The 48535-nt window shown below is 62.5% G+C and carries 53 protein-coding genes and 1 pseudogene (1 of these 54 cut by a window edge); 38 read left to right on the forward strand and 16 right to left on the reverse strand.

Features of this window, described 5'->3' with window-relative positions; genetic code table 11:
- The 4 genes from NKI17_RS19255 to NKI17_RS19270 all read left to right on the forward strand — a co-directional run.
- Positions 1–85 carry the end of a hypothetical protein gene (locus tag NKI17_RS19255; RefSeq protein ID WP_352637217.1) on the forward strand. It extends 92 nt beyond the left edge of the window, so only the last 85 of its 177 coding nucleotides appear in the window; the start codon falls outside the window, past its left edge; its stop codon occupies positions 83–85.
- A 4-nt stretch (positions 86–89) separates the two neighbouring features.
- The gene (locus NKI17_RS19260; protein ID WP_352906566.1) at positions 90–692 is read left to right on the forward strand and encodes an SMI1/KNR4 family protein; all 603 of its coding nucleotides are present in this window, start codon (positions 90–92) and stop codon (positions 690–692) included.
- 142 nt (positions 693–834) lie between these two features.
- The gene (locus NKI17_RS19265) at positions 835–2451 is read left to right on the forward strand and encodes a GMC family oxidoreductase (protein ID WP_352645040.1); all 1617 of its coding nucleotides are present in this window, start codon (positions 835–837) and stop codon (positions 2449–2451) included.
- Positions 2448–3659: a mandelate racemase/muconate lactonizing enzyme family protein gene (locus tag NKI17_RS19270; RefSeq protein ID WP_352623108.1), complete on the forward strand. Its 1212-nt coding sequence runs from the start codon at positions 2448–2450 to the stop codon at positions 3657–3659. The genes NKI17_RS19265 and NKI17_RS19270 overlap by 4 nt, the downstream gene beginning before the upstream one ends.
- A 105-nt stretch (positions 3660–3764) precedes the next feature.
- Here the strand turns inward: NKI17_RS19270 and NKI17_RS19275 are convergent, their stop codons facing one another.
- The gene (locus NKI17_RS19275; RefSeq protein WP_352906569.1) at positions 3765–4703 is read right to left on the reverse strand and encodes a diacylglycerol/lipid kinase family protein; all 939 of its coding nucleotides are present in this window, start codon (positions 4701–4703) and stop codon (positions 3765–3767) included.
- 736 nt (positions 4704–5439) lie between these two features.
- Between NKI17_RS19275 and NKI17_RS19280 the strand changes: the two genes are divergently transcribed.
- The 3 genes from NKI17_RS19280 to NKI17_RS19290 all read left to right on the forward strand — a co-directional run bounded on the left by NKI17_RS19280 (position 5440) and on the right by NKI17_RS19290 (position 7687).
- Complete coding sequence (locus NKI17_RS19280; protein ID WP_023719157.1) at positions 5440–5874, forward strand: DUF4383 domain-containing protein; 435 nt, start codon at positions 5440–5442, stop codon at positions 5872–5874.
- A gap of 6 nt (positions 5875–5880) precedes the next feature.
- Positions 5881–7011, forward strand: a complete 1131-nt coding sequence (locus NKI17_RS19285) for a hypothetical protein (RefSeq protein WP_352906571.1) — start codon at positions 5881–5883, stop codon at positions 7009–7011.
- Between the two features lie 160 nt (positions 7012–7171).
- Positions 7172–7687, forward strand: a complete 516-nt coding sequence (locus NKI17_RS19290) for a hypothetical protein (protein WP_352906573.1) — start codon at positions 7172–7174, stop codon at positions 7685–7687.
- 8 nt (positions 7688–7695) lie between these two features.
- Here NKI17_RS19290 and NKI17_RS19295 read toward each other — a convergent pair whose 3' ends face one another.
- Positions 7696–9375 (reverse strand): FAD-binding oxidoreductase, encoded by a 1680-nt coding sequence (locus NKI17_RS19295; RefSeq protein WP_352906575.1) that lies wholly within the window; start codon positions 9373–9375, stop codon positions 7696–7698.
- Between the two features lie 61 nt (positions 9376–9436).
- Between NKI17_RS19295 and NKI17_RS19300 the strand changes: the two genes are divergently transcribed.
- Complete coding sequence (locus tag NKI17_RS19300) at positions 9437–9922, forward strand: YegJ family protein (protein WP_352697578.1); 486 nt, start codon at positions 9437–9439, stop codon at positions 9920–9922.
- 26 nt (positions 9923–9948) lie between these two features.
- Here the strand turns inward: NKI17_RS19300 and NKI17_RS19305 are convergent, their stop codons facing one another.
- A complete protein-coding gene (locus NKI17_RS19305; RefSeq protein ID WP_352697576.1) occupies positions 9949–10920 on the reverse strand; it encodes a hypothetical protein in 972 nt (323 codons plus the stop codon).
- Between the two features lie 61 nt (positions 10921–10981).
- Complete coding sequence (locus NKI17_RS19310; RefSeq protein ID WP_352697574.1) at positions 10982–12022, reverse strand: CapA family protein; 1041 nt, start codon at positions 12020–12022, stop codon at positions 10982–10984.
- 143 nt (positions 12023–12165) lie between these two features.
- Between NKI17_RS19310 and NKI17_RS19315 the strand changes: the two genes are divergently transcribed.
- The 6 genes from NKI17_RS19315 (at position 12166) to NKI17_RS19340 (ending at position 19939) form a co-directional block, all read left to right on the forward strand.
- A complete protein-coding gene (locus NKI17_RS19315) occupies positions 12166–13419 on the forward strand; it encodes a hypothetical protein (protein WP_352906577.1) in 1254 nt (417 codons plus the stop codon).
- A gap of 113 nt (positions 13420–13532) precedes the next feature.
- Positions 13533–16862: an excinuclease ABC subunit UvrB gene (gene uvrB, locus NKI17_RS19320; protein ID WP_502894549.1), complete on the forward strand. Its 3330-nt coding sequence runs from the start codon at positions 13533–13535 to the stop codon at positions 16860–16862.
- A 281-nt stretch (positions 16863–17143) separates the two neighbouring features.
- The gene (locus tag NKI17_RS19325) at positions 17144–18673 is read left to right on the forward strand and encodes an ABC-F family ATP-binding cassette domain-containing protein (RefSeq protein ID WP_352906579.1); all 1530 of its coding nucleotides are present in this window, start codon (positions 17144–17146) and stop codon (positions 18671–18673) included.
- 104 nt (positions 18674–18777) lie between these two features.
- Positions 18778–18951 (forward strand): hypothetical protein, encoded by a 174-nt coding sequence (locus NKI17_RS19330; protein WP_023719167.1) that lies wholly within the window; start codon positions 18778–18780, stop codon positions 18949–18951.
- A gap of 128 nt (positions 18952–19079) precedes the next feature.
- Positions 19080–19508, forward strand: a complete 429-nt coding sequence (locus NKI17_RS19335; protein ID WP_352615584.1) for a VOC family protein — start codon at positions 19080–19082, stop codon at positions 19506–19508.
- A gap of 77 nt (positions 19509–19585) precedes the next feature.
- A complete protein-coding gene (locus tag NKI17_RS19340; RefSeq protein WP_352906581.1) occupies positions 19586–19939 on the forward strand; it encodes a DUF1428 domain-containing protein in 354 nt (117 codons plus the stop codon).
- Here the strand turns inward: NKI17_RS19340 and NKI17_RS19345 are convergent.
- The 3 genes from NKI17_RS19345 to NKI17_RS19355 form a co-directional block, all read right to left on the reverse strand.
- The gene (locus NKI17_RS19345) at positions 19926–21581 is read right to left on the reverse strand and encodes a tetratricopeptide repeat-containing sulfotransferase family protein (protein WP_352906583.1); all 1656 of its coding nucleotides are present in this window, start codon (positions 21579–21581) and stop codon (positions 19926–19928) included. The two genes, NKI17_RS19340 and NKI17_RS19345, sit on opposite strands and share 14 nt — an antisense overlap.
- Positions 21582–21765: 184 nt before the next feature.
- On the reverse strand, positions 21766–22032 hold the full coding sequence (locus NKI17_RS19350) for a DUF1488 family protein (protein ID WP_352567998.1): 267 nt from the start codon (positions 22030–22032) through the stop codon (positions 21766–21768).
- A 10-nt stretch (positions 22033–22042) separates the two neighbouring features.
- Positions 22043–22225 (reverse strand): hypothetical protein, encoded by a 183-nt coding sequence (locus NKI17_RS19355; RefSeq protein WP_023678406.1) that lies wholly within the window; start codon positions 22223–22225, stop codon positions 22043–22045.
- Positions 22226–22592: 367 nt separating this feature from the next.
- Here NKI17_RS19355 and NKI17_RS19360 point away from each other — a divergent pair, with 367 nt between their 5' ends.
- Positions 22593–22859 carry a hypothetical protein gene (locus NKI17_RS19360; protein ID WP_023678407.1) on the forward strand — a complete coding sequence of 89 codons (267 nt, stop codon included), beginning with the start codon at positions 22593–22595 and terminating at the stop codon, positions 22857–22859.
- Complete coding sequence (locus NKI17_RS19365) at positions 22856–23101, forward strand: hypothetical protein (protein ID WP_023678408.1); 246 nt, start codon at positions 22856–22858, stop codon at positions 23099–23101. Before NKI17_RS19360 ends, NKI17_RS19365 begins: the two co-directional genes overlap by 4 nt.
- 138 nt (positions 23102–23239) lie before the next feature.
- Here the strand turns inward: NKI17_RS19365 and NKI17_RS19370 are convergent, their stop codons facing one another.
- Positions 23240–23641, reverse strand: coding sequence for a Kazal-type serine protease inhibitor family protein (locus tag NKI17_RS19370; RefSeq protein WP_352637242.1), 402 nt, complete (start codon positions 23639–23641; stop codon positions 23240–23242).
- Positions 23642–24130: 489 nt separating this feature from the next.
- Between NKI17_RS19370 and NKI17_RS19375 the strand changes: the two genes are divergently transcribed.
- The 3 genes from NKI17_RS19375 to NKI17_RS19385 all read left to right on the forward strand — a co-directional run bounded on the left by NKI17_RS19375 (position 24131) and on the right by NKI17_RS19385 (position 25386).
- Positions 24131–24343 carry a cold-shock protein gene (locus tag NKI17_RS19375; RefSeq protein ID WP_006202520.1) on the forward strand — a complete coding sequence of 71 codons (213 nt, stop codon included), beginning with the start codon at positions 24131–24133 and terminating at the stop codon, positions 24341–24343.
- 227 nt (positions 24344–24570) lie between these two features.
- A complete protein-coding gene (locus tag NKI17_RS19380) occupies positions 24571–24783 on the forward strand; it encodes a cold-shock protein (protein ID WP_006202521.1) in 213 nt (70 codons plus the stop codon).
- A gap of 192 nt (positions 24784–24975) precedes the next feature.
- Positions 24976–25386, forward strand: a complete 411-nt coding sequence (locus tag NKI17_RS19385) for a BA14K family protein (protein ID WP_352567999.1) — start codon at positions 24976–24978, stop codon at positions 25384–25386.
- Positions 25387–25454: 68 nt separating this feature from the next.
- Here the strand turns inward: NKI17_RS19385 and NKI17_RS19390 are convergent, their stop codons facing one another.
- From NKI17_RS19390 to NKI17_RS19400, 3 genes are all read right to left on the reverse strand, one after another.
- A complete protein-coding gene (locus tag NKI17_RS19390) occupies positions 25455–26096 on the reverse strand; it encodes an MBL fold metallo-hydrolase (RefSeq protein ID WP_352568000.1) in 642 nt (213 codons plus the stop codon).
- A gap of 176 nt (positions 26097–26272) precedes the next feature.
- On the reverse strand, positions 26273–26584 hold the full coding sequence (locus NKI17_RS19395) for a hypothetical protein (RefSeq protein ID WP_023678412.1): 312 nt from the start codon (positions 26582–26584) through the stop codon (positions 26273–26275).
- Positions 26585–26729: 145 nt separating this feature from the next.
- Positions 26730–27623, reverse strand: coding sequence for a branched-chain amino acid aminotransferase (locus tag NKI17_RS19400; RefSeq protein WP_352568001.1), 894 nt, complete (start codon positions 27621–27623; stop codon positions 26730–26732).
- A gap of 249 nt (positions 27624–27872) precedes the next feature.
- Here NKI17_RS19400 and NKI17_RS19405 point away from each other — a divergent pair, with 249 nt between their 5' ends.
- From NKI17_RS19405 to NKI17_RS19420, 4 genes are all read left to right on the forward strand, one after another.
- On the forward strand, positions 27873–28400 hold the full coding sequence (locus NKI17_RS19405) for a MarR family winged helix-turn-helix transcriptional regulator (protein ID WP_023678414.1): 528 nt from the start codon (positions 27873–27875) through the stop codon (positions 28398–28400).
- Positions 28387–29106 (forward strand): response regulator, encoded by a 720-nt coding sequence (locus tag NKI17_RS19410; RefSeq protein WP_023678415.1) that lies wholly within the window; start codon positions 28387–28389, stop codon positions 29104–29106. Before NKI17_RS19405 ends, NKI17_RS19410 begins: the two co-directional genes overlap by 14 nt.
- Positions 29107–29157: 51 nt before the next feature.
- Positions 29158–30573 carry an ATP-binding protein gene (locus NKI17_RS19415; protein ID WP_023678416.1) on the forward strand — a complete coding sequence of 472 codons (1416 nt, stop codon included), beginning with the start codon at positions 29158–29160 and terminating at the stop codon, positions 30571–30573.
- 205 nt (positions 30574–30778) lie between these two features.
- Positions 30779–31801, forward strand: coding sequence for a glycosyltransferase family 4 protein (locus tag NKI17_RS19420; protein WP_352450495.1), 1023 nt, complete (start codon positions 30779–30781; stop codon positions 31799–31801).
- A 12-nt stretch (positions 31802–31813) separates the two neighbouring features.
- On the opposite strand, the gene NKI17_RS19425 is transcribed toward NKI17_RS19420, so the two are convergent.
- From NKI17_RS19425 to NKI17_RS19435, 3 genes are all read right to left on the reverse strand, one after another.
- A complete protein-coding gene (locus NKI17_RS19425; protein ID WP_352906586.1) occupies positions 31814–32173 on the reverse strand; it encodes a tRNA-binding protein in 360 nt (119 codons plus the stop codon).
- 6 nt (positions 32174–32179) lie between these two features.
- Positions 32180–32680 carry a type III secretion system chaperone family protein gene (locus tag NKI17_RS19430; RefSeq protein WP_023678420.1) on the reverse strand — a complete coding sequence of 167 codons (501 nt, stop codon included), beginning with the start codon at positions 32678–32680 and terminating at the stop codon, positions 32180–32182.
- A gap of 331 nt (positions 32681–33011) precedes the next feature.
- Entirely contained in the window at positions 33012–33314 is a 303-nt protein-coding gene (locus NKI17_RS19435; RefSeq protein WP_352706241.1) for an accessory factor UbiK family protein, read from the reverse strand.
- Between the two features lie 131 nt (positions 33315–33445).
- Between NKI17_RS19435 and lgt the strand changes: the two genes are divergently transcribed.
- From lgt to NKI17_RS19465, 6 genes are all read left to right on the forward strand, one after another.
- The gene (gene lgt, locus NKI17_RS19440) at positions 33446–34297 is read left to right on the forward strand and encodes a prolipoprotein diacylglyceryl transferase (protein WP_352450498.1); all 852 of its coding nucleotides are present in this window, start codon (positions 33446–33448) and stop codon (positions 34295–34297) included.
- On the forward strand, positions 34294–35382 hold the full coding sequence (locus tag NKI17_RS19445; RefSeq protein WP_352906588.1) for a class I SAM-dependent methyltransferase: 1089 nt from the start codon (positions 34294–34296) through the stop codon (positions 35380–35382). The genes lgt and NKI17_RS19445 overlap by 4 nt, the downstream gene beginning before the upstream one ends.
- Positions 35383–35521: 139 nt before the next feature.
- Entirely contained in the window at positions 35522–36310 is a 789-nt protein-coding gene (gene pgeF, locus NKI17_RS19450; RefSeq protein WP_023678424.1) for a peptidoglycan editing factor PgeF, read from the forward strand.
- On the forward strand, positions 36310–37461 hold the full coding sequence (locus NKI17_RS19455) for a M24 family metallopeptidase (protein ID WP_023678425.1): 1152 nt from the start codon (positions 36310–36312) through the stop codon (positions 37459–37461). The genes pgeF and NKI17_RS19455 overlap by 1 nt, the downstream gene beginning before the upstream one ends.
- Before the next feature lie 54 nt (positions 37462–37515).
- Positions 37516–38136, forward strand: coding sequence for a hypothetical protein (locus NKI17_RS19460; RefSeq protein ID WP_023678426.1), 621 nt, complete (start codon positions 37516–37518; stop codon positions 38134–38136).
- A gap of 253 nt (positions 38137–38389) precedes the next feature.
- Entirely contained in the window at positions 38390–39325 is a 936-nt protein-coding gene (locus NKI17_RS19465) for a ribose-phosphate pyrophosphokinase (RefSeq protein ID WP_023678427.1), read from the forward strand.
- A 97-nt stretch (positions 39326–39422) separates the two neighbouring features.
- Here the strand turns inward: NKI17_RS19465 and NKI17_RS19470 are convergent, their stop codons facing one another.
- Positions 39423–40304 (reverse strand): AraC family transcriptional regulator, encoded by an 882-nt coding sequence (locus NKI17_RS19470; RefSeq protein WP_023678428.1) that lies wholly within the window; start codon positions 40302–40304, stop codon positions 39423–39425.
- Between the two features lie 128 nt (positions 40305–40432).
- Here NKI17_RS19470 and NKI17_RS19475 point away from each other — a divergent pair, with 128 nt between their 5' ends.
- The gene (locus tag NKI17_RS19475) at positions 40433–41677 is read left to right on the forward strand and encodes an MFS transporter (protein ID WP_352906590.1); all 1245 of its coding nucleotides are present in this window, start codon (positions 40433–40435) and stop codon (positions 41675–41677) included.
- Positions 41678–41880: 203 nt separating this feature from the next.
- Entirely contained in the window at positions 41881–42630 is a 750-nt protein-coding gene (locus NKI17_RS19480) for an SDR family oxidoreductase (RefSeq protein ID WP_352906592.1), read from the forward strand.
- Positions 42631–42694: 64 nt separating this feature from the next.
- Here NKI17_RS19480 and NKI17_RS19485 read toward each other — a convergent pair.
- Positions 42695–42790 (reverse strand): annotated as a pseudogene (locus tag NKI17_RS19485) (alpha/beta fold hydrolase); the annotation flags it as partial.
- Between the two features lie 221 nt (positions 42791–43011).
- On the opposite strand from NKI17_RS19485, the gene NKI17_RS19490 reads away from it, so the two are divergent.
- From NKI17_RS19490 to NKI17_RS19520, 7 genes are all read left to right on the forward strand, one after another.
- Positions 43012–43656, forward strand: coding sequence for a 50S ribosomal protein L25/general stress protein Ctc (locus NKI17_RS19490; protein ID WP_352575776.1), 645 nt, complete (start codon positions 43012–43014; stop codon positions 43654–43656).
- Between the two features lie 23 nt (positions 43657–43679).
- Positions 43680–44405 (forward strand): aminoacyl-tRNA hydrolase, encoded by a 726-nt coding sequence (gene pth, locus NKI17_RS19495; RefSeq protein WP_352906594.1) that lies wholly within the window; start codon positions 43680–43682, stop codon positions 44403–44405.
- A gap of 3 nt (positions 44406–44408) precedes the next feature.
- Positions 44409–44972, forward strand: a complete 564-nt coding sequence (locus tag NKI17_RS19500; protein WP_352645069.1) for a hypothetical protein — start codon at positions 44409–44411, stop codon at positions 44970–44972.
- A gap of 77 nt (positions 44973–45049) precedes the next feature.
- Positions 45050–46153, forward strand: a complete 1104-nt coding sequence (gene ychF, locus NKI17_RS19505; RefSeq protein WP_352906596.1) for a redox-regulated ATPase YchF — start codon at positions 45050–45052, stop codon at positions 46151–46153.
- 217 nt (positions 46154–46370) lie between these two features.
- A complete protein-coding gene (gene corA, locus NKI17_RS19510; protein ID WP_352906598.1) occupies positions 46371–47345 on the forward strand; it encodes a magnesium/cobalt transporter CorA in 975 nt (324 codons plus the stop codon).
- A gap of 134 nt (positions 47346–47479) precedes the next feature.
- Complete coding sequence (locus NKI17_RS19515; protein WP_352782464.1) at positions 47480–47941, forward strand: MaoC family dehydratase; 462 nt, start codon at positions 47480–47482, stop codon at positions 47939–47941.
- Positions 47938–48408, forward strand: coding sequence for a MaoC family dehydratase (locus NKI17_RS19520; protein WP_023678444.1), 471 nt, complete (start codon positions 47938–47940; stop codon positions 48406–48408). The genes NKI17_RS19515 and NKI17_RS19520 overlap by 4 nt, the downstream gene beginning before the upstream one ends.
- Positions 48409–48535: the final 127 nt, after the last annotated feature.

Raw genomic sequence — 48535 nt, forward strand, 5'->3', positions numbered from 1 at the left:
ACTAGGTAAAGTTTTCGATGCGATGGATGCGTTCGACAGGTTAGACCTTACGAACCCGTCGAACTGGGTAAATGGAGCCTATTAAGGAAATGCCTGGGCAGGAAGAATGGTCGAACGAAGAAGACGCTCGTGCATACAGAGAAATCCGAGCATCGGTCGATAAATGGAAAAGTCTCGGTTATAAGACATATCCGGATGGAACAGAGTGGATCGGCCATACGCCGCATCGAGCGCCTGAAGCGTATTTGCATCAGCTGTATGCTCCGCTTGGCGCCGTCGGAGTTGGGCAGATGGAGTCTGAAATTTCGTGCCGACTTCCAGATAATTTCCGTTGCTTTCTCATGCTCCACAACGGGATAGGTCTGTTTGCGAATTATATAAACGTCTATGGGCTGCGACGCAGCTGGTCACGCACAAATTTAGTGGAGGCGGGTCAACAACCCTTCTCCATACTGGAACCGAATGTACAGAGACGGCCAAGCAATGCACCAGACGATGTTCTCTTTATTGGTTCACTCGGGGATAATAGGAATTTAATTGGCATGAATCCGGACGGGAGGGTCTTTCGCTGGGAGAGTGATGATCCTCTGTCCGGTTCGATCAAGTCCTACACGAGCGTGTTCACCTTCCTGCTGGAAGAAGCCAATGAGGTGGCGGCCCTGTTCGACCCGGATGGGCGCGAACACGACTGAACTCGGGCAGCAGGCAACAAGCGGCCATTCAAACCGAATATCACCAGTCGCTTTTTTCACATCGGATGCCGGAAGACCCGGCGACGCCGCGTCGCGCCCAAGCCTAGGTTAGAGCCGAATTCCGGAGCCAGCCGCAGCCACCATGCAGACCTATGATTTCATCATCGTTGGCTCCGGTTCGGCCGGCTCGGTCCTGGCCGAAAGATTGTCGGCTTCCGGCCGCTTCTCGGTGCTGGTGCTCGAGGCCGGCGGCAGCGACCGTCGCTTCTACGTGCAGATGCCGCTCGGCTACGGCAAGACCTTCTTCGACCCGGCGGTCAACTGGAACTACAAGGCCGAGCCGGATCCCGGCCTGGCCGGCAATGCCGACCACTGGCCGCGCGGCAAGCTGCTCGGCGGCTCGAGCTCGATCAACGCCATGGTCTGGATCAGGGGCGCGCGCGAGGATTTCGACGCTTGGGCAGCGGCCGGCAATCCCGGCTGGGGCTTCGATGACCTGCTGCCCGCCTTCAAGGCGCTGGAGGATAACCAGGCCGGCGCCGACCAATGGCGCGGCGTCGGCGGGCCGCTGCATGTCACCGACTGCTCGACCTCCGTCCATCCGCTCACCAAGCGCTATCTCGCCGCCGCCAACCAAGCCGGCCTGCCGCTCAACCCGGATTTCAACGGCGCCTCGCAGGAAGGCGCCGGCGTCTACCAGATCACCACCAGGAACGGCCGCCGCATGTCGGCGGCGCGCGCCTTCCTGCGCCCGGCGATGAAGCGCAAAAACGTCCGCGTCGAGATCAACGCCCTGGCGACAAAAATCCTGTTCGAGGGCAAACGCGCCGTCGGCATCGAATATCTCCAGAATGGCGCGACGAAAACCGCCCGCGCCGGCCGCGAGATCATCCTGTCGGGCGGCTCGGTCAATTCGCCCCAATTGCTACAGCTTTCCGGTGTCGGCCCGTCGGCGCTTCTTGGCGCGCTCGGCATTCCCGTCGTTCACGCCAACGAGAATGTCGGGGCAAACCTGCAGGACCATGTCGGCATCAACTACACGTTCAAGGGCAGGCTGCCGACGCTCAACCAGATCCTGCGCCCGTGGTGGGGCAAGCTGCTGGTCGGCATGCAGTACGTGTTTTTGCGCTCAGGCCCGCTGTCGCTGTCGATGAACAATGCCGGCGGCTTCTTCCGCACCGATCCGGCCACGGCACGGCCCAACATGCAGCTCTATTTCCAGGCGTTTTCGACGGTCATTCCGAAGAGCGGCGAACGGCCGATCCTGACGCCCGATCCATGGCCGGGCTTTTCCATCGGTCTCTCCAATTGCCGTCCGTCGAGCCGCGGCGAAATCATGATCCGTTCCGCCAATCCGCGCGATTATCCCAAAATCGTCGCCAATGCCTTTTCGACCGAGGCGGATGTCGTTGAAATGCTGGCGGCGGTGAAATTCGTCCGGAAGATCGCCTCGATGCCGGCGATGGCCGAGATCATAGAGGAAGAGGTTTTGCCCGGCCCCTCGATCACCTCCGATGCGGATCTCATTCAGGATTTCAGGAAGCGCTCGGGCACCGTCTACCACCCGGTCTCGACCTGCCGCATGGGGCCGGACGCGGCGCACGCCGTCGTCGATCCGCGCCTCAAGGTGCACGGCATCCAGGCCTTGCGCGTCATCGACGCCTCGATCTTTCCCGACAACATAACCGGCAACACCAACGCCGCCGCGATGATGACCGGATGGAAGGGCGCCGAACTGGTTCTGGAGGATCAGAAATGAAAATCACCGACGTCAAGACCTGGGTGGTCGGCAATCCGCCGCCCGGCATCGGCGGCAAGTATTTCATCTTCGTCAAGCTCACCACCGATGGCGGCGTCGTCGGCTATGGCGAGGCCTACAACGCCACCTTCTCGGCACATGTCACGGCGAAAATGGTTGAGGACATGGCCGAACGCTATCTGATCGGCCGCGATCCGCACGACGTCGAGACCTTCTTCCGCCGCGCCTATTCGTCCGGCTTCACCCAGCGCCCCGACGTCTCCAGCATGGGCTGTTTCTCGGCGCTCGAAATCGCCTGCTGGGACATTATCGGCAAAGAGGCCGGCAAGCCGGTCTACAAGCTGCTTGGCGGCCAGGTGCACGAAACGCTGCGTTCCTATACCTACCTCTACCCGCACAGCGGCAGCGTCCACTCCGAGGACGCGCGCGGCAAGAACGTCTACAACGATCCCGACCTGGCCGCTGCCTGCGCGCTGGAATATATCGAGCAGGGTTTTAACGCGGTCAAGCTCGACCCGGCCGGCCCCTACACCGCCTTCGATGGCCACCAGCCGCGCCTCGTCGACATCGATCTCTCCGCCCGCATGGTCAAGGCGATCCGCGAGGCGATCGGCACAAGAGCCGACATCCTGTTCGGCACGCACGGCCAGTTCACCGCATCGGGCGCGCTGCGCCTGGCTCGCGCCATCGAGCCCTATGATCCGCTGTGGTTCGAGGAGCCGGTGCCGCCCGACATGCCCGAGGTGATGGCGCAGGTCGCCCGCGCGACCCCGATCCCGATTGCCACCGGCGAGCGGCTGACGACCAAGTTCGAATTCGCCCGCGTCATCGAGAACCGTGCGGCGACCATTCTTCAGCCGGACCTTGGCCGCTCCGGCGGCATTCTCGAAACCAAGAAGATCGCGGCCATGGCCGAGGCCTATCACATCCAGATCGCACCGCACTGCTATTGCGGGCCGATCGTCGGCGCCGCCAACATCCAGCTCGCGGTGACGCTGCCCAATTTCCTCATTCTGGAATCGCTGAAACAGTGGGACGGTTTTCACGCGAAGCTGCTCAAGAAGAAGATCGAATGGCAGGACGGCAACGTCATCCCGTCGAAGGAGCCAGGCCTCGGTGTCGAACTCGACGAAGCCGTCTGCGAGGCGCATCCCTGGACCGGCAAGGATCTGCATTTGCAGATGATGCAGACGCCGCTGATGCCGTGACCTGTCGAGCGGGATCGACAGACAATATCACGCGATTTCAACGTGTTGGACGCAGGATCGGAATCACCGCCGAAAGGATTTGAATCAATCCCTCAACGGCTTGATTCAATATCTCAGCGTCAAGGCACCGGGCAGGATCTCGAAAGTCGCTGGTATGCGACCCGGCGATTCGCCGTCTATGTCGATCAGCGCGGCGTTCTTTTGCACATCGCCGAGCGGCTCGACAACCACTTTCTTGCCGCGCAGGATGGTGATCGCCGGATGGTTGCGGTGCCGCCCGCCATAGAGCAGGCGGATGTCCCAGATCAGCTTCAGCTTGCTGGCGGCGCGCAGGATGACGATGTCGAACTCGCCGTCGTTAAGCTCGGCGTCGGGCGCGATCATCATGCCGCCGCCGAAGAATTTGCCGTTGGCCACCGCCACCAATGCCATGCGCGCCTCGACCGGGGCACCGTCGTCAATGGTGATCGCAACGTCCTGGAAGCGGTAACGGAGGAATTCCCAGACCGTGCGCCAATAGAACAGCGCCTTGGCCGAAACCTTGCCCTTGCGCCTGTCGGCGTTGACCGCGCGGTCGGTAGCGCCGGAAAGCCCGAGGCTGGCGATGTTGATGAAATGGCGGCTGGCCAGCGCGCCATGGTCGTCGACATAGCTGATGCAGCCGGCATCGACCTTGCGCGGCTTGGCCTCGGCAATCCGCTTCAGCGTCAGATCGACATTGTTCGACAGGCCGAGCCCGCGGGCGAAGTCGATGCCGGTGCCGCACGGCAGCAGCCCGAGTTCGGCCGTCCGGCCGCTTTCCCGGAAAGCCTTCAGCAGCCCGTCGGCGACTTCGCTGGCGGTGCCGTCGCCGCCGGCCGCGATCACCAGCTCGAAGCCGATGGCGGCAAGGTCGAGCGCCAGCCGTTCGGCATCCCCCTCGGCCTGCGTTTCACGCAGCTCGAAATCGCCGAAATGTCTTTTCAGCGAAGCCGCAACCTCGGGCCAATGCCGCTTGAGCCTGCCGCCGCCGGCGATCGGATTGAGAACCACCGCGACCTTCAAGCCTGCCTCCCCAAGGCCATCGAACACGCCTTCCAATCATTTGCCGGCATTGAAGCCCGCGCCGGGCCGCGGGGCAAGGGTCGATTACCCGACAATGCGGCTTCGGCATCGAGGCGGCAAATCCCGACCGGCGGCGGCAGAGATCGGAAAGTCGCTATTTTGGCAGGGTCAGTCCCCGATAATCCCGCTATCCACAGGCTCGCGGCAGTTTCGCCAAACGCTTATCCGACGTACCTTAAAACCCATCTCAGGCGGCTACCGATCGCCACGCCGAAAGGCAAAGCGGAACGGCGGATTTCCTGAGGCCCGTACGGCCCTGAACGAGAACAGGCTTGCTTGTTGGAGGGATGGACGCCGAGACCTACGGGGCCGCGGAAAGCGTGCGAACGCCGACGGCGGACCGATGCTGCCATGAAGGACGGCAAAAACCTTCGATGGCGCGCTGGGCAAAGCTCGCAAGAGCGGAGACCGGCGTGGTCCGGAACGGACGCTGCCCTAGGGTGGCGACTGGCAGGACCGTCAAAATCAAGGCCGGCATGGCGCGACATCTTTCGGGAGTTGCTGCCGCGACCGTGTCCTGATCTGACAGGGAGGCGCTGGGAGAAATCCCGGCGCCGACTGTCTTTGTGGCCCCGCCTGACGATTTTGCCGGCGACGCTTCACGCTGCGCCAAAATCAGCTACTATCCATTGCCGTCGGGGGCCGTTTAAAAGGGCTGACGGCAGGGGGACATTTCATGACGCTCATCCAAAAGCTTGCCGTTGCCTATGCTTTCCTGTTCTTCGGTGTCGTTGCCATCGGCTATGTGCCGGCTTTCAACGATGCCGGCGGCAATCTGTTCGGCCTGTTTTCGCTGCAATGGTATGATGATTTGCTGCACGCCTTCTCCGGCGTCTGGGCGCTGGCCGCCGCCTTCATCTCGCACCGCCAGGCGGTGTTCTATTTCAAGCTGTTCGGCTCGGTCTATCTGTTCGACGGCGTGCTCGGCCTGGTCACCGGTTCCGGCTGCCTCGATGGCGGCATCTTCATCAACGGCTTCCGCTCCCTGAACGACATCGAATTCCCGGCCCGCTTCTTCGCCAACCTGCCGCACATCGTCATCGGCGGCTTCGCCGTCTATGTCGGGTTCTGGTTGTCGAAACGTGTGTACGACCATTTCGCCACGGCCTGACCGGCCATGTTCCTGTTCCGCTGGCTGAAGCGCATCATCAAGGCGATCCTCTGGCTCGTCGTCATTGTCGTGTTGATCCCGATCGCCGGGCTGGCCTACGGCTTTCTCACCACGCCGTCGCTGGACACAACACCATTGCCGGGCATCGCCGAGGGTGCTCCGCCAAAGGCGCTGGCCGACAAGGTCCGTGCCGAGATCCCCGGCTACCAACGGCCGGAGGAATCGACCTTTCTCACCTATCCGGAATGGGCCATCGTCTACGCCGCCCGCGAATATGCCGGCTTTGTCGACAAGAACCAGCCGAGCGGCTTCCCTTATCTCTCCTATATCGGCCGCTTCTGGCAGGATTACGCGATGGTCACCCGCGCCAGCTCCGCCTACAAATTCAACCTCGACAATCACCAGATGCTGGTGGTCATCGGCACCAGCCACACGATCGAGCACGCCATCCAGTGGGCCTATGAAAATACGATCGGCCGCGTCACCGAAGCGACAGCCGGCAAGCGCACCGCCGTCGACATCTACCAGGCCAAGGTGGCGGCCGATTATGCCGGTTTTCTCGACCAGGTGCCGTGGTACCAGTTTCCCTATGCCGAAAAGCGTGCCGGCCTGTTAGCCGTCCAGCCGGCGCCGGACGACAGCGCCTTCCGTACCGGCGAACGCAAGCTCGCCTTCGGCCTCGCCGACACGATCAAGCAGGGCTATGCCGATCTGATCAAGTCGGCGCTCGCCGCCACCACCGATCCCGCCTTGCTCGACATTCATGTCTGGGCCAAGGGTCCGGTCGGGGAAGTGACGCGCAACGAACCCGACACCTTGCTGGAGCGCGATCTCGGCGCCGACGGCACGGTCTTCGTCACCAGGCGCTATCAGGTGTTCACCGACATGATCCCGCGCTTGATCGACAAGGGCGTCTCCTTCGTCGAGATCGGCGGCAATGACGAGATCATGGTCACCCTGCTTTCCAATGACGAGATCAATGTTCCCGAAGGTGCACGCACCTTGTTCAGCTACCCGCTTCCGGCGGAACCCTCCACGCGCCGCACTGCCCTGACCGTCGCCGTGCGCAAGCTGCACATCGTGCTGCCGGCGCTGATGACGGCAGGCGCCAGGCTCGAGCATGTCTATGATTACTGAGGCCTTTCGGTCACAGCCGGCCTCGGCAAGACGTTGCGTGATGCTCCGCCACGCTCATTCCACAATCGGGGCCAAATCCCGCCTTGTTCCGCAACGATTGATGATGCCGTAGACACGTTGTCTTGCGCACATGTGCCAGGCAACTCGGAGGGACAAGACCGTGATCAAGACCGCCCTTGTCGCCATGACCATCGTCGGCTGCGACTGCGACGCCAGGCTTTGCGAATATATCGGCGAGACGCCCGCCAAATGGTCGACCATCGCCGAATGCGAAGCGGCGATGAAAAGCCAGATGCTGCACGAGCGCAATTTCGACTATCCGCTGGTCTCCGGCATCTGCCGGACACAGAACTCGTCTTCGTCATCGCAGCTCGCTGCGACCGCTTCCGAGCCTGAATTGACGACGGCCAGCACCGCAGCGACAGACCCGCTGCCACCGGAACTGAGCCATCAGCCCAGTGCTGCGGTCGGAACGCAGGCCACGGCGACGGAAACGGAAGCCGTCCGGCCGGTCGCCTATGAAGCGGCGGTCGATGGCGGCAGCGCCCTGCTCTACCGCACGAAGGCCGGCTACGCCGTGGTCAAGACCGATCTCGGCCGCGCCGCATCGGCAACGATCGGCATCGCCAGGCGTTCGGCGAACTGGCTGGCGGCGAAGCTGCCTGACGGTCTGTAGCCGCCGCTTCAGGCCGTGCCGATCAGTGCCTTGACGGCGCGATAAAAAATCGACGAAAACAGCTCGCCCGGATCGTATTGCAGCTTCTTCGCCAGGAAGGACGGCAGTTCCGGATAGGAGGCAAGCAGTTCCTTGCCTGTGTAGTGGAGCTGGTAGGGCAGGAAAAAACGCCCGCCATGCTTGATCGTCACGTCGATCAGCGCCCTTGTCAGCGCCCGCATCCTGGCATTGCCGTCGGCGTCTGTCGGCTGATTGATGTAGAGCACCAGCGAATAGGCCGGCTCCGGCGCATAATTCAGCGCCACATCCTCCTTGTGGACGATGCGTACCGACGCGTTGAGCACCGGCAGGGTCTGGTTGCGCAGGATCTCGCGCGCTTCCGCGATGAACGGGTTATAGGCCGCCCGCGGGATGAAATACTCGTGCAGGATGTCGGTCTCATCGAGCAGATCGTTGAACAGATAGGGCACTGAATCGTGCATCGGATTGTTGCGCGTGACGAGGCAGGCCTCGCCCTCGGCCATTGCCGTCGTCCGCGCCACCGTGCAGTTCTCGAATTGCGGCTCCAGCGTCTTTTCGGTGAACCATTTCAGCTCCTGGAACAGGCTGCCCCATTTCGCCAGGTTGATGATCACCCGCTTGAGCCCGACCGAACCCGGTTCACCGATTGCCGGCTGGTCGGCCGGCGGCTGGTCGGCCACCTTGTCATAGCGGTAGACGATCATATCCTCGAGGAAATTGCCCGGCGCAGTCGACAGATGCCCATAAAACAGACCGATCGCCCTGTTTGGCTCCAGAACCTCGGCGAAGAACGTCGGGAAATCGTCCGATTTGATGATCTCGCGCGAGGTCCGGTAGACGGCGTTGTCGACGATGTCGAGTGTCGCCTCCAGCACCACGCCGAACAGGCCGTAGCCGCCGACGACGTGGCGGAACAGCTCGGTATTTTCGGCCGGTGAGCAGGTCGTCACCGAACCGTCCGCCAGCATCACCCGCATCGATCGGATCGAGCCGGCGACCGAGCCGGCCTGGTGGTCCATGCCATGCGCGTTGACCGACAGCGAGCCGCCGACCGAAAAGATGTCGGTCGACTGCATCGCCTTCACCGCAAAGCGCGGGTGCAAAAGGTTCTGGATGTCGTGCCAGCGCGCGCCCGGCTGCAAGGTGATCGTCTTCGCCGTCGGGTCGACACTGACCTTGTTGAATTTGCGCATGTCGAGGACCAGCGCGTTGTCGTCGAAGGCGTGGCCGCCCATCGAATGGCGCACCGCCGCGACCGAGACCTTCAGGCTATTGGCGCGGGCAAGGGCCAGCGCGCTCGCGATGTGGTCTTCCTCGCTGACTTCGATAACGCCGTAGACCGGTGTCATCGACAGGCCGCTGGCATCGTTGATGTTGCCGCCCTTGGTCAGCCATGGCAGCGCCGGATCGTAGGCTGGCGGGCCCTCCAGCGGCTTCTGCGCCAGGTCGATCCCGTCAATGTCGGCGATGCGCCCGGAATTCTTCTGCCCCGACGGACCGCGCGCCAGCCGCGCCACGGTCGTCCCGCCCCAGAGCATCGCGCCGCCGACCACCGCCGCACCCAGCAGCAGCCGCCGCGACAGGCGAAACCCCTTGCGTTCCTCGATCATAGCCCCACCCCACTGTCCCAGGAATAGCGCCAGATGGAGACAAAAACCAGTTGCCATCAGACGTTCGGCAAATGATGATCACAGTCGTTCTGGCGAAAGCGTCGAAAGCAGCCGCACCATGAAGCTTGCCGTCCGTGCCACGATTGCCCTGGTACTCGCGTTTGCTCCGGTCTCAGCCGACGCCCAAAGCGGTGAAAAGGGAGTCCTCGGTGTGGCAAGGGACGATCCGGAGATGGCGGCGGCGATTGAGCAGGCCCGCGCCAGCCTGGATGACTTCCTGATCCTGTCCGAGGCGCCGCCGTCCGGAACAGCCACGTTCAAATTGAAGGTAAGGATCGAAGACGGAACCGCGACGGAACATTTCTGGATCATTCCCTTTCACCGAACGGCGAGCGGATTTGCCGGAATTTTAGCAAACGAGCCGCAGGCAGTGCACAACGTCGTCGCCGGCCAGGAGATCGAATTCACCCGGGACGAAATTTCGGACTGGGGATACACCAAGAACGGCCATCAGGTGGGCAGCTTTACCGTCTGTGTGATGCTCAAGAAGATGTCGAAGGAAGACGCGGACTATCTCCGCGACAATTACGGCTTCGACTGCTGATGTCCGAGCGCGAGGCGCTTTAGCCGCTACCCCGCCTCCTCGTCCTGCGCCCCGATCTTGCGCACCAGCGCCGCGGTCGCCAGGATCGTGGCCATGTCGGCGATGATCGGCGCAACATGCTTGACATAGTCGAGCGGCACAGAGATGTCCGGCAGCTCGAAGAAGTTCTTCGTCTGCGGAAGCAGCAGAAAGCCGTCGCTGCCGTTGAGCGCGACGCGTGCCGGTTCCTTCGGCCATGTTTCGCCAAGCCATTCGAGTGCCTGCGCCAGCCGGCCGGTCACCAGCGGCCGCGCCGCCTCGATATTGTCGGTGCGGAACTCGTAGGCGGCATCGAGCTCCGGCACGCCGCTGGACAGTTCCTGCATCTTGCTGCCTAAGATGCCGCGGAAGAAGCCGACGACCTTGTTGGTCCGGCGCGCGGCCACCAATGTGCCGGGGAACGGCACGATCGTCTCGAAGGCGACGATGACGCCCTTGAACACTGCCGTCGTGCTCTTGCCCGTCCCTTCCCGGAGATCTGCTTCGTAAAGCTCGAACGGAAACCCCTCATAACGGCCGGAAAAAACATCATCGAAAGATTGCCGGTTGAACGGACCAACCGTCTCGCGCGGCAACCGGTCGAACGAATTCGGCTTGATGTTGTGCCGGTACCGCATGTCGTCGATGAAGCCGAAGATGATCGGCAACAGCGTGCTGCGAAACGACTGCTGCAATTTGCTCGCCGGCTTGATCGCCTGGAAATAGAGCAGGATCGCGGCCAGGAATCCGCCGATATAGAGGAACACATGCGGGGTCGAGAACCACTGCTCGTTGGGGTCGGCAACCCCGTTGAAGAGCCAGGCCACAAGCGCCACGAACACCAGCACCAGCCCGATGAAAAGTGGCACCCGCCAGCGCGTCCGGCGATGGGCCGAAGCTCGTTGCGCCTCATAGGCCTCGATGTTCTTCCTGAGGCCGGCGATCACCGCTTCGTTCGGCATGAAATCCGCAGTTTCCATCACCCACCCGCCGCCACAAGCCTGCCCGCGCTGGGCATGATAGCCGGTTTGGTGGACTGCGTCAGCGCACGGCACCGAAGACCGCATCGAGGCGGGCTAGAACCCTTTGCCTGGATTTTCCCGCCAGCGTTTCAAGCGGGACCAGCCGCTCGTGATCGCCGGCGCGCAACCGCATGAAGGCATGCAGCCGGTAGGCGGCGATGGCCCCGCGCGTGCCGGGATCGTCGCTGATCTCGACGACGAGAATGGCGCCGATGCGGCCGGGCCATGGCTGCCGCGCGAAGGCGGTGCCGATGAAATCGCCGAGCCCATAGGCAACGAGCGTCTTGCCGATCCGCTCGATCGGCTGCACGACATGGGCATGATGTCCGGCGATCAGGCCGACGCCATGTTCGGCCAGAAGTCGCGCCATTGCCCGCGTCTTCGCACGTGGAAAATGCCGGAATTCCCAATCCCAATGCGGCACCGCGCAGAGGAGGTCGACACCCAAAGCGGCAGCGTGCGGCCATTGCGTCGGATCGGCTTGCATCGAGACTCGGCCCGCGAACTGAGCCTCGTCGGTATTGCGCCACAAGGTAAAGGCGGCAAGGCCTATGGTCAGCGAACCAACCGCAAACCGCTCGACCGGAGCCGCAGTGCCGATCGTGCGGATGCCTAATTGCTCCAGCGCGGCGACGGTCTCGTCGAAGCCGGCAATACCCTGGTCGAGCACATGGTTGTTGGCCAGCGACAGCACCAGTTTTTCACGCGAAATGCCGGCGGCGGCCAGCGCCTCGGCAAGGAACCGCTCGCTCATCGCGTGGTGCGTGCCAAGCCTGGTGCCCAAAACAGCGCTCGGCCGCTCCACCACCGGGCTTTCGCAATTGCCGACCACCAGATCGGCCGAGGCAAGCAGTGCCGCAATCGCCGGATCGCAGTCCGGCGCGCGGCGATTGGCCACCGCCGAGATATCGCCGACGAAAACCAGCCGCACCGTCCGCGCCGGCAGTGGTTCGAGCACGGCTGCGGCCGCCGGAGCAAAGCCGCGCGCGTCGCCATCGAGCGAAGGCCGGAGGAAGCGTGGCAGCCACGACAGTTTGTAGGAAAGCGGATAGTTCGACACGCGACGCCCAATCGTTTGCCTTGTGTAGACCGTCCGCCGGATTGATTGAAGCGTCGACTGTTGTGGGTGAACCACAGGGCCACAGGCGCAGCGAACCAAATGCGTGTATGATCCACTGCGGAGCGACAAAAGGGGCGATCACGATGAAGCGTTTTTCCAGGCTGGTGGCGTGCGCCATCATTCTTCTCCTGCCGCTGGCTTTACCCAGCGCCGCGGCTCCCGAAGCGGCGGCCCTGTTTGAGGCAAAAATCGTAGCCGAACGCGACAGCGCTCTTGCCGCTCTGGAAGCCGCCGCGCCAGGCGATCCGGCAGCCGCCTACGCCGCCGGCGCCGGCGAATTCTTCACAGCGCTGGAGATCCTGGCCGGCGGTCTGCACCGCCACGGTTTCGACAGCCCGCAATCCTTCATGCTGCCGCTGATGCGGCTGCCGGTGCCGGACAATGCCAATCCCGAGCCGCTGACCTACGAACAATTCCGCGCCATTCTCGTCGCCTTCCGCGACCGGCTGGAGAAATCCGCAGCCACGCTGGGTTCGGTACCCGCCGACGCGGACGTCGGCATGGTCATCGACCTCACCCGCCTCGGCATCGACCTCAACGAGGACGGTACGATCGCGCCGGACGAAAGCGCCGCGGCGATCATGGCGTCTCTGTCACGCGGCGGCGGTGCGCCAGACGCGGCCGCACCCGCCCTCATCTTCCGCTTCGACCGCGCCGACGGCTACTGGCTGCAGGGCTATGCCGAGTTCCTGATGGCGCAGGCCGACTTCTGGCTGGCGCATGATTTCAGGGACACGTTCGACGGCTCCTTCCACATGCTGTTCCCGCGCGCCAAACTACCGCTGCAGGACACGCTCGTTCCGCCGGACGGCGGCATGAGCGGCGGCATTCTGTCGTCCGAATGGCGCATCGCCGATTTCATCTCGCTGGTCCATCTCATCAACTGGCAAGTGGTCGAGCCGGAGCGCCGGCAAGCGGCGCGCCGCCATCTCATGGAAATGATCCGGCTGTCGCGCGAGGACTGGAAAGCCATCCGAGCCGAAACCGACAATGACCGTGAATGGCTGCCCGGCCCGCAGCAAAAAGGCGCCAGCCCGCTGACCGGCCTCGAAGTCGGCGAGCAGCAGGTGCAGGCCTGGCTCGCCGCCTTGGCCATGGCCGAGGATCTGCTGGAAGGCCGCACCTTGCTGCCGCATTTCCGCATCGCCGACAAAGGCATCAACATGAAGCGCTTCTTCGACGAGCCGAAGCCCTTCGACCTGGTGCTGTCGATCACCGGCCCGGCCATCGCGCCCTATCTCGAACGCGGGAAGATTCTCACCAGCGAGGAGTTCGATCAGATCCAACGCCAATTCGGCGGCGCCGGGTTTCTGACGTTCGCGCTTTGGTTTAATTGAGCGGGAAACGTGGAGGGTGCTCCTGACACCCTTCTGTCAGCAGCTGGATTGCGCCTCGCGCCACCCGCCACTCCGCTCTTTCCATTTTGGCCGATACCTCCCATATTCGGGCCATGGCCAGACTGTCCGACAAGAAAACGCCTCCGCCGGCGAATGACGAGCGCGCTTCACCGCCCAAGCGGCGCAGTCCGCTGACCGATTTCCTCGATGCGTCGGAGCCCCTGTACAAGGGCGGCTTTGCCGAGGCGCCGCAGACCGAGTTCACCGGCGCCCCGCTGACCGGCTCGATCGCCGACTGGGCCGAGCAGATAGAGCAGGAAGCCGAGAAGGAAGGGCGCCAAATCTCCCCCCTCGAGGGGGAGATGTCGCCGAAGGCGACAGAGGGGGTCGCCGGAGGCAGCGCGGGACGCAAAGGAACGTCGAGTACTGCCGCACCGACCCCACCCGGCGGCTCCGCCGCCACCCTCCCCTCGAGGGGGAGGGAAGGCGCCAAGTCTGCCAAGAAAATCCCCGAGCGCTCCTCTTCCCCCGGCCGTACGGCACGCGGTACCTCGATGGGCGGCGCGGCTTCGGCGCGGGAGCGCACTGCGGCCGGTCTCAACCCTGTCGCCGGCCTCGATGTCTCACTGGAAGAGGCCGAGACAATGGCCTCGGGCGGCGTCACCGCCACCGTCGCGGCGCTGTCGGCGCTGATCGAATCCGGCAATCCGTTGCATAAGGACGGCGTGCTGTGGACGCCGCACCGTCCCGCCCGGCCGGAAAAATCCGAAGGCGGCATCGCCATCAAGATGGTCTCGGATTTCGAGCCCGCCGGCGACCAGCCGACGGCGATCAAGGATCTCGTCGAGGGCGTCAGCAGCAACGACCGCACCCAGGTTCTGCTCGGCGTCACGGGCTCGGGCAAGACCTTCACCATGGCCAAGGTGATCGAGGAGACGCAGCGCCCCGCTCTGATCCTGGCGCCCAACAAGACGTTGGCCGCGCAGCTCTATTCCGAATTCAAGAAATTCTTCCCGGAAAACGCCGTCGAGTATTTCGTCAGCTACTACGACTATTACCAGCCTGAGGCCTATGTGCCCCGGACCGACACCTACATCGAGAAGGAATCCTCGATCAACGAGCAGATCGACCGCATGCGCCATTCGGCGACGCGCTCGCTGCTCGAGCGCGACGACGTCATCATCGTCGCCTCGGTGTCCTGCATCTACGGTATCGGCTCGGTCGAGACCTACACGGCGATGACCTTCCAGATGCAGATCGGCGACCGGCTCGACCAGCGCGCGTTGCTCGCTGACCTCGTCGCCCAGCAGTACAAGCGCCAGGACATCAACTTCGTCCGCGGCTCGTTCCGGGTGCGCGGCGACACGATCGAGATCTTCCCGGCCCACCTCGAGGACCGCGCCTGGCGCATCTCGCTGTTCGGCGACGAGATCGAGGCGATTACCGAATTCGACCCGCTGACGGGACAGAAGACCGGCGAGCTGAAGAGCGTCAAGATCTACGCCAATTCGCACTATGTGACGCCGCGTCCGACCCTCAATCAGGCCATCAAATCGATCAAGGAAGAGCTCAAGCACCGGCTGGTCGAACTCGAACGGGCCGGTCGGTTGCTGGAGGCGCAGCGACTTGAGCAGCGCACCCGCTTCGACCTGGAGATGCTGGAAGCGACCGGCTCCTGCGCCGGCATCGAGAATTACTCGCGCTATCTGACCGGCCGCCAGCCGGGCGATCCGCCGCCGACCTTGTTCGAATACATCCCCGACAATGCGCTGGTCTTTGTCGACGAAAGCCACGTCACCATACCGCAGATCGGCGGCATGTATCGCGGCGACTTTCGCCGTAAGGCGACGCTGGCCGAGTATGGGTTCCGCCTGCCGTCCTGCATGGACAACCGGCCGTTGCGCTTCGAGGAGTGGGACGCCATGCGCCCGCTTTCCGTCGCGGTTTCGGCAACGCCCGGCGGTTGGGAGATGGAGCAGTCCGGCGGTGTCTTCGCCGAACAGGTCATCCGCCCGACCGGCCTGATCGATCCGCCGGTCGAAGTGCGCCCGGCCAAGAGCCAGGTCGACGACGTTGTCGGCGAAATCCGCGAGACCACCAAGGCGGGCTACCGCACGCTGGTCACCGTGCTGACCAAACGCATGGCCGAGGACCTGACCGAGTATCTGCACGAGCAGGGCATTCGCGTGCGCTACATGCACTCCGACATCGACACGCTGGAGCGTATCGAGATCCTGCGCGACCTGCGCCTCGGCACCTTCGACGTGCTCGTCGGTATCAACCTGTTGCGCGAAGGCCTCGACATTCCCGAATGCGGTTTCGTCGCCATTCTCGATGCCGACAAGGAAGGTTTCCTGCGCTCCGAGACATCGCTGATCCAGACCATCGGCCGCGCCGCCAGAAACGTCGACGGCAAGGTCATCCTCTATGCCGACCAGATCACCGGCTCGATGGAGCGGGCAATGGCCGAGACCAATCGCCGTCGCGAAAAGCAGATGGAGTGGAACGCGGCCAACGGCATCACCCCGGAATCGGTCAAGTCGCGCATTTCGGACATCCTGGACTCGGTCTACGAAAAAGATCATGTCCGCGCCGATATCTCGCAGTTCACCGACAGCGCCGGCGCGATGATGGGCAACAATCTGAAGGCGCATCTCGACGCCCTGGACAAGCAGATGCGCGACGCCGCCGCCAACCTCGATTTCGAGAAGGCCGCCCGCATCCGCGACGAGATCAAGCGGCTGCGCGAGATGGAGCTGTCCATCTCCGACGACCCGCTGGCCAAGTATGCCGACATGGAAAGCCCAGTCTCGGGCCGCGAGAAGGGCAAGCACAACAAGGGCGTGGCCAAACATCGTACATCGGAGGAACAGGAGCGTTTCCGCAAGCTCGACGAGGCACGTGCCGCCGAAGAGGCTACCCGGTCCAACCTCTTCCACAAGCCGGCGCTCGACGAAATGGGCGCCGACGGCGCCGTGCCGGTGAAGAAGCCGTTGTTTGCCAAGCCGTCGCTGGACGATATGGGACCAGGCACCGACATGCCGACGCCGTCAGGCGCGGTGTCGCGTTCGCTGTTCAAGAAACAGTCGGCGCAAGAAGCGCACGGCTCCGACTTCGGCATCCCGGGTGGACCGACCAAGCCGCTGTTCAAGAAGAACTCGCTCGATGAGATGACCGTGCGGCGGACCGAGAAGCCGGTCGAGGGAAAAGTGCCGGCGAAGCCGCAGCCGATCTCCCCCCAAGTGGGGGAGAATCCCGGCAGGACAGAGGGGGCGCGAAGGGACGCGACGATTCCGCCAAACCTGTTGTCCGCCAGCGCGCCGGCATCGGCTCCTACGAAGACCCCGCCGACGCCCGCCGCGAAAAGCGCCGTCCCGGCAAGACGGGACGGCCGGGGCGGTAGCGAGCTTCCCTTCTCCCCTTGTGGGAGAAGGGGAAGCTAGCCACTTGCCATCGGCCCTACCTCTGGTGTAGCCAGTTTCTACAACTCGAACGTCTTGAAAGGAGGGCTGCGTGTTATTTTCTCACCACCGTCAGCGCGGCCCTGTCCCTGCCCTGCGAGCTAGCTTGCAGGGCTGACCAGAGACGGTCCGGGTTTTTCTTCCCGCTTCGATTTTCTTGGTCTGCCCTTCGTGGTGCCGCAACGCTGAGCCTGATGGCCAGCCTGCGCACCGTCAAAGTGCATGGAACCGGAATTCACTCCGGACAGACCAGAGAAATCGACATGGCCCTGATCAGCCTCAAGTCTCTCGGCGTCACCATGAGTGCGCCGCTCTTCTCCAACCTCGACCTCACCATCGGCACCGGCGACCGGCTCGGCATCGTCGCCGCCAATGGTCGGGGCAAATCCACTTTGCTGAAGTGCCTGACCGGCGAGATGGAGTCGACATCAGGCGACATCACCCGCACGCGCGGCCTGCGCGTCGGCTATGTCGAGCAAGTCGTCCCCGCAGCCTTGGCCGGGCGTAGCTTTCATGAGGTGGTGGCCGACGCCTTGCCGGCCGAGCAGGCCGAAAGCGAGCAATGGCGCGTTGACGTGGTTCTCGACTCGCTCGACGTGCCGCAGCCGATGCGAGCGCGGCCGATGCTGGCCTTGAGCGGCGGCTGGCAAAGGCTGGCGCTGATCGCCCGCGTCTGGGTCACCGACCCCGACGTCCTGCTTCTCGACGAGCCGACCAATCACCTCGATCTCGGCAAGATCAGCCAGCTCGAGACCTGGCTGAACGCGCTGCCACGTGAGGTGCCGCTGGTGATTGCCAGCCACGACCGCGCTTTTCTCGATGCTACGACCAACCGGACGCTGTTCCTGCGCCGCGAACAGTCGCCGGTATTCTCGCTGCCCTATTCACGAGCCAGGGACGCATTGAGCGAAGTCGATGCCTCGACCGAACGCAAGTTCCAGCGCGACATGAAGGTGGCGCAACAGCTGCGCCGGCAAGCGGCCAAGCTCAACAATATCGGCATCAATTCCGGCAGCGACCTCCTGACGGTCAAGACCAAGCAGCTCAACCAACGCGCCCAGCGCCTCGAGGAGGTCGCAGCCCCCGCGCATCGCGAAAAATCGGCGGGCGCGATCAAGCTCGCCAATCGCGGCAGCCATGCCAAGGTGCTGATCACGCTCGACGATTTGGTGGTCGGAACACCTGACGGCACGGTTCTGTTCAGCACCGGCAAGCGCCACATCTGCCAAGGCGACCGCATCGTCCTGCTCGGCCGTAACGGCGTCGGCAAGTCACGGCTGATCGGCCTGATCCGGAACGCCATCGTCGAGCCGGAAACGGCGGCGCAAAGCCTGAAGGTGACGCCGTCGACGGTGCTCGGCTATAGCGACCAGGCATTGTCGGGCATCGGCGGCGACGACACGCCGCTGGCGATGCTCTCGCGCAGATTCGATGTCGGCGAGCAGCGCGCCCGTTCGCTGCTGGCGGGCGCCGGCGTCAGCATCGAGATGCAGGAGCGCAGGATCGGCGTGCTGTCGGGCGGGCAGAAGGCGCGGCTGATGATGCTGGCGCTGAGGCTCGCCAATCCCAATTTCTATTTACTCGACGAGCCGACCAATCATCTCGATATCGATGGTCAGGAAGCACTGGAAGCGGAATTGCTGGAACATCAGGCCAGCTGCCTGCTTGCCTCGCACGACCGCTCCTTCATCCGCGCGGTTGGCAACCGCTTCTGGCTGATCGAGAAACGGCGATTGACCGAGATCGACAGCCCGGAGGAGTTCTTCCGGGAGGTTGCCGAAGCCGGCGGCTGAAGGCTTGCGGAAAAAAATTCCGGCGCTCTGTCGGATGATGATCGCATGCCACGTCCTTGGGTTGCCGACACGGTGATGCCGGCGCCAATCGAGGAGAAAGCATCATGTCTATTCTGTCATCCATAGGTCACGCCGTGACGCGTTACTCGGCGGCTCGCGCCCGTTATCGCAGCGAACGCGCCATCCTTTCATTGCCGATCGAGCTGCGCAAAGATATTGGCTGGCCGGAAATCGTCGTCGACGCGCAAAACAGCCCGCGGATTCGCATCGAAGGTTAAAAGGTGGCAGTTGGCCGTCGCGGCAGGCGCCATTTCGAATCCAAAAAACCATCGGCCGTGTAGGATCGTCGCCATTTCGTTCGTCCTGTGGTTCGCAAAGGCAAACCAGACGCAAAGAGGAGCATGACATGAATGACCAGCCGCAGACCCAGCCCGCCGCCAAAGTGCTTGGCGGATTGACGCCCTACCTTCAGCTGGACGGCGCTTTCAAAGCCGCAGAATTTTACCAAAAGGCCTTCGGTGCCGAGCAGGTCTTTGCCTATCCGCCGGACGAACAGGGCCGCACCATGCATATCCATCTCCACATCAACGGTTCGACCCTGATGCTTTCCGACTTCTATCCCGAGCATGGAATGGCCGCTGTAAAGCCGCAGGGCTACACCATGCAGCTCCATCTCGGCAGCGACGACATCGACGCCTGGTGGAAGCGGGCCATCGAGGCGGGCTGCGAGGAAGTCGTGCCTTTGCAGGTGATGTTCTGGGGCGACCGCTGGGGCAATATGCGTGATCCGTTCGGCGTCGAATGGGCAATGAACGCACCGGTGAAGAAGGCTTAGCATTCCACACAGGCTGTGTCTGAAATCACCTCTCCCGCTCCAGAGGGAGAGGAAAACGATCGCATGGAGGAAATCAGATGTCCTATGTCGACGGTTTCGTACTTGCCGTACCGAAGGCAAAGCTCGATGCTTACAAGAAGCTGGCGGAAACCGGCGGCGCTGTCTGGAAGGAGCACGGTGCTCTTGCCTATGTCGAATGCGTCGGCGACGACGTGCCTTATGGCGAGCTCACCTCGTTCCCGCGTGCCGTTCAGGCCAAGGACGACGAGATCGTCATCTTCTCGTGGGTGGTCTATGAATCGCGGCAAAGCCGCGACGTGGTGATGGCCAAGGTGATGGCCGACCCACGCCTCAAGCCGGACTGGTCGACGATGCCGTTCGACGGCAAGCGCATGATCTTCGGCGGCTTCCAGCCCTTCATCGAGCTGTAGGCGCCCCTCGATCAAGTTTATTGAGCAGCGGCTTCAGCCGGTCGCCATAGCGCTTCCACAGGTCGACCGAGCCCTGATACATCGGCTGGCGCACTTGCGCAGCCGACGCCGTTCGCACCGGCCGGTCGGTCTGGTGGAACGACAGCACGGCGTCGTCCCACGGCAGGCCGAGATGGGCGATCAGCGCCCGCGATTGGCCTTCCTGGTCGGCGACGAAATCCTCGTAGCGAACGTCGTGCACGACATCAGGCAGCACGGCGTGCCAGTGCGCCATGATGTCGGTGTACAGATTGTGGAAATCGGCGAGCTCGTCGAGATCGTAGCCGTAGCGATGGCTGTCGCCGCGGAAGTGCACCTTGTAGATCGACAGGCAGGTCGCCGCCGCATCGCGCGCGCAATGGATGATCTTGGCCCGCGGCAGCATCATGTGGATGAAACCGACCAACAGAAAATTGCCGGGCATCTTGTCGGTGACGTGTCGAGAACCCGGATAGCGGGCGTGCAGCATGTCGAGATAGGCCTGGCCGGCCTCGGCATAGGCCTTGTCGGGCATGTCGGCGATGCCCCAGGGAAAGCCGCCCTTCATGCTGAGCGGAAACTGCTTGCCGACCGCCGTCTTCAATATGCTGAGCTCGCCGGCGCCATAGACCTGCGGATGGCTGGCGATGATCTGCTCGACCAGCGTGGTGCCGGAACGCGGCATGCCGACGACGAAGATCGGCGTGTCCTCGGCTATCTCGCTCGGCTTGTGCCTTTCAAAAAAGGCTTTGTCGAACACCGCCTTCATCGCCTCGAACTCGCCGCGCGTCTTGCCGGCGTCGTAGTCAATGCCCTGGCGGCGGATCGCGTTGCCTTCGGCGAAATAGTCGAAGGCGCGGCCATACTGCCTGAGGTCGTCATTGGCCTTGCCGAGACCGAAGGAAAGCTGCATGCGCGCCAGACTGCCTTGCGGCGCCTTGGCGTGCTCCGCCTCCATGCGGGCAAGCTCGGCGTCGCGCTCCTTCTGGCGCTTGACCTGGGTAAGCATCAGCCAGGCCCTCGCCATGCCGTGCTCCACAGCCAGCGCCTGCCTGAAAAGATCCGCAGCCTCGTCGAGATTGCCCTTTTCCATCAGCCCGACGCCCAGGCCATGCAAAAGATCGGCATCCTTCGGCCGGATCGTCAGCGCCTCGCGAAAAACAGCCAATGCCTCATCCAGCCGGCCCGCTTCCTGCAGCGTCTCGGCAAGCCCGACGCGGGCGCGGACATGGAACGGGTTGCGGCCGATCGTGCCGCGATAAATATCCTCGGCGCCTTCGAATTGGCCGAGCTGCTTCAGCGACGAGCCGAGATTGTCACGCGCCGCCAGCTGGTCCGGCCGAATCGCCACCACCTTGCGGAAGAGATCGGCGGCGGCCGCGACCCGGCCGAGGTCGCGCAGCACGGTGCCGAGATTGTTGAGGAAATCCGGATTGTTCGGTTGCAGACGCACCGATTGTTCGATCAGCGCCAGCCCCTCGGCGCTGCGCCCGGTCTGGTGCAGCAGAAGCCCGAGGAAATGCGCAGCAGCCGGGTGGTTGGCCTTTTGCGCCAGCACCTGTCGGTAAAGCGCCTCGGCTTCCTGCCGGCGCCCGGCCTGGTGCAGCTGCAGCGCCTGCTGCACGTGCTGGTCGAGCCCCAGCGGCGGCTGTCCGCCTGAGCCGTAACGTGCGCCTGCCGGTTGTCTCGGATCTCTGTTGATGGGAAACCTGCCGTGTTGTCCGCCTGCCGCGATCTAGGCCATCGCTGCGGCGCGTGCAAGAGCAGACGGCGGTCGCTACGAAGCAAAACTTCGAACCCGGGGGAGCCTACCGAAAGTCGGCCGGCGTCAGCACATACATGTTCCTGCGGCCGTGCGAGTAGGCTTGGCGCGCAATCTCGTGGATCGACGAACGCTTGGCGTCGAAGGCGCTGAGAAATTCGGCCTCGGCTCCGCTTGCTGCCGGGTTTGCCGCCGAAAGTGCCGCGACCTCGACAAAGAACGGGACTTCGAACATGCCGTCATGGCCGACGAAACGAATGCGCTTGGCCGCCGCGTCATAGGAGCGGCTGGGATTGGGAAAATTGAGCGTCATGGCTTGCGCGTCAAATCAGGCGGTTGCTTTCGGCAAGCTGGCGCGCCCGCCGCGCCGTGCCGTCGGTGTCGGCAATCCTTCGCCTTGCCGCCTCGTCGCTTCTTATCGTGAGACGCGGCGACAAGACCTTTATCGGCTTTGCGACAGGACTGACTGCAACTGTCGGGACATCCGGTGTTCTTGCGGAGTTCATGACTCTCTTCCTTCCATTGCTAGATAAATACAAATGCCGGAGGAATTTTTTCGGAAGTTCTTCAAACAATTTTTGAGGTGCACCGGGACCGTATCATCGTTCTGCGGATAACTATAGAAAAGTAATTTGACGTTGGTAGGGGTAAGAGGCCGAAAACTTCTTGAATAAGCCGTATTTTCAGACTATTGGTATGAAACCGTTTTGGGCCATGCTTGGCCCCGCGGTGTCAGGGATTCTCGGCCCGCCAAACTTATCCAAATCGCCGACACCTGGTACCGCAATGCAGGCTCCGCTTCCGGGGCAGGCCGGAAAGAAACTTCAAGGCACGAGAACTTCAAGGCACAAGCGAGAACTTCGAGGCACAAGAATGTCTGCTCGCACCACCCATTCCATAGCGCATTTCGCGGCACCTTTCGTGCTTGGCGGGCTGGATGGCGTGCAGCCGGCCGGCGACTATGACATCGACCACGACGAAGAACTGATCGACGGCATGTCCTGGCCTGCCTGGCGCCGCGTCGCCACTTTCATCCATCTGCCGGCAAGGACAGTGAAAAGCGCGACCAGCCAGCTTGTCGCCATTGACCATGCCGAGCTCGACGCAGCGCTTCGGCACGACCAGGAGAATGTCACATGATCCGCTTCCAGCAGAATGCGCGGCGCACGGACACGCCGGCGCATATCTTCACCGTCGGCCAGACCGTCCGCATGAAGAGCCGCACCGGCCTTGCCCAAAAGACCGCGGAGCTGTTCCAGATCAAGAGCCGGCTGCCGGTCAAGGACGGCTCGCCGCAATATCGCATCCGCAGCGATCAGGAGACCTATGAGCGGGTCACCACGGAAGACAATCTCGAACCGGTCGACAACCCGGCCAACTGAGCCGACGCGCCACAACGCTGCTTCACATGCTGATGATGCCGCAGATCCGCGTCGCCTGCGCATCTCCAACGGGAACGGCGCTGAGCTCTACGCCGGCCCCCAGATGGTGCTTATCCGGCCAGGCTGTAGGTCGGTGCGCTAGCAGGGCCCGTCATCGACGACGCGATAATCCGCCGCGCGGGCTTCGCATTCGTTGGGGAATGTGCGCAGTTCGCCATGGCGACGGGCACAGACTGGGCGGTATTCGCGGGTGCAGAATGTCTGCTCCTCACCGCCACCACCACCGCCGCGGCACTCGCCCTCGCGAATGATGCGGTATCCGGCCCGTTCGGCAAGGCAGGCATTGGCGAAGGTCTGGCGGTCGCCGCCGCGCCGGGCACAGACCGGGTCATATTGCCTAGTGCAGAATTGCGGCCCCGGCCGTGGCGGGCGCGGCCCCGGCCCCTCATCATCCACCACGACGGTGCAGGCTGCGAGAATTGCCAACAGGAACAGGATGGAAAAAACCTGCCGCGGAAAGATTGCCGCAAGAAACCGCATGAATGTTCCCTCCTCGAAACTCCTGCCTGCACAAATGGTGCCTGGGTCAGGCCGATCCTCGTCATTCCGCTGCCAGATGCAACCCCTGTTTGCAACTGGCGAGCCAGGGCGGTATGGCGGCGCAAGCCAAGACAGCACCTGCCCCGCTTGCTGGACCATGCCTGGGTGAAGTCTGGCCGATGACCGCGCAGAGAACCGGGACTATCGGTGCGATGCGTCGGGATGCGCCTGTTGGGGCCGCCCGCGGCTGTGTCTTGCAAGCATCACGTTTCCGTGCGATAAATTTTGTGTTCGGGCATTTGCGACCCGGAGAGCGGAACGTTTTGGACGACCTTTCCCCGATACTGTGAATCTCTGACAGCCCCGTTTTCGGCGGGGGGTTTTACCATGCGCCAATGCATGACTGCCGAAGCAACCACCGGGACTTGCCCACGGCGCCAGGCGGCGGGCGGAACCACCAAGACTGACACGGGTGAAGGAGTTTCCCCAATGGCCCAGACCGGCACCGTTAAATTCTTCAACGCTACCAAAGGCTTCGGCTTCATCACGCCCGATGGCGGCGCCAAGGATGTGTTCGTCCACATCTCGGCGATCGAGGCTTCCGGGCTGCGCACGCTCGTCGACGGTCAGAAGGTCACCTTCGATGTCGAGCCCGACCGTATGGGCAAGGGTCCGAAAGCGGTCAATCTCCGCGCTGCCTGAAACCACAGCGTGCCGCGCGTCCTTTCGGGGTGAGGATGCTGCAAGGCTTTTGGAGTGAACTTGAATTCTGTAAAGGCGCGGCGGTTTTCGTCGCGCCTTTTGTGTTCCGGGATGCTTGCCCGCACCCGCAAAACTTTCTCTTGCCGATGGCACTAAAATAAAGGACAAATTTCCGTCCGGGCATTTGCCGGCCCGAGACTGGACTTGTGGGATCAAAGGAGCTTCCCATGCCGCAGACCGGCACCGTCAAATTCTTCAATCACGCCAAGGGCTTCGGCTTCATCACGCCGGACGACGGGGCAAAGGATGTCTTCGTCCATATTTCGGCCGTGCAGGCGTCGGGTCTTCCCGGTCTTGAGGATGGGCAGAAAGTGACATTCGACACCGAGCCGGACAAGCGCGGCAAGGGTCCGAAAGCCGTCAACCTGTCGATCGGCTGAACCACCCCCGGACAGAATGGACGTGGGCCGGTCTGGCCTGCGGTGTTTGCCGCACGCTTGAACCGCCCAGTTAGATGAGCCGCCTGGTCAAATTTCGTTCAGCCCCCGTTCAGCCACGGTCGCATATTAATCTTCGTTAAAGCCGGACCGCATCCCCCGAAAACGACCCGGGCCGGCACGAAGGAGACCGACATGAACCGAATTTTCAAGACTGCCATCCTGTCCGCCGCGGTCGTTGCGACCACGCTTGCGACCTTGCCCGCGGCCAATGCCGACGAATGGCGCCATCACCGCCGCCACCACGGCCACGGCGACGCCGTTGCGGCCGGCGTGCTCGGCCTTGCGGCCGGTGCCCTGATCGGCGGTGCTCTCGCCAACCCGCAGCCCCGCTATTACGACCCGGCCTATGATGATGAATACTACAGGCCTGCCCCGGTACGCCGTTATTACGTGCAGCCGCGAGTGGCCTATGCCGAAAGCTATGCGGAGCCGTGGACCCGCGGCTGGTACGAATACTGCTCGGACCGCTACCGGAGCTTCAACGCCCGTACCGGCACGTTCACCGGCTATGACGGCGAACAGCATTTCTGCACCACCAATTAGCGGAGGCAGTTTCCCGTCGGAAAAAGCGCGGTCGCACAGGCCGCGCTTTTTGTTTCCGGCAAGCGGTTTCAGACCAGAAAAGGATTGCTCCGCCGCTCCTCACCAAAACGGCCGCCGGGACCATGGCCGCAGATAAAGCCGATGTCGTCGCCCAACGGCAAAAGCTTCTCCTTGATCGAGGCGATCAGCGCGGCGTGGTCGCCGCCCGGCAGGTCGGTGCGGCCGACCGAACCGCGGAACAGCACGTCGCCGACATGCGCGAACTTCGCCGCCCGGTTATAGTAGACGACGTGGCCGGGTGCGTGGCCCGGACAATGGAGCACCTCGAACTCGTGTGAGCCGAACGAAACGGTCTCGCCTTCGGCAAGGAACCGGTCGGGGACACAGTTGCGCACGGGATCGGTGATGCCGTAGCGCTTTGCCTGGTTCTCGAGATTGGCGAGCAGCGGCCGGTCGGCGGCATGCGGACCGATGATCTCGATACCGAGCGCCTCCTTCAGTTCCATGGCCCCGCCGGCATGGTCGATATGGCCATGGGTAATCCAGATCGCGCCGGCAGTGATCGCATTGTCCTCGAGCGCCGCCAGCACCTTGTCGATGTCACCGCCCGGATCGACGACAACGCCTTGTCTGTCGTCCATGTCGAAGAGGATGGTGCAGTTCTGCTGGAACGGCGTGACCGGCACGATGCCGGCGTTGAGCTGACCCATATTCGTCCTTTCACGCTGTCGGAGTGCTGCGCGTCCCCTCGAACGCGTCAGGAGAGCTCCAACTTTGAACCAGGCCCTGATGTAGAGACACACGCGAACGGCGTCCACCGCTCCCACAAACGGCAAACGAAATGGGCGGCCGAAGCCGCCCATTTGAAAACCTGAAACGTCGAAGCTTATTTCTTCATCGCGTTCATGACCGCACCGATGATGCCGGTCAGGATGGCGCCGCCGCCGGCACCGCCAACGATATTTGAAATGTTCAACGCGCTGCCGGCCCCTGCCGCCGTGGCGGCTGCTGCCGGATCGACCGCGCCACCCAGCAGACTGTTGAGGATGGCCGCACCGCCGACGCCGCCGACAGCGCCACCCAGGATTTTGGTAAGCTGCCCCATCGCCGCACTCTTGATAGCCGCACCCACCGCCTGGCCACCGATGATGCCCGTAATCACCTGAATAATGATCGGAAGAAGCGTGTTCATATCCATATTTCCAGTCCCTCCATAGCTGCCAGCCTCCCAGGCCGACGCCATCATGAGACGCCGAATTGAATGAAAGTCAAATGCGCAAACGCTTAAATAAAAGGGGCGGCCCGAAAACCGCCCCTACTTGATAAAAAACCTGTGACTTTCGTTATTCTGCAGCAATCGCGTGGTTGGGTTGAACCGCCGCAGAATAGTCGTTCATCAATGTCTTGGCGATATCGCCGACCTCGAATCGGTACGGACCGATCTCCGAAACCGGTGTCACCTCGGCCGCCGTGCCGGTGAGGAAGCACTGGTGGAAGCCTTCAAGCTCCTCCGGCATGATGGCGCGCTCGATCACCTCCAAACCGCGGTCCTTGGCAAGGTCGATGACCGTGCGGCGGGTGATGCCGTCGAGGAAGCAATCAGGCTTGGGCGTATGGATCTTGCCGTCCTTGACGAAGAAGATGTTGGCGCCTGTCGCTTCCGCCACCTGGCCACGCCAGTCGAGCATCATGGCGTCGGCATAGCCCTTGGCCTCGGCGGCATGCTTGGACATAGTGCAGATCATGTAGAGGCCGGCCGCCTTCGATTTCGACGGTGCGGTGCGCGGGTCGGGGCGGCGCCATTCGGCCATGTCGAGCCGGATGCCCTTGAGCTTCTGCGCCGGGTCGAAATAGCTTGGCCACTGCCAGATGGCGATGGCGCAGTTGATCCGGCTGTTCTGTGCGGAAACGCCCATCTGTTCACTGCCGCGCCACGCGATCGGCCGGACATAGGCGTCCTGGAAACCTTGCTTCTTCAACAGCGTGCGGCAGGCGTCGTCGATCTCGGCGACCGAATAGGGTATCTTGAAGCCAAGCAGGCGCGCCGATTCATGCAGGCGTTCGGTGTGGTCGGTCAGCTTGAAAATTTCGCCGCCATAAGCGCGCTCGCCCTCGAATACCGCGCTGGCGTAGTGCAGCCCGTGGGTCAAGACGTGGATCTTGGCGTCGGCCCATTTGACGAACTCGCCGTTCATCCAGATAAAGCCGTCCAGTTGGTCGAAGGGAACGGATGCCATGGTAACCTCCCGCGGGCGGCAGCCCGCACATCATTGTGTCGTTGCGTGTTTCGCCTCGGCCGCTGCGGGCGGCCATTGTGTCAAAGCGTAGGCGGATATTTAAGGTCTGGCAAACTCAGGAAGTTCCGGAAAAAACGGCTTCGCTTGCATTTTCGTTCGCAATCCGCCGAAAAGCTTGCCAAAAATTACCATCGCGCGGAAAATACGTCAATAGTGCTGACATAATTTCCTGCTTCACACGGAGAAAAGATGACGAGCCACGCAGCCGCAGAACCGATCAGGACGGCGATCACCGACGAGGACGGCATCGATTTCGCCATCATCGAGTTGTTTTTCTTCGCCTATCGCGACTTTACCTCCGATCCGGACCAGATCCTGGCCGAATACGGTTTTGGCCGTGCCCATCACCGGGTTCTGCATTTCGTCAATCGCCGGCCCGGGCTGACGGTCGCCGAGCTCCTCGACGTGCTCAAGATCACCAAGCAGAGCCTGGCGCGCGTGCTCAAGCAACTGATCGACACCGACCATATCGTGCAATTGCAGGGCCCTCGCGACCGCCGCCAGCGCGAACTCTACCCGACGGCCAAGGGCCGTGCCCTGGCGCTGGCGCTGGCGCGGCCACAGTCGCGCCGCATCCATGCTGCATTGGAAGATTCCGGAGCCACCGAACGCGCCGTTATCGAACGGTTCCTTGAAGCGATGGTCAATCCGGAACTAAGGGCGCAGATCGACATTGTGCCCGCAAAGATGTCAGGGAAAAACCATGGAGACCATTGAGAGGGTTGATCATCCGACAGCACCGGAAGACGACGCGCCGCATCTGCTGGTGGTCGACGACGACACCCGTATCCGCAATCTTCTGAAACAGTATCTGACCGAAAACGGCTTTCGCGTCACCGTCGCCGGAAATTCCGGCGAGGCGCGGCGCAAGCTCGCCGGCCTCGACTTCGATCTGATCGTGCTCGACGTCATGATGCCGGGTGAAAGTGGCGTCGACCTCACCAAGGCGCTGCGGGCGGAGAAAAACGTGCCGATCCTGATGCTCACCGCACTGTCCGAAACCGACAGCCGGATCACCGGGCTCGAGGCCGGCGCCGACGACTATCTGCCTAAACCGTTCGACCCGCGCGAGCTGATCCTGCGTATCAACAATATCCTGCGCCGCGGCGGCCCCGCGACAACGCCTAAGGTCGAACAGCTGGTCTTTGGCCCCTATACGTTCCAGATCGCCAGGCGTGAGCTGAAGCGCGGCGGCGAGGCGCTCAAGCTGACCGACCGCGAGCAGGAAATCCTGGCGATCTTCGCTGCGCGTGCCGGCGAAACGATACCGCGGCATGAGCTTGTCGGCGATGAATCCGAGGTCGGCGAGCGCACGATCGACGTCCAGATCAATCGGCTCCGCCGCAAGATCGAACGCGATCCGTCCAATCCGGTCTGGCTGCAGACAGTGCGCGGTATTGGGTATCGGCTCAGCGTGGAATAGAATGTCGCCGACAGCGGTCCTTTGCCGGGCCGCCGGTGAGCGAAAAGACGAATGGCGACCACGCAACTCGAACGGCCGGGAGATGGCGGCTTGAGCGCTCGCGCGACGCGGGCGCTCAAGGCCGTGCCGCGCGCCTGGAACCGTTTCTGGCGCCTGGTGTCGCTTTACATGCCGAAGCGGCTCTATGCCCGTTCGCTGATCATCGTCATCGCGCCGATGATCATGCTGCAGTCGGTCGTCGCCTTTGTCTTCATGGAGCGCCACTGGCAGACCGTGACGCAGCGCCTGTCGCAGGCCACGGTGCGCGACATCGCCGCCATCATCGACCTGATAGAGACCTATCCTCACGACGCCGACTACGCCAACGTCATCCGCATCGCCCAGGATCGCATGCAGCTGAAAGTCGACCTCCTGCCGCCCGACCCGCTGCCGCCTCCCGGGCCAAAGCCGTTCTTCTCGATCCTCGACGAGATCCTTTCGTCCGAGATCACCCGCCAGATCAACCGTCCGTTCTGGATCGATACGGTCGGCAATTCCAATATCGTCGAGGTCCGCGTCCAGCTCGAGAACAAGGTGCTGCGCGTCTTCGTGCGCCGCAGCCAGGCCTATGCATCGAACACCCATATTTTCCTGATCTGGATGGTCGGCACCTCGCTGGTGCTGCTGATGATCGCCATTCCCTTCCTGCGCAACCAGATCCGGCCGATTCTGACGCTGGCCGAGGCGGCCGAGAGCTTCGGCAAGGGCCGGCCGATGCCGCGCGATTTTCGCCCGCGCGGAGCCGAGGAAGTCCGCCGCGCCGGCTTTGCCTTCATACAGATGCGCGAACGCATCGAACGCCAGCTCGAGCAGCGTACCGCCATGCTGAGCGGCGTCAGCCACGATCTGAGGACCATCCTCACCCGCTTCAAACTGCAATTGGCGCTTGCCGGGACCAAGGCGGCCGATACCCAGGCACTCGACCAGGACATCGACGACATGCAGTCGATGCTGGAAGGCTACCTTGCCTTTGCACGCGGCGAAGCTTCGGAAGACGCCGGTCAGTTCGATCTCGAAGCCTTCTTCGACAAGCTTCGCGAGGAAGCCGCGCTGCGCAAGCGCAAGCTGTCGACCGTGCTTGTCGGCGATCCGCATGTGCACGTGCGCCCCAATGCCTTTGCCCGGCTGCTGTCCAACGTCGTCGGCAATGCATTCCGCTATGCCAAGACGGTGGAGATCAATGCCAATCATGGGCGCGGTTCGCTGCTCGTCACCATCGACGATGACGGCCCGGGAATTCCGCCCGAAAAGCGAGAGGATGTATTCAAGCCGTTCGTGCGGCTGGACGAGGCCCGCAACCTCGACGCCAGCGGCACCGGCCTTGGCCTCTCCATCGCACGTGACATTGCCCGCAGCCATGGCGGCGACATCGTCCTCGAACGCAGCCCGCTCGGCGGCCTTCGGGCGGTGATCAAGGTCCCCGCTTGACGGCAGCGACACCCGGCCTTCATCGGCCCGTCATGAAACCATGGTGAAGAGCGCCAATGAAGCGCGCGATCCTGATTGATTCGGCCCTGCGGCCTCATTTCGACCCCGCGCCTGTCCGGGTGCGCCGGTGCGAGGCCAGAGTGGCGGCGTGGTCGCCGTTCAGGCATCGCGGCAAGCCAATCAAGGTTGCCGCCAAGGGACCGCCATGCGCATCCTGATGGTCACCGACGCCTGGCGCCCGCAAGTCAACGGCGTCGTCCACACGCTGGAGCGCCTCTCGGAGACCCTGAAATCCTTCGATATCGAGACGGACTTCCTGACGCCGAATATCTTTCGCACCCTGCCTCTGCCGACCTATCCCGATATCAGGCTGGCGCTGACGACGCCGCACCGCGTGGCGCAGCTGATCGAGGCACGCAAGGTGGATCACATCCATATCGTCACCGAAGGACCGCTCGGCATTATGGCCCGGCGCTACTGCCGCAACGCCGGCCGGCCGTTCACGACCAGCTATCACACACGTTTTCCGGAATATCTGAGCGCGCGCCTGCCGGTGCCTGAAGCATGGGCCTATCGCTGGCTGCGTGATTTCCACAATTCAGGACAGGGCACGCTGGTTGCCACCCAGTCGCTTGCCGACGATCTTGCGGCGCGCGGCTTCACCAAGCTCCGGCCGTGGACGCGCGGCGTCGACACCGATCATTTTCGGCCGGACAAACGAAAGGACCTGGGATTTCCCGGACCGATCTTCCTCTGCGTCGGCCGCGTCGCGATCGAAAAGAACCTGCCGGCCTTCCTCGACCTCGACCTGCCGGGCAGCAAGGTGATCGTAGGCGAAGGGCCGGAATTGGCGAAGCTGAAGGCCAGATATCCCGATGCCCATTTCCTTGGCCATCGTCCGAACGACGAACTGGCCGAGATCTACGCTTCGGCCGATGCCTTCGTCTTCCCCAGCCGCACCGACACGTTCGGCAACGTCATCATCGAGGCGCTGGCCAGCGGCACGCCGGTCGCAGCCTATCCAGTCACCGGACCGATCGATATTGTGGGTGACGGCATCGGCGGCGCGGTGTCGGACGACCTGCGGCAAGCAGCGCTCGCCGCCCTTCACGTCGACCGCGCCGAGGCGCGGCAACGCGCGATGCGCTACAGCTGGAAGGCCTGCGCGGAAATGTTCATGGAAACGGTCGAAGAGGCGCTGGGTACCACGCGTAAACTGGCTGCGTGAACAACAGCGCAGCTAGAACAACCTGCCGCCGTCCGGCACCTTGCGCTCGATCGCGCCAAGGACGACGGCGCCCTCCTCGTCAGGAAAGCCGAGCGTCAGCACTTCCGACATGAATGGCCCGATCTGACGCGGCGGGAAATTGACCACAGCGAACACCTGCCGGCCGATTAGGGTTTCGGGCGTATAATATTTCGTGATCTGGGCCGAGGATTTCTTCATCCCGATCACGGGACCGAAGTTGATTTTCAATTTGATCGCCGGCTTGCGCGCCTCGGGAAAAGGCTCGGCCTCGACGATCGTGCCGGCGCGGATGTCGATGCGGTCGAAATCGGCAAAGCTGATCTCGGGTTTTCGCGCGTTGCTCGAACTCATCGACGGTCAGGCGTTTCCGTAGGTTTCGAACAGCACGCCGGCCAACGCATCCTTGGCCGAAGTGCCTGACCAGACGACGAACTGGAACGCCTGGAAATAGCATTCGCAGGCCTCCAGCGCCGACGACAGCAGCACCTCGACCTGCTGGCTCGACGGCTCGACCCCACCGGCCAGCAGCAGCGACTGGCGGAACATGATGGCGCCTTCCTGCTCCCAGAGGTCGAAATGGCCAAATAGCATCTGCTCGTTGATCAGCGAAAGCAGCCGCATCACCTCGAGCGCGCGCGCCTCCGGGACCTTGATGTCGAAGGCGCAGGCCAGGTGCAGCGCCTCATAGTCCTCCATCCAGGAGAATGAAACGTGGTAGTCGGTCCAGCTTCCGGCAACAGAGATCGAGATCTCGTCGTCGCCGGCCCGCTCGAAGGACCAATCGTTGTTGTGCGCCACCTGCTCGATAACATCCACCGGATGGATTTCGCGGGAGAATTCGAGTTCGAGAAGTTCCATGAAATGCTTCCTGTCGTTCTGGGAGCGCCACCACACGCTCCGCGGGAGAGGCGCACTCGAACAATTCTGCCTAGAACTCGGACGGCCAGGACTTCGTCAACGCAAAGACCCCGGACCGGACCCCACCGCCCGGCGCATGACCCTGCTCCGAATCATGCAACAAATTCAGTCTATTGATCGGGAGTCGCGTGACCAGCCAAATTTTTCGCACTGCGTCATTCGCATGTGGAAAGGCGCTGTCACAAAGATTCACGCAGTACCGGTAAGCGATTCACGACAAAGCGCTTTTTGCGATCCGGCTTTGTGGAAAAGTTTAACAATTTATTTCTTGTTATTTTTTTGCACGCGGCTTTGACGCAGCCGCAGGCGCTGCTTGACCGGTCAATTCGGCAAGCCTGGCCTCAAGCGCCTCGATGCGAGCGGCGAGGCGGGTGTTTTCTTCCCTGGCCTTCGCCGCCATGTCGCGAGCGGCCTCAAATTCCTCGCGCTGCACCACGTCCATGGAGTTGAGTATGCGCTCGGCCTGGCCCCTGAAGGCGGTCTCCACCTCGCGCCGCACGCCTTGCGCGGCACCGGCTGCATCGGTCATCAGCTTGGCGAATTCATCGAGAATGCGGTTCGGTCCGGTCGCCATGGCAAATCCTCGCTTGGTCGAATTGACGTAGTGGCGCACGATTCGGAATGCAAGCATATGCTTGCCTTGACCCCGCCAAAAGCCTGCCGCATGGTCCGCGCCCGAACCTGATTGGGAACCCGGAGACCCTGTTGAGCGAATATTTGCTGCCGCTGGCCGCCCTGCCCTTTCCCAACATCGACCCGGTCATCGTCCGGATCGGACCGCTGGCGGTGCATTGGTACGGCGTCGGCTACATCGTCGGCATTCTGTTCGCCTGGTGGTATGCCAAGCGCCTCGTCACCAACCCAAAACTGTGGCCCGACGGCACCCTGCCGATGAAGCCCGTCGACCTCGATGACTTCATCGTCTGGGCAGCCATCGGTGTGGTGCTCGGCGGACGCACCGGCTACGTGCTGTTCTACGACCTGCCGCGCTACATTGCCAATCCGCTCGATATCGTCGCCGTCTGGCAGGGCGGGATGTCGTTTCATGGCGGCCTGATCGGCGTCATTCTCGCAATGACGCTGTTTTCCCGGTCTCGTGGCATCCGCACATGGTCGCTGTTCGACGTGGTTGCCGCCGGCGTGCCGGTGGGGCTTGGCCTCGTTCGCCTGGCAAACTTCATCAATTCCGAACTATGGGGCCGGCCGACCGACGTTCCATGGGCATTCGAATTCCCCAATGGCGGCCCATTTGCACGCCATCCGAGCCAGATCTACGAGGCGCTCCTCGAAGGGCTGGTGTTGTTCCTTGTCCTGCGCTTCCTCACCCATTCGCGGCTCAAGCTGAAGGCGCCGCGCTTCGTCGGCGGCGCCTTCATCGCCGGCTATGGCGCCTCGCGCATCTTCGTCGAATTCTTTCGCGAGCCCGACCAGCAGCTTGGCTACCTCCTTGGCACGAGCTGGCTGACCATGGGAATGGTGCTGTCACTGCCGATGGTGCTGGCCGGCATCTGGGCGATGGCTACAGCCAAGCCGGTGACAAAACCGCAGCCGGCATGACGCGGCTGAAGACCCGCATCGCCGAGCTGATCGGTGCCGTGGGACCGATCCCCATCAGCGAATACATGGCGCTCTGCCTGTTCGATCCGCAGGACGGCTATTATACGACACGCGAGCCGTTCGGCGCCGCCGGCGACTTCGTCACCGCGCCGGAGATCAGCCAGATGTTTGGCGAACTGGTCGCCATCTGGCTCTACCAGGCGTGGCTGGCGATCGACCGGCCGACGCCGGTCGCCATCGCCGAAATAGGCCCCGGCCGCGGCACGCTGATGAGAGATATGCTGCGCACGCTTTCGCGGGTCGATCCGACGCTTACCGCCAGCGCATCGTTCGCCTTGATCGAGACCAGTCCGCGGTTGACCGAGGTCCAGAAACGAACGCTTGCCGGGACGTCGGCCACCGTCGCCTGGCATGAGGCCGTGGACACACTACCGCAGGCGCCGCTTCTGATTGTTGGTAACGAGCTGTTTGACGCGGTGCCCATCCGCCAGTTCGTCCGCGCCGGAGCCGGCTGGCGCGAGCGGATGATCGGTCTCGACGATGCGAACCGGCTGCGCTTTTTCGTCGGCGCCGGCTCGCTCGACCTGATGCTGCTGCCGGAGGGTGCCGAGAATGCGCCGGAAGGTGCGATCGTCGAGGTGGCGCCAGCCCGCGCCGCCCTGATGGCGGCCATCGCCGGGCGACTTGCCGGATTTGGCGGCGCCGGCCTATTTCTCGACTACGGTCACCTCCAGCCCGGGATCGGCGACACCTTGCAGGCCTTGCGCAAGCACGGTCATGAGGACGTGCTGGCCAATCCGGGGCAGGCCGATCTCACAGCCCATGTCGATTTCGCTGCCCTCGCGGCAACCGTTCGGGCACACAGCCTCGATGCCCACCTCTCAACGCAAGGTGAATTCCTGCTCAAGATGGGGCTTCTCGAACGAGCTGGCCGGCTCGGCGCCAATGCCGATGAGGCAGCTCGCGAAAAGATCGCGGCCGACGTCGAGCGCCTCGCCGGCCCGCTGGCCATGGGCGAACTCTTCAAGGTGCTTGCCGTCCTCCCCGCCGGCATTGCCGTTCCGCCGTTTCCAAGCACGGATTGACTTTTCGCTGCCGCCTCTCTCACTCTCCCGTCTCCGACTAGCGCCCGACATCAACTGCGCCAGCCTTCAACTGACCAGCCTTCAACTGCGCCCCTTCAACTCGCTTGACGAAATCGCCCATACGGACAACAAAGCCGCCATGCTGAATCAGACCAAACCGGATCCCGTTCGGTCGCCCTTGCTGGAAACGGCGCAAGGCATCCGCCACGGCTACTTCACGCGAGTCGGCGGCATTTCCAGCGGCATCTACCGGGGCCTCAACATCGGCACCGGCTCGAACGACGACCAGACGCTGGTGCGCGAGAATCGCCGCCGGGTCGCCGAATGGATGGGCGTGCCTGCAAACCATCTGCTGACCGCTCACCAGGTTCATTCGCCGGACGTCGTCATTGCCAGGGAGCCTTTTGCCGGCGAGCGGCCCAAGGCCGACGCCATTGTCACCGACCGGCCGGGCATTGCCGTCGGTGCCTCGACCGCCGACTGCGGACCGGTCCTCTTCGCCGACGCCGAGGCGCGCATTATCGGCGCCGCCCATGCCGGCTGGAAAGGCGCTTTCACCGGAGTGCTGGAAAACACCATCGCGGCAATGGAAAGCCTCGGCGCCCGGCGCGACCGCATCGTCGCAGTGCTCGGTCCTTCGATCGGCCCACGGAATTACGAAGTCGGACCGGAATTCGTCGCCCGTTTCGTCGACGCCGATGCCGGCAATGCTCGCTATTTCGCGCCCTCCGCAACTGCCGGACACGCGATGTTCGATCTCAACCGCTACACGGTCGACCGGCTGACCAAGGCTGGCGTCAACGCCGAAGGACTTGGCCGCTGCACCTATGCCGAGGAAGAGCTTTTCTACTCCTATCGGCGCAGCACGCATCGCAACGAGCCCGACTACGGGCGACAGGTTTCGGCAATCGTTTTGGAGGCTGACTGATGGCGCTGCATTTCGAACGCTCGGAATTCGACGCGCGGCGCGATCGACTGATGATCGAGATCGCCGAAAAGAAGCTCGACGCCGTCCTGCTGTTTGCCCAGGAAAGCATGTATTGGCTAACCGGCTACGACACCTTCGGCTTCTGCTTTTTCCAGTGCCTGGTGGTCAAGGCCGACGGCTCGATGGTGCTGCTGACGCGTTCGGCCGACTTGCGCCAGGCGCGCCACACCTCGATCATCGACAACATCGTTTTGTGGACGGACCGCAACGGCGCCAATCCGGCGGTAGATCTGCGCAATCTGCTCAACGAGCTTGACCTGCTCGGCGCCCGGATCGGCGTCGAATACGACACCCACGGCCTGACCGCCTATAATGGCCGGCGCCTCGACGAGCAGTTGCAGACCTTCGGGCAGATCGCGGATGCCTCCGGCATTGTCAGCCGGCTACGGCTGTTCAAGAGCCCGGCAGAAATCGCCAAGGCGGAAAAAGCCGCAAATCTGGCCGACGACGCGCTGGACGCAGCACTGCCGCTGATCAAGCAGGGCGGCGATGAGGCGCTGATCCTCGCCGCCATGCAGGGTGCGATCTTTGCCGGCGGCGGCGATTATCCGGCCAACGAGTTCATCATCGGCTCCGGAGTCGACGCCCTGCTTTGCCGCTACAAGGCCGGTCGCCGCAAGCTCACCAAGAACGACCAGCTGACGCTCGAATGGGCCGGTGTCTTCCACCACTACCATGCGGCAATGATGCGCACGGTGTTGACCGGCAAGGTATCGAAACGCCACCAGGAATTGTTCGATGCCGCCCGCGCCGCGCTACTTGCAGTCGAGAAGGCGATGACGCCCGGTAATACGTTCGGCGACGTGTTCGACGCCCATGCCCGCACCCTCGAAGCCCACAATTTGACCAAGCACCGGCTCAATGCCTGCGGCTATTCGCTCGGCGCCCGCTTCACCCCGTCCTGGATGGATATGCCGATGTTCTATCAGGGTAATCCCGAACCGATTGCGCCGAACATGACGCTGTTCGCCCATATGATCATCATGGACTCCGAAACCGAAACCGCGATGACGCTTGGCCGCACCTATCTGACCACCGAATCGCAGCCCAAGCCGCTGTCCCGCCATGATCTCGACTTGATCGTGCAGTGAATCCATAATGGAAAGAGTGTGAGGGGCGTTCGTCGCCAAGGAGTTTTCAGGCTAATGAGACGATCGCATGTGACGACCGTGTCATTGCTCGTGGCGCTGGCACTGGCGGCCTGCACCAATGCGAAGGACGTTCTCGAACCCTCGGCCATTGCCCCGCAATCGACGCAATCGCTCTCCGGAGCCGGAGGTGCCGCAACGCCCCCCGCAACTCCGGCTCAGCCTGCCGGCACAGCGCAAACTGCAGATACAGCGCAGCCTTCCGCTGCAGCAGCCGTGCCGCCCGCCAAAAGCGCGGCTGCCATTGCACGGACCCGGCTGCAGGTGGCGCCGATCGTCGGCGCCTCGGTAGAAGCCGCGACACCGCTGACCGCCGAGCTTCAGACACGCGCCAGGCAGCGCGGCATCACCTTGGCCGGCAGCACCGACCAGACCCCAACGCATGTGCTCAAGGGCTATTTCTCGACCATGACGGAAGGCAAGGACACTACCGTCATCTATGTCTGGGACATCTATGACCCGGCCGGCAACCGGCTGCATCGCATCAACGGCCAGCAGAAGGCGCCCTCTGTTGGCGGCGGCGAAGGCTGGACGGCGGTCGCGCCGGCGACCATGCAGGCAATTGCCGACCAGACAATCGACCAGTTCGCCACTTGGCTTGGCGGCGGCGCCGGCTGACCTGGAGCATAATTCCGAAAAGTGGAATCCGGTTTTCGGAAAAGAGCATGCTCAGACTGAAAGTTAGAAGCTATCCCGATTCCGTCGGCATGGAACTGGCTCTATCGCCGCATGCTCAAGCCGTAAGCGTTTATTGAGATTAGCCGGCGGATTCCCATTCACGACGCTTGCAATACCGGCGCGGGCCGCTAAAAGCCCGACTAAGAGGCTGGAGTGCTATCGGAGTCTCTCAATCCTTCGCCAGGAACGGTGCATGAAGCTCTTCGCGGGCAATTCCAACAGGGTGCTGGCCGAATCAGTCGCCCGCTACCTCAACATTCCGCTGGGCAAGGCCAGCGTCAGGCGCTTCGCCGACCAGGAAATCTTCGTCGAGATCCAGGAGAACGTGCGCGGCGAGGACGTCTTCATCCTGCAGTCCACCTCGTTCCCGACTAACGATCATTTGATGGAACTGCTCATCATGATCGACGCCTTCATGCGCTCCTCGGCCAAGCGCATCACTGCAGTTATTCCTTATTTCGGCTATGCCAGGCAGGATCGCCGCGCCTCGGGCCGCACACCCATCTCGGCCAAGCTGGTCGCCAACATGATCACGAGGGCTGGCGTCAACCGGGTGCTGACCCTGGATCTCCATGCCGGCCAGATTCAAGGCTTCTTCGACATCCCGACCGACAATCTGTTTTCCGTGCCGGTCATGGCCCGCGACGTAAAGGCGAAATACAAGCAGCTTGCCAATGTCATGGTGGTGTCGCCGGATGTCGGCGGCGTGGTCCGCGCCCGCGCGCTCGCCAAGCGCATCGACGCCCAGCTTGCCATCGTCGACAAGCGCCGCGAGCGCCCCGGCGAATCGGAAGTCATGAACGTCATCGGTGACGTGCGCGGCAAGGATTGCCTGTTGATCGACGACATCATCGATTCGGGCGGCACGCTGTGCAATGCGGCCGATGCGCTGCTTGCCGACGGCGCCACCAGTGTCACCGCCTATACTACCCATGGCGTTTTGTCCGGCGGCGCCATCGCCCGCATCGGCGCCTCGAAACTGCAGGAACTGGTCATCACCGATTCCATCCAGCCGACCCAGGCAGTGCTGGACGCCGCCAATATCCGCGTCATCTCCATCGCCGAATTGATGGGCGAGGCGATCTCGCGCACGGCGACCGAGGAATCGGTGTCGAGCCTGTTCGATTAATGCGTGTCGCGCAAAGTGCAGCGGTTTTGCGATAACGGCATGCATAAAAGCAAGAACCCAGAGCGCGTCGCATGAGGCCGGTCGAACGCCACGCCCTTCAGGGCTGCGACTCAGGCCGAGCCGGACCGCTTATTCGTCGCACACCTTCGCCAGCATCACGGGCGCCCCGCATGTAACCGCGTGGCGAGGCTCCCAGCATGCGCTTGAACATGGTGATGAACGCCGGCACGCTGTCATAGCCGAGATCGAGCGCCACCCTCGTGATCGGCTCGCCGTCGGCCAGCCGTGGCAGCGCCGCGAACAGACAGGCCTGCTGACGCCAGGTCGACAGCGACAATCCGGTCTGGCGGTGGAACGCGCGGGTGAAAGAGCGGCGGCTCATGCCGACGATAGCGGCCCACTCGTCGATCGTCGCATGCGGTGACGGTGCCGAGACGAAGCGCCGGCACAGTGTCGCCAGCCTTGCATCGGACGGGAACGGAAGGCCGAGCGGCCGTTCCGGCAGGTTCGGGATTTCGTGCAGCAGGAGCTTCATGATCAGTCCGCCCCGCCCCTCCAGCTCGGCGCCTTGCGGCAGCTTTTCCGATTCCACGATCAGGCTGTGCATCAGGTCGGTGATGCCGACGACACGCAACCCGTCCGGCAGGCCGGGAATGGCCTCCGGCATCACATAGACGGACCGCATGCTGACGTCGCCCAGCATCTCGACGGAATGTTCGGTGCCGGCGGGGATCCACATCGCGTGGTCCGGAGGCACCATCCAGCGCCCATGCCGCGTCGTCACCAGCACGACACCGACCAGCGCGTGCAGCAACTGGCTGCGGCTATGATGGTGCCGTGGCACATGGTAGCCGTCCGGATATTCGGTCGGCAGCGCCACTGCCGGCCCTACGGCCTGCTCCAGCCATTGCCAGCGACGCTCATGCAACAGCCCGAGATCGGTGTCGCCCGCTCTGAACATTTCCCTGCCATGCGGCATCAGCTATGGCCCACTTGCGAAACTATTGGACCAAACCACGAAAGAAGTCGCGTGACAAGCAACGTATAAGGCTGCGGCCTATAAGACCGCCTGCGGGAGCGCCCGCCAAAAAGACCACGGAGCCTGCCTTGACCGATACCACAGCAACCGCCGACGCCAAGCCGGCAGCGGCCAGCCACATTTCAGCTCAGGCGACGGCCTTCACCGTCATCCTGGCGGTGAGCTTCTGCCATTGCATCAACGACATCATGCAGTCGCTGCTGTCGGCGATCTATCCGCTGCTGAAGGACAATTACGGTCTCGATTTCTGGCAGATCGGCCTTTTGACTTTCACCTTCCAGGTGACGGCATCCTTGCTGCAGCCGGTGATCGGCATGATTACCGACAAGCGGCCGATGCCTTATTCGCTGCCCTACGGCATGGCTTCTTCGCTGATCGGGCTGGTCGTGCTGGCCTATGCCGGACATTACTCGCTGCTCCTCATCGGCGCCTCGCTGATCGGCATCGGCTCGGCGATCTTCCACCCGGAATCCTCGCGCATCGCCCGCTTCGCCTCCGGTGGCCGGTTCGGTCTTGCGCAGTCGCTGTTCCAAGTCGGCGGCAATTTCGGCCAGGCGATGGGGCCGCTGCTGGCAGCCTTCATCGTCGTGCCCTTCGGCCAGACCAGCATCGCCTGGTTTGCCGGCGGCTCGCTGATCGGCATCATCGTGCTGTGGCAGGTTGGCGGCTGGTACAGCCGCCTGCGCGCCGCACTCGGCAACCGCAAAGCGGCAGGCTTCGTTTCGCCTTTCCCGCGCCGCAAGGTCCTGAGCGCGCTGGCGGTGCTAACCTTGCTGGTATTGACCAAGAACGCCTACATCGCCAGCCTGTCCAGCTACTACACCTTCTATGCCATCCATAAATTCGGCGTTTCGGTGCAGATGTCGCAGGTCATGCTGTTCCTGTTCCTCGGCGCCTCGGCCCTGGGCATCCTGCTCGGCGGCCCGTTCGGCGACCGCTACGGACAGAAGGCGATGATCTGGTTCTCGATCGTCGGCGTGCTGCCCTTCACCCTGGCGTTGCCCTACGCCAATTTCGAGTGGACAATGGTTCTCACGGTGCTGATCGGCCTGATCCTGTCCTCGGCCTTCTCGAACATCGTCGTCTTCGCCCAGGAACTGGTGCCCGGCCGCGTCGGCATGATCGCCGGCATCTTCTTCGGCTTCGCCTTCGGCATGGGCGGCATCGCCGCCGCCGTGCTTGGCGTCGTCGCCGACATGAAGGGCATCGATTTCGTCTTCCAGGTCTGCTCGTATTTGCCGCTGCTCGGGCTACTGACGGTCCTCCTGCCTAACATGCGGGAAGCACGGAAGGTTGAGGCGGCGGCCAGCTAAAAATCAGTTCATCTTCGGAATTGATACGAGGGCGCGACAGTTGCCGCGCCCTCGATGATTCTTTCACCATACGCCGGGTGAAAAGCCTGTTAGAGAGGGTCACCCTGAAGGCAAAATTTTGGTCAGCAGCGCCTTCAAGTTGAACATACCGGGCTCAGCCCTGATGCTGCGCAGCGCTCCGCGCCAGGAAAGGCAATTCGCTTATGTCCAGACTAAAAGGCAAGGCCGCATTGATTACCGGCGGCACCAGCGGCATCGGCCTGGTGACGGCGCGACGTTTCATCGAGGAAGGTGCGCGCGTCGCTATCACCGGAACAAATGCGAGCCGTCTCGAGGAGGTGCGCACCATCCTCGGCAGTGATGTGCTTGTCATTGCCGCCGACGCCGGAGATGCTGCTGCCCAGAACGACATAGCGCGGCGGATCGAGGAAACCTTCGGCAAGCTCGACGCTCTCTTCCTCAATGCCGGTATCGCCGACCTGCGCCCGCTTGGCGACTGGACCGAGGCCGCGTTTGACAGGAGCATCGACGTCGACCTCAAGGGGCCGTACTTCCTGGTCAAGGCGCTCGTTCCGCTGTTTTCGAACCCGTCGTCGATCATCCTCAGCGGCTCGGTCAACGCGCATATGGGAATGGCTGGAACGCACGTCTATGCGCTGGCCAAGGCCGGCATGATTTCGCTCGCCCGGACGCTCTCGGGCGAACTGATAGAACGCGGTATTCGCGCCAATGTGATCAGCCCGGGTCCGATCGACACTCCGCTCAACGACAAACTTGGGCTGGACCCCGAAGCGGCGAAGGCGCGTGCGAAAGCTGTGGTCGGCCTGGTGCCTGCCCGTCGTTTCGGAACCGCCGAGGAAATTGCCAACGCGGTGGTTTTTCTTGCTTCGGACGAATGCCCGTTCATGGTCGGTGCGGAAATGCTGATCGATGGCGGCTTGAGCATCGCCTGACATCGGCACGACCTGACACGAGATCACCCGCAGATGGCGGTTTTTTGTTACGTTCTGAAAGGCCTTACGCCCTGAAGAAGGCCAGCATGTCGGTGTTTATAACATCGGCATGGGTGGTCGCCATGCTATGGGGGAAACCCTTGTAGACCTGTCGCCTGCCATGACTTGCACCCTTTCCCGCCTTCGGCTATAGAGCCGTCACCCGCGTAGACACCCTTGGAGGCAACGCGGCGGAAGGCTGCCTTCCCTTGTGATCCCGAACAAAGGTCCGCTTGCTTATGCGGCTGCCGGCTTTCGGATATGCAGGCCCGGCGGCTTTCGACGTTTACGGCCCAGCCACGCTGACCGTGAGCGCTCCAGAACAACGCGAAAGGAAATGCCATGAGCCACGATACTTACGAGCTCAAGGCCGAAGCGCGCGAACAGGTCGGTAAGGGGTCCGCCCGTGCAGTTCGCCGCAACGGTAAAGTGCCTGCAGTGATTTACGGCGACAAGCAGCCTCCCCTGGCGATTGCGCTGACCTACAAGGACATCTACTACAAGATCCATGGCGGCGGGTTTCTGACCACGGTCGCCACGATCGATGTCGACGGCAACAAGATCCAGGTTCTGCCCAAGGATTTTCAGCTCGACCCGGTCAAGGATTTCCCTGTCCATGTCGATTTCCTGCGCATCGGCAAGGATACCGAAGTCAACGTCGATGTGCCCGTGCACTTCATCAATGAAGACAAGTCGCCCGGCATCAAGCGCGGCGGTGTGCTCAACATCGTGCGCCACGAGGTCGAGTTCCACTGCCCGGCCAATGCGATCCCGGATTTCATCATCGTGGATCTCACCGGTACCGATATCGGCGATTCGATCCACATTTCGGCCGTCACCTTGCCGGCCGGCGTCAAGCCGGTGATCTCCGACCGCGACTTCACCATCGCGACCATTGCCGGCTCCTCGGCGATGAAGCCGGAGGCTGCGGAAGAGACGACTGAAGCGGCTGCGCCCGAAGCGGCTCCTGCCGCCGAAGAGAAGTAACCCCTTCCCGCCCGGAGGCGACGATGCTTGTCTTTGCAGGCCTCGGCAATCCGGGCGCGAAATACGCCAACAACCGGCACAATGTCGGCTTCATGGCGGCGGACGCGATCGCCCGCCGCCATTCCTTTTCGCCCTGGTCGAAGAAATTCCAGGGTCTGATCGCTGAAGGCACGCTTGCCGGCGAAAAGGTGATCCTGATCAAGCCGCAGACCTTCATGAACCTGTCCGGCCAGTCGGTCGGCGAAGCCTTGCGCTTCTACAAGCTCGGCCCTTCGGCGCTGACTGTCTTTTATGACGAGATCGACCTTGCCGCCGGCAAGGTGCGGGTCAAGGTCGGTGGCGGTTCCGGCGGCCACAACGGCATCCGCTCGCTCGACCAGCACGTCGGCAAGGATTTTCGCCGTGTGCGCATCGGCGTCGGCCATCCCGGCGTCAAGGAAATGGTGCACGGCCATGTGCTTGGCGATTTCGCCAAGGGCGACCGCGAATGGCTGAACGTGCTGCTCGACGCAATCGCCGATGGTGCCGGATTGCTTGCCAAGGGCGACGACAATTCGTTCATGAACCGCGTGACGCTGGCGCTGCGCGACAAGCTCACGCCGACGGACGACGACGATCGCCCGCCGCCCAAGGCGCCAAAGGCGCAAAGCCACGTCCGCCAGGCGCGGCCGCAGCAGCCGGCGGCCAAGCTGCCCGAAACCGGCCCGATGGCGGCCATGCTGAAGAAGCTTTTTGGCGGCAAGGACTGAGCCATGGATCTGGATGACATTCAGGAATTGGTCCGTCTCATCAGACAGAAGTATGTTGATTATTTCGTCGCCGCTGCCGGCGAACTTGCTCGCAACAGCCAAGGATCGCATGCGACCGAAATCAAGTTTTCGAACGTCGATTCCTTCTATCGAAATTTCATCGCGGTTGATTTCGTCAGTAATGACGGACAGCCAAATCCGCAATTCATCAACAGCGATTCCTATGTGAAATTCTCTCCGGATATTCACGCCGGGATGGGTGGAATGGATGTCCTCATCTCACCTTTCAGGTGGGATGAGGTTCATTTTAAATTCCCTATAAATGAGCTCGACGGCGATCTCTTCGACGAATGGTTTCGCGGCTGGTTCGATATCGATGGCGAGCGTGAAACATCGGAGACCGTCGGAAACGTCATTCACAGTGCGCAATTGCTCGACGGGCAACTGACCATCGATTTCGGAACCGCTGAGGTCGACGCGTTCTGGCATCTTCTGCAAATACTGAGCAGGTCCGGCGTTCGTTCGTTGGCGATAGGCACCGATGACATCGCGCAGCGTCTGAATTGAATTGCGCCTTGACGATCATCGGCGCTTTCGCCCATAGCCCTGATCAAATTTCGATTTCCCGATAGGATCAGACAAAAATGGGTTTCAAATGCGGCATCGTTGGCTTGCCCAATGTCGGCAAGTCGACGCTCTTCAATGCGTTGACCAGGACGGCGGCGGCGCAGGCCGCCAATTATCCGTTCTGCACCATCGAACCGAATACCGGAGAGGTGGCGGTGCCCGACCCGCGCCTGCAGAAGATCGCCGCGATCGGCAAGTCGAAGGAGATCATCCCGACCCGCATCTCGTTCGTCGACATTGCCGGCCTAGTGCGTGGCGCCTCCAAAGGCGAAGGGCTTGGCAACCAATTCCTCGCCAACATCCGTGAGGTCGACGCCATCGTCCATGTGCTGCGCTGCTTCGAGGATGACGACATTACCCATGTCGAGGGCCGCATCGATCCTGTCGCTGATGCCGAGACCGTCGAAACCGAATTGATGCTTGCCGACCTCGACAGCCTTGAGCGCCGCATCGTGCAGATCCGCAAGCGTGCCGCCGGCAAGGACAAGGAAGCAGCGACCGTACTTCCGATGATGGAAGTGGCGCTTGAACTGCTGCAGGCCGGCAAGCCCGCCCGCATCCTGCTCAACGGCATCTCGGCTGAGGATCTGCGCATCCTGCAGGGGCTGAATCTCTTGACCTCACACCCGGTGCTTTACGTCTGCAACGTCGCGGAAGCCGATGCCGCCACCGGCAACGCGCATACCAGGGCGGTCGAGAAGATGGCCGCCGCGCAAGGTGCCCGCACCGTTGTGATTTCCGCGGCGATCGAGGCCGAGGTCGCCCAGCTCTCGGACGAAGAGGAAATGGAATTCCTGGAAACGCTCGGTCTGGACGAACCCGGCCTGAACAAGGTCATCCGCGCCGGCTACGAGCTGCTCCAGCTCATCACCTACTTTACCGTTGGCCCCAAGGAGACACGCGCCTGGACCGTGCACAAGGGCGCCAAGGCGCCGCAGGCGGCAGGCGTCATCCACACCGATTTCGAGCGCGGCTTCATCCGCGCCCAGACCATCGCCTATGACGACTTCGTCAGGCTGGGCGGCGAAGTGGCGGCCAAGGAGGCCGGCAAGGCGCGCGACGAAGGCAAGGAGTATGTCGTCCAGGACGGCGACATCATGCTGTTCAAGTTCAACACCTGACCCGGCGAGGGAGCCCAATGGTCACCATTGCCGTCGCTCGATGACAAACTTCAAAGCAGGGTGTCGCAGTGCCTCTTGCGCTGCTTGACGGGCCATCGTGCGGGGTCTAAGGGGCCTCTGCACCGGCCTCGCGCCTCGCCTGCCCGTGTCCGTGCGATGTGACTGACGCGCCCCCTCCAAACGAACGCTCTTTGGCAACAGCAAGGGAGACCCGGCGATGATCAAGGCCTTCGTCGTCGACAATGATCGCCTGCGCGTGGTCGACGATCTCTTGCAAAACAGCGACACTGTCGTCTGGGTCGACCTCTTCAACCCGACAAAGGAAGAAGAGACTTCAATCGAGACCTGGCTCGGCGTCGCCGTTCCGACCCGCGAAGAGATGGAAGAGATCGAGATCTCGAGCCGTCTCTACGTCGAGGACGGCGCCTACTTCATGACCGCCATTCTGCCTGCGCAGACCGAGGTGAACGATCCGTTGATGTCGCCGGTTACCTTCGTGCTCGCCGGCAGCAGGCTGATCACCGTGCGGTACCACGAACCGAAGGCGTTCAAGACCTTTCCGCTGCGCGCCGAAAAGGTGGCGACCGGTTGCACCAGCGGTGACACCATCCTGATCGGACTGCTGGAGGCGATCGTCGACCGCCTCGCCGACATTCTGGAGCGCGCCGGCCGCGACGTCGAGGCGATCTCGCGCGACATCTTCGAGGCACGCTCGACCAAGGTTTCCAAGCGCAACCGCGACTTCCAGGAGCTGTTGAAAGGCATTGGCCGCAAGGAGGACCTCGCCTCCTCGATCCGCGACAGCCTGATCTCGCTGCAGCGCCTTGCCGGCTTTCTCGCCCATGCCTCCACGCAAAGCAGGATGAGCAAGGACAGCCGCGCTCGCATCAAGACCTTGTCGCGCGACGTCCTGTCGCTCGCCGACCACGCCACCTTCCTGTCGCAGAAGATCAGCTTCCTGCTCGACGCGACGCTCGGCATGATCTCGATCGAGCAGAACGCCATCATCAAGATCTTCTCCGTCGCCGCTGTCATCTTCCTGCCGCCGACGCTTGTCGCTTCGATCTACGGCATGAATTTCGACATCATCCCTGAGCTCAAATGGCACTTTGGCTATCCCTTCGCCATCGGCATGATGGTGCTTTCGGCAATCCTGCCTTTCTGGTATTTCCGCCGCCGCGGCTGGCTATAGGGTCGTCAATACCGCGCTGCGGCTTGGGCGCAGCGGGCTGGCGCAATAGAAATTGCTTGACCAAATGCCACGCTGCCTGCATCCGGGACCCGGACCCGTAGCGATCGTACAATCCTGAACAGGATTTCCAGACCATGACCGCAAAGACCTGGGCTTATGAGGATTTTGTCGAGGGCGCTTCGCTCGACCTCGGCACCAAGCTGGTAAGTGCCGCCGAAATCATAGAATTCGCCGGTGAATTCGATGCCCAGCCGATGCATCTCGACGAGGCCGCGGGCCAGGCCAGCATTCTCGGCGGGCTGGCGGCTTCGGGCTGGCACACCTGCGCCATGTTCATGCGCATGCTGTGCGATGCCTTCCTGCTCGACTCGACCTCGCAGGGCGCGCCGGGCGTCGACCAGGTCAAATGGAAACGGCCAGTCCTGGCCGGCGACCTGTTGACCGGCAGCACCACCGTCCTTGCCAAGCGACTGTCCAGATCGAAACCCCGCCTTGGCTTGGTGACCATGCGCAGCGAGTTGTTCAACCAGCGCGGCGAAGGTGTTTTCGAGCTCGAAAACACCGTCATGTTCCTCACCCGCGAGGGCAGTGCGTGAGCCTCGACGAATTCTTCTGCATCGGTATCACCGTCACGCTCGGTTCACATCGATTCGAACCGGAGGCGATCAAGGCGTTCGCCCGCAAATACGACCCGCAGATATTCCATATCGACGAAGAGGCGGCGAGGAACAGCATATTCGGCGGGCTCTGCGCCTCGGGCTGGCACACCGCCGCCACCTGGATGAAATTGAACCTCGAGGCTGGCATAGAGGCAGAGGTCGCCCGCTGGCCCGGTCCTGGGCCGGTGCCGGAATTCGGCCCCTCGCCCGGCTTCAAGAACCTCAAATGGCCCAAACCTGTCTATGCCGGGGAAACCGTGACTTTCACCCGCACCGCGCTGGCCCATCGCCCCATCGCCTCGCGACCGGGCTGGCGGCTGCTGACGCTCCGCTCGGAGGCCTTCGATTCGACCGGCGACAAGGTCATCGAATTCGAAAGTGCCGTGCTGGTGAAGGTGGAATGAGCGGAGTTCTTTCCCTCTCCCACAGCTAGGGCGTATACACATCTTGCTGCGACGGATTGACTCGGTTGTGACGTGTCGGATTCCGCCGGCGTGTGCTGTATGATTCTTCTGTGACGTTCTGATTTGG

It is taken from the genome of Mesorhizobium sp. M0816 (genome assembly GCF_040320005.1).
Classification (GTDB): Bacteria; Pseudomonadota; Alphaproteobacteria; order Rhizobiales; family Rhizobiaceae; genus Mesorhizobium.

Excerpts from the sequence above, each read along its gene's own strand:
- NKI17_RS19260 (WP_352906566.1), top strand. The coding sequence starts at position 90 with ATGCCTGGGCAGGAAGAATGGTCGAACGAAGAAGACGCTCGTGCATAC.
- NKI17_RS19265 (WP_352645040.1), top strand. The coding sequence starts at position 835 with ATGCAGACCTATGATTTCATCATCGTTGGCTCCGGTTCGGCCGGCTCG.
- NKI17_RS19270 (WP_352623108.1), top strand. The coding sequence starts at position 2,448 with ATGAAAATCACCGACGTCAAGACCTGGGTGGTCGGCAATCCGCCGCCC.
- NKI17_RS19280 (WP_023719157.1), top strand. The coding sequence starts at position 5,440 with ATGACGCTCATCCAAAAGCTTGCCGTTGCCTATGCTTTCCTGTTCTTC.
- NKI17_RS19285 (WP_352906571.1), top strand. The coding sequence starts at position 5,881 with ATGTTCCTGTTCCGCTGGCTGAAGCGCATCATCAAGGCGATCCTCTGG.
- NKI17_RS19295 (WP_352906575.1), bottom strand. The coding sequence starts at position 9,375 with ATGGCAACTGGTTTTTGTCTCCATCTGGCGCTATTCCTGGGACAGTGG.
- NKI17_RS19300 (WP_352697578.1), top strand. The coding sequence starts at position 9,437 with ATGAAGCTTGCCGTCCGTGCCACGATTGCCCTGGTACTCGCGTTTGCT.
- NKI17_RS19305 (WP_352697576.1), bottom strand. The coding sequence starts at position 10,920 with ATGGAAACTGCGGATTTCATGCCGAACGAAGCGGTGATCGCCGGCCTC.
- NKI17_RS19315 (WP_352906577.1), top strand. The coding sequence starts at position 12,166 with ATGAAGCGTTTTTCCAGGCTGGTGGCGTGCGCCATCATTCTTCTCCTG.
- uvrB (WP_502894549.1), top strand. The coding sequence starts at position 13,533 with ATGGCCAGACTGTCCGACAAGAAAACGCCTCCGCCGGCGAATGACGAG.
- NKI17_RS19325 (WP_352906579.1), top strand. The coding sequence starts at position 17,144 with ATGGCCCTGATCAGCCTCAAGTCTCTCGGCGTCACCATGAGTGCGCCG.
- NKI17_RS19330 (WP_023719167.1), top strand. The coding sequence starts at position 18,778 with ATGTCTATTCTGTCATCCATAGGTCACGCCGTGACGCGTTACTCGGCG.
- NKI17_RS19335 (WP_352615584.1), top strand. The coding sequence starts at position 19,080 with ATGAATGACCAGCCGCAGACCCAGCCCGCCGCCAAAGTGCTTGGCGGA.
- NKI17_RS19340 (WP_352906581.1), top strand. The coding sequence starts at position 19,586 with ATGTCCTATGTCGACGGTTTCGTACTTGCCGTACCGAAGGCAAAGCTC.
- NKI17_RS19350 (WP_352567998.1), bottom strand. The coding sequence starts at position 22,032 with ATGACGCTCAATTTTCCCAATCCCAGCCGCTCCTATGACGCGGCGGCC.
- NKI17_RS19355 (WP_023678406.1), bottom strand. The coding sequence starts at position 22,225 with ATGAACTCCGCAAGAACACCGGATGTCCCGACAGTTGCAGTCAGTCCT.
- NKI17_RS19360 (WP_023678407.1), top strand. The coding sequence starts at position 22,593 with ATGTCTGCTCGCACCACCCATTCCATAGCGCATTTCGCGGCACCTTTC.
- NKI17_RS19365 (WP_023678408.1), top strand. The coding sequence starts at position 22,856 with ATGATCCGCTTCCAGCAGAATGCGCGGCGCACGGACACGCCGGCGCAT.
- NKI17_RS19370 (WP_352637242.1), bottom strand. The coding sequence starts at position 23,641 with ATGCGGTTTCTTGCGGCAATCTTTCCGCGGCAGGTTTTTTCCATCCTG.
- NKI17_RS19375 (WP_006202520.1), top strand. The coding sequence starts at position 24,131 with ATGGCCCAGACCGGCACCGTTAAATTCTTCAACGCTACCAAAGGCTTC.
- NKI17_RS19380 (WP_006202521.1), top strand. The coding sequence starts at position 24,571 with ATGCCGCAGACCGGCACCGTCAAATTCTTCAATCACGCCAAGGGCTTC.
- NKI17_RS19385 (WP_352567999.1), top strand. The coding sequence starts at position 24,976 with ATGAACCGAATTTTCAAGACTGCCATCCTGTCCGCCGCGGTCGTTGCG.
- NKI17_RS19390 (WP_352568000.1), bottom strand. The coding sequence starts at position 26,096 with ATGGGTCAGCTCAACGCCGGCATCGTGCCGGTCACGCCGTTCCAGCAG.
- NKI17_RS19395 (WP_023678412.1), bottom strand. The coding sequence starts at position 26,584 with ATGGATATGAACACGCTTCTTCCGATCATTATTCAGGTGATTACGGGC.
- NKI17_RS19400 (WP_352568001.1), bottom strand. The coding sequence starts at position 27,623 with ATGGCATCCGTTCCCTTCGACCAACTGGACGGCTTTATCTGGATGAAC.
- NKI17_RS19405 (WP_023678414.1), top strand. The coding sequence starts at position 27,873 with ATGACGAGCCACGCAGCCGCAGAACCGATCAGGACGGCGATCACCGAC.
- NKI17_RS19410 (WP_023678415.1), top strand. The coding sequence starts at position 28,387 with ATGGAGACCATTGAGAGGGTTGATCATCCGACAGCACCGGAAGACGAC.
- NKI17_RS19415 (WP_023678416.1), top strand. The coding sequence starts at position 29,158 with ATGGCGACCACGCAACTCGAACGGCCGGGAGATGGCGGCTTGAGCGCT.
- NKI17_RS19420 (WP_352450495.1), top strand. The coding sequence starts at position 30,779 with ATGCGCATCCTGATGGTCACCGACGCCTGGCGCCCGCAAGTCAACGGC.
- NKI17_RS19425 (WP_352906586.1), bottom strand. The coding sequence starts at position 32,173 with ATGAGTTCGAGCAACGCGCGAAAACCCGAGATCAGCTTTGCCGATTTC.
- NKI17_RS19430 (WP_023678420.1), bottom strand. The coding sequence starts at position 32,680 with ATGGAACTTCTCGAACTCGAATTCTCCCGCGAAATCCATCCGGTGGAT.
- NKI17_RS19435 (WP_352706241.1), bottom strand. The coding sequence starts at position 33,314 with ATGGCGACCGGACCGAACCGCATTCTCGATGAATTCGCCAAGCTGATG.
- NKI17_RS19445 (WP_352906588.1), top strand. The coding sequence starts at position 34,294 with ATGACGCGGCTGAAGACCCGCATCGCCGAGCTGATCGGTGCCGTGGGA.
- pgeF (WP_023678424.1), top strand. The coding sequence starts at position 35,522 with ATGCTGAATCAGACCAAACCGGATCCCGTTCGGTCGCCCTTGCTGGAA.
- NKI17_RS19455 (WP_023678425.1), top strand. The coding sequence starts at position 36,310 with ATGGCGCTGCATTTCGAACGCTCGGAATTCGACGCGCGGCGCGATCGA.
- NKI17_RS19460 (WP_023678426.1), top strand. The coding sequence starts at position 37,516 with ATGAGACGATCGCATGTGACGACCGTGTCATTGCTCGTGGCGCTGGCA.
- NKI17_RS19465 (WP_023678427.1), top strand. The coding sequence starts at position 38,390 with ATGAAGCTCTTCGCGGGCAATTCCAACAGGGTGCTGGCCGAATCAGTC.
- NKI17_RS19470 (WP_023678428.1), bottom strand. The coding sequence starts at position 40,304 with ATGCCGCATGGCAGGGAAATGTTCAGAGCGGGCGACACCGATCTCGGG.
- NKI17_RS19480 (WP_352906592.1), top strand. The coding sequence starts at position 41,881 with ATGTCCAGACTAAAAGGCAAGGCCGCATTGATTACCGGCGGCACCAGC.
- NKI17_RS19490 (WP_352575776.1), top strand. The coding sequence starts at position 43,012 with ATGAGCCACGATACTTACGAGCTCAAGGCCGAAGCGCGCGAACAGGTC.
- pth (WP_352906594.1), top strand. The coding sequence starts at position 43,680 with ATGCTTGTCTTTGCAGGCCTCGGCAATCCGGGCGCGAAATACGCCAAC.
- NKI17_RS19500 (WP_352645069.1), top strand. The coding sequence starts at position 44,409 with ATGGATCTGGATGACATTCAGGAATTGGTCCGTCTCATCAGACAGAAG.
- ychF (WP_352906596.1), top strand. The coding sequence starts at position 45,050 with ATGGGTTTCAAATGCGGCATCGTTGGCTTGCCCAATGTCGGCAAGTCG.
- corA (WP_352906598.1), top strand. The coding sequence starts at position 46,371 with ATGATCAAGGCCTTCGTCGTCGACAATGATCGCCTGCGCGTGGTCGAC.
- NKI17_RS19515 (WP_352782464.1), top strand. The coding sequence starts at position 47,480 with ATGACCGCAAAGACCTGGGCTTATGAGGATTTTGTCGAGGGCGCTTCG.